Here is a 55,560-nt window from a genome sequence, read left to right on the forward strand (position 1 = left end):
CTCACCGGCGTGCTCTTCGGCATCCTCCCGGCGACCCATGCGGTGCGCACGGACCTGCAGGTGGCGCTCAAGGAGGGCGCGCAGCGCACGAGCAGCGGGCCCTCGGGGGTGCGCACGCGGCGCCTGCTGGTACTGGGCGAGGTGGCGCTCGCGGTGGTGCTGCTCATCGGGGCCTCCCTGCTGGTGAAGAGCTTCGCGCAGCTGCGGGGCACGGCGCCGGGCTTCGATCCCCAGGGCGTGCTCACGATGAAGCTCTCGCTGCCCGAGGCGCGCTACGGCTCTCCGGAGGCGCTCGCGCGCTTCCACGACCAGGTGCTCGCGCGCGTGGCGGCGCTGCCCGGGGTGAGCGCGGCGGGGGCGGCGGCGAGCCTGCCGCTCGAGGGCGGGCCTGACATGACCTTCACCATCGAGGGCCGCTACAAGGGCGGCGTGGACGAGGGCGTGGGCGGGGCGCAGTACCGCGCGGTGACGCCGGGCTACTTCCCCGCGCTGCGCATCCCGCTGGTGCGCGGGCGCAGCATCGCGCAGACGGACGGCGTGGGGGCGCCGGGCGTGGTGCTGATCAACGAGACCGCGGCGAAGAAGTACTTCAAGGACCAGGACCCGGTGGGCCAGCGCATCTGGGTGGGCAAGCCGGTGGTGCCGGAGCTCGCGGACGCGGCGCCCCGCGAGATCGTGGGCGTGGTGAAGGACGTGCGCGAGGGGGGCCTGGAGAAGGAGGTGCCCGCGGTGCTCTACATCCCGATGGCGCAGGTGGCCCCCGCGCTCAACACGCTGCTGGTGCGCCTGCTGCCGCAGAGCCTGGTGGTGCGCAGCTCGGCGGGGGACCCCGCGCGGCTCGGGCCCCAGGTGAGCCGGGAGATCTGGGCGGTGGACTCGCGCCAGCCGGTGACGAACATGCTCACCATGGAGGAGATCGTGGCGCGCTCCCTGGGGGCGCAGCGCTTCAACATGCTGCTCATCGGCACGCTCGCCGCGCTCGCGCTGGTGCTCGCGGCGGTGGGCATCTACGGCGTGCTCAGCTACCTCGTGAGCCTGCGCACCCAGGAGATCGGGGTGCGGGTGGCGCTCGGGGCCACGCGCCAGAGCGTCATCCGGCTGGTGCTCGCGCAGGGCATGGGGGCGGTGCTCGCGGGGGCGGCGCTGGGGGTCGCGGGCGCCTTCGCGCTCAGCCGCCTGCTCGCGAGCCTGCTGTACGGGGTGAGCGCCGTGGACCCGCTCGCCTTCGTGGCCTCGCCCCTGCTCCTGCTGCTGGTGGCGCTGGGGGCGACCTACCTCCCTGCGCTGCGGGCCGCGCGCGTGCAGCCGATGGTGGCGCTGAAGGCGGACTAGCAGCGGGACTGCGCACTCCCGGACGCCGTGTGCGGGGGCGGCGCACCGGGGGGCAGTGCGTTCGTCTGCTGCCGCACCGGCTCCTGTCCCCATCGACGATGGTGGCAAGCCCCCCGGCCGCCCTACCTTGCCGAAGGCCTGCTGCACCCGGGGGGCAACACCGATGACGTTCAGCTCAGAGCTCCGGGAGATCCCCGGAGCGCGCTGGGTCTCCGCCGCAGCGGCCGTGGTGGCCGTGACGGTGACGGGCCTCGCGCTCGTGGGCTGGGCGTTGGAGGTGCCGGGGCTCTACCGCTGGGGCCCGGCGCTGCCGGACATGGTGCCCGCCACCTGCATGCGCGTGCTGCTGCTCGCGCTCGCGCTGGTGCTGCAGCTGGTGCCGGGCGGCTTCCGGCTGCAGTCGCGCGTGGCGCAGGCGACGGCGGCCGTGGCGGTGGTGCTGGGGGCGATGACCCTGTGGGAGGCGCTGACGGGTGAGCAGCTCCCGCTGCTCCTTCGGGCGGGCAACCTGCAGCCGGAGGGAGGGCTCGCGGCGCGCCCCGCGCTGAGCACGGCCCTGAGCGTGGTGCTGCTGGGCCTCGCGCTGCTGCTGCTCGAGGTGCCCTCGTGGCTCGGGGTGCGCCCCAGTGAGGTGCTCACGCTCGCCAACGCGCTGCTGCTCACCGTGGTGCTCAACGGCTACATCCACCGGGTGGGCAGCCTGGACCCGCGGCCCAGCGGCGGGGTGCCGCTCGCCATGGCGCTGCCCACGGCGGTGGCGCTGTTCAGCCTCGGACTTGCCACCCTGTGCGCGAGGGTGGGGCGCAGGGGGGTGATGGCGCAGCTCACCAGCGCGAAGCTGGGCGGCTTCTTTGCCCGCAGGCTCGCCCCCTACGTGGTGTTCGGGCCGCTGGTGCTGGGAGTGCTGCTCGCGGGGCTCGCGGCGGGCACCGGGCTGCCGCTCACGCTGGCCACGGTGATGCTCGCCTCGCTCGTCTCGGCGCTGGGCCTGCTCTTGCTCCTGCTCGCGGCGCGCGTGCTGGACCGCATCGACCGCACGCGCCAGGAGGTGGCCGAGGCGCTGCAGCGCTCGGAGGTGCGCTTTCGCGGCCTGCTGGAGACCGCCCCGGACGCCATCGTGACGGTGGATGCGAGCGGGCGCATCCTCTACGCCAACGCGCAGACGGAGCGGCTCTTCGGCTTCCCGCGCGCGGAGCTGCTCGGCCAGGACGTCTCCGTGCTGCTGAGCGAGGTGCGCCGCAGCGCGCACCGGCGCGAGCGCAACGCGTACTTCTCCTCGCCCCTGCTGCGCGCGCAGCGCGGGGTGATGCGGCTGGTGGGCACGCGCAAGGACGGGCGCGAGGTGCCGCTCGAGGTGAGCCTCAGCCCGGTGGAGGAGGGGAGCTTCACCGAGGTGACGGCGGTGCTGCGCGACATCTCCCGGCGCCTGCAGGCGGACGCGGAGCGCGAGCGGCTGCTCAGCCTGGAGCAGCAGGCGCGCGCGGAGGCGGAGGCAGGCCAGGCGCTGCTGCAGACGGTGCTCGACGAGGCCCCGGTGGGGGTGCTCTTCGTGGAGCCGGGCGAGGCGCCTCCCCTGGTGAACCGTGCGCTGCGCGAGCTGCTGGGCAAGCCGGGGCGCGTGGGGCGCGAGCAGCTGGTGAGCCGGCTGCGCATGCCGGACGGGGCCACCCTGCCGGTCGCGGACATGCCCTTCGCGCGGGCGCTGCGCGGCCACTCGGTGCGCGCGGAGGTGTACCTGCTGCAGCCCGAGGGGCGCCCCGCGGTGCCGGTGCTGGTGAACGCGGCCCCGGCGCGCGAGCCGCGCGGGCGCATCCTCGGCGCGGTGGTGACCCTGCAGGACATCTCGGCGCGCTGGGAGCTGGAGCGGCTGCAGGAGGAGTACGTGGGGCTCATCTCCCACGACCTGAGGAACCCCCTCAACAACATCTCCGTGCGCCTGCAGAACCTGCGGCGGGTGCTGGAGGTGCGCGGGCGCGAGGAGGAGCAGGACTACGCGCGCGAGCGGCTGCTGCTGGATGGCGTGCTGCGCAGCGTGGACCGGATGAACGGGATGGTGGAGGAGCTGCTGGACACCACGCGCCTGGAGAGCGGCGTGGAGCTGCACAAGGAGCCCACCGAGCTCGCGCGCTTCCTCGCCGACGTCATGGAGCGCACGGTGCTGCCCGAGGAGCGCTCGCGGCTGCGCCTCGAGGTGCCGAGGCCCGTGGGGCCCGTGTCGGTGGACCCGGCGCGGCTCGAGCGCGTGGTGGTCAACCTCCTCTCCAACGCGCTCAAGTACTGCCCGCCGGGCACCCCCGTGGTGGTGCGCCTGGAGCGCGAGGGCGGGGTCGCGGTGGTCAGCGTGCGCGACGAGGGGCCCGGCATCCCCGAGGACAAGGCGGCGCGCCTCTTCGAGAAGTACTTCCGCGTGCGCTCGGTGAAGGGCGTGGAGGGCCTGGGGCTGGGGCTCTACATCAGCCGCCTCATCGTGGAGGCGCACGGCGGGCACATCTGGGTGGACAGCCACCCGGGCGCGGGCTCCACCTTCGGCTTCAGCGTGCCGGTGGGCACGGGCGCTGCGGGCGAGGCGGCGCCGCGCACCCACGAGGAGGACAGCTCGGAGCTGGCCAGCGCGGGGCCCCCGGGATAGGGGGGTGGGCAAAAGGACGCGCGGGGTGTAGACCCAGGGGACTCATGTCATTCCAGATCATCGTCCATGAGCAGGACCGCATCCTCGAAGTCGTCTACCCCGAGCGCCCCAGCGCCGCGGACGTGGCGGACTATCTGGCGAAGGTGCGCCCCGTCATCGAGCAGTTCGCGGGGCCCTGGAGCGCGCTGGTGGACCAGTCGCAGCTGCGCATGCTCGCGCGCGAGTTCGTGCCCCAGATGGCGAGCCTCAACGCCTTCGCCCAGCTCAAGGGCATGCAGCGCTCGGCGCGCATCGTCTCGGACGCGGCGAGCGGCCTGCAGGCCTGGCGCATGACGAAGCAGGCGCTGCTCACCATTCCCACCTCGACCTTCGACAACCGCGCAGACGCGCTCGCCTGGCTGAAGGACCCCGAGGCCTGAAGGCAGGGCGGGCAGGCGCGGGAGGCCGCAGGTTGTCCCGCCGCCGGGGGCAGCACACCCTGAGGGGTCCCACCCGCTTCCGGAGGTGACCCCATGGGCCTGCAGCAGACGTACGGCGACGTGCTGGACACGGCGAAGCAGCTCGGCGTGCAGCTGACCGAGGTGAAGGAGGACGGCGGCAAGCTCGTCCTCAAGGGCAGCGCCCCCTACGCCTTCGAGCGCGACCTCGTCTGGGACAAGATCAAGACCCACGCGAACTGGCAGGCCGAGACGATGGTGGACCTGAAGGTCAGCCACGACGACGCCTATGGCTACTGGACGGTGAAGAGCGGCGACACGCTCTCCAAGATCGCCCAGCAGCTCTACCGCGACCCCAAGCTGTACCCGAAGATCTTCGAGCTCAACCGCGATCAGCTGAAGGACCCGGACAAGATCCAGGTCGGCCAGCGGCTGAAGCTCCCGTCCAAGGACTCCGTGAAGCACGCCTGAAGCGCGTGCGGCACTCAGGGCGTGGTGCGCGGGCGCGCGGTGGTCGCGCGCTTGCGCGCCGCCGGCACCTTCTTCGCGGCCGGTGCCTTCGCTGCAGGCACCTTCACGGTGTTGCGCGCCTTGACTGCGACGGGCGCCTTCTCGGCCTTCCTGGCCGGCGGCGCCTTGGCAGCGGGCGCCGTGCGCACGACGTTGGCGCCCAGGACCTTGGGGTCCATCGTCACGCTCACCGGGCAGTGATCCGAGCCGTGCACGTCCGGGTGGATGGCCGCCGCGCGCACGAAGGGCATCGCGCCGGGGGAGGCGAGCACGTAGTCGATCCTCCAGCCCACGTTGCGCTCGCGCGCTCCGCCGCGCTGGCTCCACCAGCTGTAGTGGCCGCCGGCCGGCTGGAAGTGGCGGAAGGTGTCCACCCAGCCCGCGGCGAGCCAGCGCGAGAGCTCCTCGCGCTCCTCGGGGCGAAAGCCGCTCGTCTCGCGGTTCTCGCGGGGGCGCGCGAGGTCCAGCTCCGCGTGCGCGGTGTTGAAGTCACCCATCACGAGCAGCCGCTCGCCCTTCAGGTGCGCGCGCTTCAGCCGGTCGAAGAGCACGGCGTAGAAGCGCAGCTTGTAGGGGATGCGGCTGTTGTCGCGCTCCTTGCCGTTGCCGTTGGGGAAGTACGCGTTGACGACCGTGAGCTGGCCGAAGGTGGCCACCTGCAGGCGCCCCTCGCAGTCCAGGTCGTCGTGGCCGAGCAGCGTCTCCACGCAGTCGGGCCGGAGCCGGCTGAACAGCCCCACGCCGCTGTAGCCCGCGCGCGTCGCGTGCACGAAGTGGGTGTGCCAGCCCTCGGGCGAGCGCGCCTCGTCCGGCAGCTGCTCCGCTTGGGCGCGCACCTCCTGCACCCCCACCACGTCTGCGCCGCTCGCGTGCAGCCAGCTGCAGAAGCCCTTCTTGTGCGCCGCGCGCAGCCCGTTCACGTTCCAGGAGACGATCTTCACGGCGCCACCTTAGCGGGCACCTGCTTGTCGAGGAAGGTGCCCAGGAGCACCCAGCGCCGCGCGTCGGCCTCCTTGCGTGGGCGCGCCATCAGCGGCGTGGTGTAGTGCCAGAAGGGGAGGCGATAGACGGTGATGCCGCCCACGGTGCTCACCCGGGTCATCTCGCTGAAGTGGCCGTCCTGGGCGTACACCAGCCACTGGTGGTCGACCGCGGGGGTGGCGAGGCTCAGGTGCATGTCCACGTAGCCGTGGGCCGCCTCGGGCTCCTCGGGGTGGTGATCGTTGTGTGGGCCGCTGTAGTCGCCCGGTCCGTAGCACAGGAGCTGGATGCCCCAGCGCCGGCGCAGGGGGCGCCCGGCGACCGCCGCCGCGAAGGCCGCGAAGCTCTCCGACCGCAGCATGGCGATGAGCCCCACCTCGTCCGCGGCCTTCCACGAGCGCGAGCGGCGGCTCTCCAGCAGCGCCGTGCGCACGCGCACCGTCTTGGGCAGCAGCTCCGCGTAGTTCTCGGTCATCCCGGCGAGCGACTCCTCGGGAATGGGGTCCTCCATGCGCATCAGCGTGCCGGGCATGGCGCGCTCGAGGAGGTCTCGGCAGGCGGCCGCGCGGCGCGCGTCCACCACGTCGGTGAGCGCGAGGAAGGGGCGGGTGGGGTCGAGCAGCGCGCCGCAGGCGCGGCGGTCGCGGCCCTCGAGGATGCGCCGGCCCCGCGGGGTGAGCAGCTCGGCGAACTCGGTGGGAAAGGAGCGCATGGCGGGCGCGAAGATGCCCTACTTCGCCGCCTTCTCGAAGCGCATCGCGGCGCTGTTCATGCAGTAGCGCAGGCCCGTGGGCGCGGGGCCGTCGTCGAACACGTGGCCCAGGTGCCCGCCGCAGCGCGCGCACAGCACCTCCGTGCGGGTGCCGAAGAGGCTGTGGTCCTCGCGCGTGACGACGGAGTCCGCCCGCGCCGGGCGGAAGAAGCTGGGCCAGCCCGTGCCCGAGTCGAACTTCGCGTCCGAGGTGAAGAGCAGCTGCCCGCAGCCGGCGCAGCGGTACACCCCCTTCTCGTGGTTGTCCCACAGGGCCCCGGTGAAGGGCCGCTCGGTGTCCGCCTTGCGCAGCACGGCGTACTGACCCGCGCTCAGCTGGGCGCGCCACTCGGCGTCCGTCTTCTGCACGGGGAAGGGGTGGTCGGCCTCGTGCGCGTGGGCAGGCGGCGAGGCGCAGGCGAGGGAGGCGAGGACGAGGAGGGCGGGGAGGCGGAGTGCGCGCATGGTGATGGCACTACGCGCGGGGGCCTGAATGGGTTGCACTGACTGGCGAATGACGCCCCGGCTGCCGGGCCCCCGCCCTACACCCTGGCGGGCAGGCAGGACGGGGGTTAGACTGCCCCGTCCATGCGTCCCGTCGCCGCCATCCGTGCTGTGCCCGTGAAGCGCGAGCGCGCAGGCGGCCGGGTCACGCTCACCCACGGCGGAGCCACGGCTTCGCTTGGGACGGACGCCGCGCGCCCCTCGTAGCTCTCGCGCCCGGCGTCCTCCTCCAGACCCTCGATTCTCTGCGGACGCGGGCCCTGCACGCATCCGCGCCGTGCCCTCTCGCGCCGGGTGTCCCCATCGGGGGCCGCCGGCTCAATTCCCTTTGGAGTACCCCGATGACTTCGCAGCGCAAGATGACCGTGACGGAGCAGGACCTGCAGCGCCTCACCCGCGTGCTCGAGCAGTGCGAGGGCGGCCGCTTCGCCCAGCCCGCCGAGCTGCTCGAGCTGGAGCTCGCCGAGGCCCGCGTCGCCGCCTCCCGCGAGGTGCCCCCGACGCTCGTCACCATGAACAGCAGCGTCGTCTTCGAGGACGAGGAGACCGGCTCGCGGCGCGAGGTGACGCTGTGCTACCCGCGCGATGCCTTCGAGGGCGGTGGGACCCGCGTGTCGGTGCTCGCGCCGGTGGGAGGCGCGCTGCTCGGCCGCCTCGTGGGCGAGCGCACGGCGCTGCGCGTCCCGGGCGGACGCACCCGCTACGTGCGCGTGGTGGCCGTGCCCTACCAGCCGGAGGCCGCCGGTGACCTGCACCTCTAGCGGCTCGCGAGAGGACCGCTGGCTGCACCTGGTGCAGGCGGCGCTGCGGCTCGAGGAGGGGGATGCCTCTGCTGCGCCGCGCGTCGCCGACGTGCAGGCGCTGCTGGACAGCCTGCTGGAGGTGTTCCCCTCGAGCGTCGACCCCGTGGAGGACTTCGAGGGGTACGCGGTGCGCAAACTCGCCCAGGCCCTGCGCAGCGCGCTGCGGTAGGACGGGGGCATGACACGCACGCTCGGCCGCACGGGCCTGGCCGTCTCCCGCCTCGGGCTCGGGCTCGCGGCGCTGGGCCGGCCGGGCTACATCACCCTCGGACACGCCGAGGACCTCGGGAGAGATCGCAGCGAGGAGGCCCTCGAGGCCCACGCACACGCGGTGCTGGATGCCGCGTGGGCCGCGGGCGTGCGCTACGTGGACGCGGCACGCTCGTACGGGCGCGCCGAGGCCTTCCTCTCCTCGTGGCTCGCACGCCGGGGCATTGCGCCGGGGGCGCTCTCGGTGGGCTCCAAGTGGGGCTACACGTACACCGCGGGCTGGCGGGTGGATGCGCCGAAGCACGAGGTGAAGGAGCACTCGCTCGCCACGCTCGAGCGCCAGGTGCAGGAGAGCCGCGCGCTGCTCGGCGCGTACCTCGGGCTGTACCAGATCCACTCGGCGACTCGGGAGAGCGGGGTGCTCGAGGACGCGGGGGTGCTGGACGGGCTCGCGCGGCTGCGAGATGGCGGCCTCGCGGTGGGGCTCTCGCTCAGTGGCGCGGGCCAGGCGGACACGCTGCGGCGCGCGCTTGAGGTGCGCCGCGGGGGGCAGCCGCTCTTCGCCTGTGTGCAGGCGACGTGGAACCTGCTCGAGCCCTCCGTGGGGCCCGCGCTCGCGGACGCGCATGCCTCCGGGATGGGCGTCATCGTGAAGGAGGTCGTGGCCAACGGGCGGCTCACGCCGCGCAACGGGGAGCCCGGGCTGGCGCCGCTTCGCGAGGCGGCTGTGCAGCTTGGCGCGTCGGTGGATGCGGTCGCTGTGGCCGCTGCGCTCGCGCAGCCCTGGGCGGACGTGGTGCTCAGCGGCGCGGCGACGGTGGCGCAGCTGCAGAGCCATCTGTCGGCGCAGGCGCTGGTGTTGCCGGAACGGGGGCTGGAGGGGCTCGCGGAGCAGCCGCGCGTCTACTGGGAGCGCCGGTCGGGGCTCGCCTGGAATTGAGCCTCTCCGGCGGCGACCCGGAGTGGTGTGCTGGCATCCCTGCCTCTCACACGCTCAGCCCGGGCTCCTGGGAGAGAGGGAATCACGATGGCGTTTCGCTCCGCCAAGCGCGCGCGGCCGCTGCTCTCACGGCACGCTCCGGGGAGGCGCAGGGCGGGGCACGGGAGCACGCTGGACGAAATGTTCCGGCCGAGGGGACCCTCCCGATTGTGGGGCGGCGCGTGATGCAAAATCGTAAAATCCTATTTTACCTTTTTGCGCGAGGTAGCCCTTCGAGCTCCGGCGGGCCCGCACGGAGAGTGAAGCCGCTCGCTGTGCGCCCCCGGTGCGCCGCGCACGGCGAGGCCCGCGCGCACTCGGCGTCATCGGCACGAGCCCGTCCCCTCCCGTGTCCGCCCCTTGCCCGAGGCGTGCGGGGCTCGACCTCGCACCTCTTCGCAAAAGGTGTCACACGCGCGTGCGCCGTGCGGCCGTGCGCGCAGTGAGCGTTGCGGCAGCGCTACGGCGTCGCGCTCGCGGTGGCGCGCCGTAAACCTGCACGAAGACGCGGCGCAGCGCTCGCGCGGAGCCGAAGCCGACGCGCTCAGCCACCTGCTCCACGGACATGCGCGGGTCTTCCAGGAGTTGGCGCGCCTGCGCCGCGCGGATGCGCTGCTGGTAGTCCACGATGGTGGTGCCGGTCTGCTCGCGAAAGAGGCGTGTGAGGTTGCGCACGCTGGTGTGGGCGAGCCGGGCGAGCTCCTCCAGGGGCCACGGCCGCTCCGGCGCTCGGCTCAGCGCGTCCTGCACCCGGTGCACGCTGGGGTGCAGGTGGTTGCGGAAGGCGAGCCACGGGGAGATCTGCGGGTCGTTGCTCGTGCGCCGCTGCCACACCACCAGCTCGCGCGCCACGGTCTGCGCCGTCACCGCGCCCGCGTGCCGCTCGATGAGGTGCAGCGCGAGGTCGATGCCCGTCGTCACGCCTGCGCTCGTGCACACCGCGCCGTCCTCGACGAAGACGCGGTCCTCGAGCACCTCGGCGCGTGGGGCGAGCTCGCGCAGGCGGCCCGTGAGCGAGTGGTGCGTGGTGCACTGGCGCCCGTCCAGGAGCCCCGCCTCTCCGGCGAGCAGCGCCGCGGAGCACACGCAGGCGAGCCGCTGCTGCGGCGTGAGCACGCGCCGCAGCCATGCGACGACCGCGCGCGACTCGGGGTTCTCGTAGCCCGTGGCCGCGCCCATCACTCCGGTGAGGAAGACGAGGGCGCCGGGCGGGAGGGCGTCCGGCAGCGGCTCGAGGTCTCCCACGCTCAAGCCCAGGGCGTTCCTCACCGTGGGCGTGGGCGACACGCAGTGCACCCGGAAGGGCGCACCGTGGCGCACGGCGTACGCGAAGGCCTCTGCCGGACCCGAGAGGTCCAGCATCAGGAAGCGCGGGGTGAGGACGAAGTAGACGTCGAGCTGCACGGGCGCCCAGCCTAGCTCAGAGCCCCGCGAGGCACTGCGTCACGGTCTTGATGGAGGCGAAGCGGCCCTCGAGCACCAGCTCGGTGCGCTCCTTGAGCTCCTCGGGGGAGTAGGTGCGCCCGTTCGGGTGCGTCATCGGGAAGGTGAGGGTGGCCTCGGTGACGTAGTCCACCGCGTAGCCCAGGTCCGAGGCGACGCGCGTCGTCGTCTCGCAGCACTGCTCGGTGCGGATGCCGGTGACGATCACCTTCTTGATGCCGCGCGTGCGCAGCCAGTAGTCGAGCCCCGTGTCCGTGAAGGCGTTGTGCACGTGCTTGTGGAAGAGCACGTCGTGGTGCTCGGGGAGCCAGGCCATGGGCTTCACCAGGCCGGAGGCGAGCGAGAAGGCGCCCTCGTCCTCCACGTGGAGGATGCGGACGATGGGGACCTTTCGGGCCTTGCAGCCCTCGATAAGCGCGAGGAGCCGGTCGCGAAAGGCCGGGAGGTCCTTCTCGCTCCAGTAGGGGCGGACTTCGAAGGAGCGCTGGACGTCGACGAGGAGCAGAGCGGTGTCGGTCATGGGCAATGAGTACCCCTGCCCACCCGCGGCGTCGAGGTGCGCCGCGGACAGGAAGGGGACCATTCGGGCCAAGGGTGCTAGCGCAGGGAGGCCTCGGCGCTCGCGCCCTGCGCGGCCTTCAGCGCGATGCACTGGTCCACCGCCTCCAGCGCGTTGGCCAGTGCGCGCGCCCCGCCCTGGGCCTTCGCCAGGCGCGGGGCGAAGAAGGCCTCTGCGTCGTCGCGCGCCTCGGGGCTGCAGAAGCCTGCGGCCAGCGCAGCGAGCCGCGCGACGGAGGTCTCGGGCAGCCGGGCCGCCAGCGCGTCGTAGTGCGCCTTCGTGAAGTCGTACGCGAGCTGCCGCGTGCGCACGTCCCCCGCGGCTCCCGCCAGCAGGGGCATGCCCTCGCGCAGGTCCAGCTCCGGCTGCAGGAGCAGCTCCAGCTGCGTGCGAACGAGGGAGGGCTCGCGCACCTGCGACAGCGCGGCGATCAGCTGCTGGCGCAGCTTGCGGTCGGGCGTGGTCTTCATCTTCGCGAGCAGCTCGGCGTGCAGCGCCGCGTCCGTGCCCGCCACCGCCACCGCGAGCACCGGGTCCACCTGCTCCGCCTCGAGGCTCGCCGGATTCGCGAGCCAGCCGCGCGCGAGCCCCTGCGCCTGGCGGATGAGCGCCTCGTCGCGGCCGTCCTGGCCCACCAGCGTCACCAGCTTCGGGCGCAGCAGGCGCGCGTCCTCGCTCTCTCCGCGCTTCGCAGTGAGCCCGAGTGCGCGCACACGGGCCTGGAACACCTCGCGCACGAAGCGCTCGCGCGCGGGCAGCAGCGACGCGGGCAGCAGCTCCTTGCGCAGCACGCCCATCAGGCGCACGGCTGCGAGCACCACCTCGCGCTCGGGCGCGCCTGCGTACTGGCGCACCCACTGCATCGCCTCGGTGATCGGCAGCCGGCCGGCCAGCACCAGGGCCCGCGCATCGCCCAGCAGCGCCACGCGCTCCTCCGCCGTGAGCTTCTTCGCGTGCGGCCCGAGCAAGGCCCGCAGCTCAGCGGGCTCGAGCGCGCTGCGGTAGTAACCCGCGCCATCCGCGTTCGGCATCACCCACGCGGGACAGCCCTTCGCGCCCTCCAGCAGCAGCTCACCCTGCGCGGCCTCCAGCACGGTGCACGCGCGCCGGGCCTCGCCGGTGGGGCCGCCGTAGCGCACGCACAGCGGCAGGTGCCAGGTCTGCGCAGCGCCGGGCTTGCTGCCCAGTGGCACGTAGCGCTGCTGGGTGAGGCGCAGCGCCGGGGCCTTGTCCTTCGCGCACTGCAGTTGCACGCCCAGCAGCGGTGCGCCGGTCTGGTCGAGGAAGCTTCCGAGCACCGGGGCGACGTCGCGGCCGGCCTCGGCCGAGAGTGCCTTCGCGAAGTCGCCCACGGTGGCGCTGCCGTGCGGGTGGGCGCCCAGGTAGCTGCGCACCCCACGGCGGAACGCATCCTCGCCGAGCCACGCCTCCGTCATGCGCAGCACCGCGGCGCCCTTGATGTAGCTGATGGGGTCGTAGACGCTGTAGATGTCGTCGAGGCGCTCGACCGGCTGACGGACGCGGCGTGCGGTGGAGAGGCTGTCCACCTCGAGTGCGAGGTTGCGGCTCGCCACGCGGCGCAGGTCCTCGCCCCAGGTGGGCTGCCACTGCGCCACCAGGTGCGAGGCCATCCACGTGGCGAAGGACTCGTTGAGCCAGACATCGTCCCACCACGCCATGGTCACCCAGTTGCCGAACCACTGGTGCGAGAGCTCGTGCATCTGGGTGTTCGCGAAGCCGCGCTGGCGGGCGATCGTGTCCTGCTCCGGCTTGCTGAGGATGAGCGAGGAGTCGTAGGTAACCAGGCCCGCGTTCTCCATCGCGCCGCGCTGCAGCGGCACCGCCATCACGTCCAGCTTCGCGTAGGGGTAGGGCGTGCCGAAGTAGCGCTCCAGCTGGCCCAGCACCTCCGGCGTCACTTCCGCCGCGTAGGTGGCCTCCACGCGCCGGCCGCGCGGCGTGATGATGCGCGTGGGGACCTTGCGCTGCCCGGAGGGCTTCGCCTCCAGCACGTCGAAGGGCCCTACGCCGAAGGCCACGAGGTAGGTGGGCAGCGGCTCGCTGGGCGCGAAGCGGAAGGTCTGCAGGCCATCGGCGCGCGGGTGCACCTCTACTTGCGGCGTGTTGGCCACGGCCATCACGTCCCGCGGCACATTCAGCGTCAGCGTCCAGGGCGTCTTGAAGCCCGGCTCGTCGAAGCAGGGGAAGGCGCGGCGCGCGGCGATGGGCGCGAAGTAGGAGAAGACGTACCAGTCGTCGCCCTCCTTCACGCGGAAGAGTCCCTCCACCTCGCGCTCGGAGAGCGGGCCCGTGTAGTCGATGCGGAGCTGCACCTTGCCCGCGGGCAGCAGTTGCGGCGCGGCGAAGCCCAGGAAGTCTCCCTCTGCTTGGAGCGCTTCGAGCGGCACCTGCTTGTCGCCCAGCTGCGCGGACGCTCTGGTGATGGTCAGGCCCTTGCCGTGCAGCCACACGAGGTCGGTGGCGAGCGAGAGCTGCAGGTCGATGGTGACGCGCCCCTCGAAGCGCGGCTGCTCCGGGCGCAGCGTGAGCTCCAGCGCATAGGCGGTGGGCTTCACGTACTCGCTGAGGCGCAGCGCAGGCGGCGTGGGATGGCCGCGGGGCGCGACGGGAGCAGCGGCCACCTGCGGTGCGGGCGCACCGGGCTGCGGCGAGGCTGCGGCGCGGGAGCGGGCGCAGCCGGCGAGAGGAGCACCCAGGAGGAGGACCAGCGGGAGCAGCGTCGAGCGCAGTGCGGGCATGGGGGCCCTGGGTCTAGCGCAGGCGGGGCCGCGCGTGCCACGGCGTCAGGACTTCCTGGCAGACATCAATCACGGATGAAGGCCGCACACGGTCTCCTACGCGACGGAACCGAAGGCGACTCTTCGGGCCAAGCTTGGATAGCTCCGGTTCAGTGGGCGTCCTTTGCCTGGCACTGCGCCTCGCTCTCCGGGGCAAGTGCCAGCTCGCTGTCTTCGCCCAGGTCGTCGAGGACACGAAGCAGGTCCGAAATGGTGGCGCTCCCTGACACGTTCAGCGCGACGCAGCGCCACCCACTGAAGGGCCGTGCTCGCTTCAATGCCGCCTCGTCCGGCGGTGACGTCGGGCTGAGGGTCAGGGACGCCTTGTGTTCGGCGTGCGAGTCTCGACACCCGGCCTGGAGTGACAGCGCAGGGTGCGTGCGGACCAAGGAAGAGAAGGCACTGCCCAGCGCCGGGCTGACGTGGGCGAGCGCTTGGCGCGTGGCCGGTGACACGGGCTGCTCGGGGCCCGACGCGAGCTCGACCGCGCCCACGCCGAGGCGTCGCGCCGCGCCGGCGAGGCAGAGCAGTGAGCTCAGCGTGGCGTCGGGCTCGAGCGCGACCGACAGGGAGGTGGGAGGAACCGGAGGCCCCGCGAGCGCTACGGCAAGCTCCTGCCTGTAGCGAGACAGCGCCTCGTCCGCGCCGCGCCCCGATGCCTCCCAGCGAACGCGCGGCGTGCCGGGCAGCGACACGCCGTCGGCGCCGAGGCTCAGCGAAGGCCTGAGGCCCCCGTCATCGAGCGCATCGCCAGCGGGAGTCGCTCCCGTCCACAAGGCCGCGGGGGGCTCGGTTGCCCCTCCTGCCTGCACGAACGTGACGACCTGCGAGAGGACACGCCGCACCTCCAGCACGTGGAGCACTTGCAACGCCGCGAGCAGGACGGCGCCCCAGGCGAGCGATCGGGACCCGTGGGAGCCCCGCACCGCAATGCCCTTCCTGCCGAGCAGCAGCAGTGCGAGGGGCGCGGCCGCGGCTGCCCCCAGCTGCAGCATCTGCAGCCAGGCCCAGCTTCGGGCATCGGTGTCCATCGATGCCTTCCAGCTGTCGAGCCCGGTCTCCGCAATGCTGGAGAAGAACTCGACACCGGCGCGCGAGGCCAGCGTCTCACTTGCAACGCTGACCCAGGCGACCAGAAGCGCCAGGGGGAGGAGCACTCCGGCGGGCGTCCACCGAGGCGGGGGCGCAGCCCGGAACCTCCAGGCGTCGAGCGCCACCACGGCGAGCAGTGAGCCGAGGAGCGCGGCCGTCGCGCCGGCTGCAGCGGCCTGGACCGCGAGCAACTCGGAGACGCCGGCTGCGAGCGTGGCGATGCCGCCCGTGCCTGCGGCGAACATCAGCGCCAGGACCTGATGCTCCCAACCCCAACCCATATGCAGCGAGCCCAAAGCCCAGGGCATGGCGGCCAGCACCAGGGTGAGCCGTGGAGCGCGCCGCCCGGAGCTACCCCAGCGGAAGCAGAGCACCGCCTGCACGAGTGCACATACGAACGCGCTCAGTCCGAGGAGCCGAGTGGAGAGCGGAACGGAGTAGTCCACATCAGAGATCGTGAACGGCTCGCCCGAGCCGAGCGGCGCAGGTTGGTGCTCGAGCAGAATCCACGCGAGGACGCCGCCCATCAGGAAGACGAAGGGCAGGCTCCCATACAGGAAGCCCCGCGACAGCGAGCCCGCCACGTCGCGCTCGCTCACTGCCACGGATTTCACGCCCCACCCACCCCGAACGCGTAGTGCAGCACGAGCAGCACCGAGAGCACGTAGGCGATGGGGTGCACCTCGCGCCCGCGCCCGCTCACCAGCTTGATGGCGCTGTAGGAGACGATGCCTGCCGCGATGCCGTTCGCGATGGAGTAGGTGAAGGGCATCAGGGCCACCGTGAGGAACGCAGGGATGCCCTCGTCGAGCCGGCTCCAGCTCAGCTCTCCGATAGCGCCCATCATCATCGCGCCGACGACGATGAGCGCGGGCGCGGTGGCCACCGCGGGGATCGCGCTGAACAGCGGGATGAAGAAGAGCGCGAAGAGGAAGAGCACGGCCACGGTGACGGCGGTGAGCCCCGTGCGCCCGCCCTCTTCGACCCCTGCGGCGGACTCGACGTAGGCAGTGACGGTGCTCGTGCCCAGCACCGCGCCCACCGTGGTGCCCACGGCGTCCGCGGCGAAGGCGGGCGTCGCGCCCGGGAGCTCCCCGTTCTTGTCCAGGAAGCCCGCGGCGCGGCCCACGCCGATCAGCGTGCCCGCGGTGTCGAAGATGTCCACGAAGAGGAAGGCGATGACCACGCCCACCAGCTTGCCGGTCATCAGCGAGCCGAAGTCGAAGGCCCACAGCGTCTCGCGCGGCAGCTTCGGCAGGCTGAACAGCTGCGAGGGCGGGTGCGCGAGCCCCAGCGCCCACGAGGCCAGAGTCACCGCAGCGATCCCGATGAGCAGCGAGCCCTTCACCTTGCGGCTGGTGAGCGCGGCGATGAGCACCAGCCCTCCGAGCGCGAGCAGGGCGCCGGGCTTGTGCAGGTCTCCGAGCTGCACGAGCGTCGCGGGGCTCGCCACCACGAGGCCCGCGTTCTTCAGGCCGATGATCGCGAGGAACAGCCCGATGCCCGCGGTGGTCGCGAGCTTGATGGGCAGGGGAATCGCGCGGATGAGCGCGGTGCGGATGCCCGCGTACGCGAGCACGATGAAGAGCAGCCCCTCCACGAACACCGCCGTGAGCGCGGTGCGCCAGCTCACGCCCATGCCCAGCACGACGCCGTAGGTGAAGTAGGCGTTGAGCCCCATGCCCGGCGCGAGCGCGAAGGGGAAGTTCGCGTACAGGCCCATCAGCAGCGTGCCGAAGGCCGCGCCCAGCGCGGTGGCCACCGTCACGTCCGCCGGCGGCATCCCCGCCTGCCCGAGGATCTGCGGGTTGACGAAGAGGATGTAGGCCATGGTCAGGAACGTCACCAGGCCTGCGCGCAGCTCGGTGGGGACGCTCGAGCCGCGCTCGGTGATGCGGAAGTGCCGATCGAGTGCGTTCATGGGAGCCCGAGCCTAGTGGCTCAGGCGTCCCAGTAGTACGTCCACTTCAGCAGCAGCACGTCGTTGGCGGGACCTGCGAACAGATCCTTCGGGGCGAGCGTCGCGTAGGGCTGCGCGCCCTCGGCCGTGGGCAGCCCCTGCTGCGCGCGCGTGTACACGAGGAAGAGCGTGGAGCCGAGCCGGTACTCCCAGCGCAGCACCGCGCTCAGGTTGAGCGCCGCGTCGTAGAAGTCCGCGTCCCCGTTCACCGCCGAGGGCGCGAGCTCGCCGAGCCGGATGGGGCGGCGCGCGGCGTCCGAGGTGGCCTCGTAGTAGGCGTTGTAGTGGCCGTAGTCGGTGAACACCTGGGCGTAGCCCTGCAAGGTGAGGCGCGGGGTGATGACCCAGCTCTGGCGCAGCGTGACGGAGAGGAACTGGGAGTCGAGCTGTCCGAAGAGGAAGCGGCCGTCCGAAAGCGTATCCACGTAGCGTGCCGCATGCGGGGTGCCGTCATCGGCCACCGTGATCTGCGTCTCCACCGCGGGGTGCGGGCGCAGCTTGAGCGTGAGCTCGCCGCCCCAGCCCCAGGCGCCGGGGCTCGGGCCCGCGGCATAGTGGTACCCGAGCGCCACGTTGCCCGCGAGCGACACGGCGCGGTTCGGGTTGGTCTCGGCGAAGGCAGCCCAGAAGGCGGACTTCGGGTTCTGCAGCGGCACGCCCGCGCTGTCGATCTCGCGGATGTCGTAGCCGCCCACGTTGAGGCCCGTCTCCACGCCCACCAGGTCGAAGGAGGGCAGGGTGACGTTGCCGTTGAAGTTGAGGAAGCTGCCGCGGTTGAGCTGGCCATCCGCCGTCCAGTCCGAGCCGCCGCCGAAGTTGAGCTGCAGCCCCTTGAGCTTGCCGATGCCGTTGGGGCGCGCGTAGCGCACCGCGGCGCGCGCCGAGTGGATGTTCTGGATGCGCTGGAAGCCGGTGGCGTTGAGGTCCAGGCGCGGGCTCGCATAGTCGTAGCCCACGTCGAAGCGGAAGCCCTCGCCGCCGAACTTGCCCGCGCGCACGTAGGTGCCCGCGCCCACGTCCCCGCGGCTGAGCACCGTGCCGTCGCGCAGCGTGCGCGCAGGGGGACCGGCCACGGCCTGGGACGCGGCCACCTGCCCCAGCACGCCGTAGGCGCTGTCCGGGCTCTTGAAGTTGAAGTCCAGCGCGCCCGCGTTGCCGTAGCGCCCGAGGCAGGCGAGCGGCTGCAGGTCCTCGTCCAGGACGAGGTCGTCTGCGGTGCAGCCTCCGCTCATGGGCAGCGCGGAGGTGAAGGTGCCGCCCACGCGCGAGTTCTTGCCCACGCTCGCGCGCGCCACGGCCGCCAGGTAGTTGGTGGACACCGGGGTGCGCCCGGGCAGCTCGTTGTTCAGCCCGAGGTGGAAGGGGCGCTCGGGGTGGAAGCCGGGGCGGCGATCCGGAGCCTCCTCGCTCGCGCCCTCGAGGCCGGGCCCCATCACGTACGCGTCCAGCAGCCCCACCTCCACGCCCTTGCTCACGGTGCCCGTCACCTTGCCCGCGGCGAGGATGGGCGTCTGCAGGCCGATGCGCCGCGAGTAGAAGAGCGACTGCGGCGGCCGCCCCGTCTCGCTGCCCACCGCCTGGAAGAGCTCGAGGCCCTGCGTGAAGAAGGGGCGCTTCTCCTGGAAGAAGGTCTCGAAGGTGCTCAGGTTCAGCTGCAGCGAGTCCGCCTCCACCTGCCCGAAGTCCGGGTTCACGGTGGCGTTCAGGGTGAGGTCGCTGGTGAGCGCGGTGCGCAGGTCCAGGCCCACGTCCATCGCGGGGTTGAAGAGGCGCGGGTGGGGCTGGGCCGCGTCCGAGAACTGCGGCTGCAGGCCCGCGCGCGCGGCCACGTAGGGCAAGAGCTCCACGGCGTTGCGCGAGGACACGCCCTCGAGCCCGCGCAGGTGCCCCATGCGCGACACGTTCGCGTTGGTGGTGCGCGGGTTGTCCACCATCTCGATCTCCTCGTTCTTGCGCGGGATGTCCCGGCGCACCGAGAAGCCCCAGGTCTGGATGGGGGCCGAGGGGAAGCGCAGCTGCGAGAGAGGGATGGCGTACTCGGCCGTCCAGCCGTCGGGGCGGCTGCCCGAGGCGCCCGCCCACACCCCGTCCCAGTCCGGGGTGTAGAAGCGGTCGTCGTAGAAGAGCCCGTCACCCTGCACGCCGCCCGCGCTCAGGTAGAAGCTGTACGCGGTGCGGTGATCGTGCGTGGGGTCCAGCATCACCTGCACCGCGTCCGCGAAGAGGTCGCTGTCGCGGCGGCCGAGGCGCCGGCTGATGAGCTCGGGGTGCGAGTCGTAGCAGGTGATGCCGAAGTAGACGTTCTCCGCGTCGTACAGGATGCGCACCTCGGTGCGCTCGCTGGGCGCGCGGCCCGCGTCCGGGTAGCGCTGTACGAAAGCGTCGAAGGCGGGGGCGCGGGCCCAGTCGGCCTCGTCCAGCTGCCCGTCCACCGCGATGGGGCCCTGGGCACGCGCCGTCTGGACGAAGAGGTTCACGCCCGGACCCTCCACCGCCGCGAGGGCGGGGAGGGAGGCGAGCAAGGCGCACAGCGCGCTGGAAACGGCCCACTGACGGAACACGCACACCCTTCCGGCCCGGGCCTTCGTTGGACTAGTGCTTCTGCTCGCCCTTGCCTCCGGACACCGAACGCACGAACTCGCGATCGATTCCGTGGATTCGCATCTGGACGAGCTGGTCCGGGGTGAGGTCCTTGTATCCCGCCTCGCGCATCTCGCGAATGTATTCGGGGCTCACACCGTGGATGCGCATGGTCACGAGGTCGTCCGGCTTCAGGCCCTTGTAGCCGAGCGAGGCGAGCTCCCGGATGAACTCCGGGCTGACTCCGTGGATGCTCATCGCCTGCAGGTCGTCCCCGCTCAGGTTCTTGTAGCCGGCGGCCGCGAGCGCCTCGATACGCTCGGGGGTGACGCCGTGGATGCGCAGGCTGACCAGCTCGTCCGGGTCCTGGGCCTTGAAGCCGCGCGCGCGCATCGCTTGCACGTATTCCGGGGTGACCCCGTGGATGCGCATGGCGACGAGGTCGTCGAAGGCGACCTTCTGGAAGCCCAGCTTGCCCATGCTGTCGATGAACTCGGGCGTGACGCCGTGGATGCGGGCCGTCACCAGCTCGTCCAGGGTGAGCGAGGTGTAGCCGCGCGAGCGCATCGCGCGCACGAAGTCCGGGGTGACCTCGAAGATGCCTGTCTTCACCAGCTCCTCACCCGTGATGCCGCGAAAGCCCAGGCTCTGCAGCTCCTTCACGCGCGCGGTGGAGACGTCGAAGACGGCGAGGCTGAGGCGGTCCTCCTCGCCCAGGTCCTTGAAGCCGAGCCCCGCCATGGTCTGGAGGTAGGTGGCGCTGGGGGTGAACTGGTAGAAGCCCGCGCCCCGGCCCTCGGAGAAGCGGCCGTCGAGCTGCAGCGTGCCGGCCTCGCGCACCAGCTGGAAGCTCTGCTCACCGGAGGCCTTCGGGTCCAGGCCCTTGAGCGCGTCCAGGCGCACCGGGAAGCCCATGTGGTTGCCGCCGTGCTCCCCGTCGTGCGGGCGGTCCAAGTTGAGCTGCAGCCGGTCCTGGCGCAGCTCGCCCGTCCATGCGCCCTTCTCCTCGGTGCCGGTGTTCGGGCGGGGCGTCGAAGGAGCCGGGGACGGGGCCGCGGCGGCCTCGCGGACGGTGGAGAGGGCGAGGAGCGAGAGCAGCAGCAGGGGCAGCGTCAGCGGGGTGCATCGCATGGCAGACCTCCGGTAGGGCCCGCGCGCAGCGGGGCGCGCGGGCGGCAGATGGGACGGCGGTGGAGCGCGGCGGCTACTTGCGAGAGCCCTGCAGGCCGCGGACGAAGTCGCCGTCCACGCCGCTGGCGCGCAGGCGCACCAGTTGGTCCACGCTGAGCTGCTGGAAGCCCGCGTCCTTGAGCGAGCGCACGTAGGGGGCCGTCACGCCCATGGCGCGCAGCTTGGAGAGCTCCTTCACGGAGAGCTTGGAGTAGCCGACCTGCTGCAGCTCCTTCACGTAGTCGCTGCTCACGCCGAGGGCGCGCAGCTGCTTGAGCTGCTCGAGCGGGAGCTTCCCGTAGCCGAGCTGGCCCAGCTCGCGGATGTAGTCCTCGCTCACGCCCACGGCGCGCGCCTCGGTGACCTCCTCCGGCTTGAGGCCCGTGTACCCCTGCGCCTTGAGCGCGGCGACGAACTGGCTGGTCACGCCCAGGTTGCGCATGTTCACCAGCTCGTCGGCGGTCAGGTTCCGGCCGAACGCGGCCTTCATGTCCCGCGCGAACTCCGGGGTGACCCCCGCGTGGCCGAACTGCACCAGGTTCTCCACCGTCGGCGTGTAGCCCATGGCCTGCATCTCCTGCACTCGCTTCGCGTCCACTCCGGCGGTGCGCAGGCGGATGAGCTGGTCCACCGAGAGCGGGCCGCTGCCCACGCGCGTCTGGTCCGGGGCCTCGTCGCGGTCGTCGTCGGTGTCCACGTCGGTGTCGACATCCGCGTCGTCGTCCGGGTCGGCATCGCGGTCGTCACCCTGCACGACCTTCTCCTTGATCTTCTCCTTGTCCTTCTCCTTGTCCTTGGACTTCTCCTTCACCTTGTCCTTCGACGAGACGGGCGCGGCGGGGGCCGCAGGAGCCGCGGGCGCGGCAGGAGCTGCGCGCGGCGCGGGCGGGGCGGGCGGCGCGGCAGGCGTGTTCTGGGCGAGCAGGTCCGAGGGGAGGCTGCGGGCGAGCTCGCTCTCCGGCGCGGGCGAGGTCTCCGGCGGGGGCACCACGGCCTGGGCGACGCTGGGCACGACCGCGGGGAGCACGAGCAGGGAGAGGGGCGCCGCGACCGCGAGGCTGCTGGCGAGCGTGAGCGCGGAGGCGCCGGCGGCCCAGCGCGTGCGGCAGGTGGTGCGCGAGGGCAGCACGAGGCGGCGAACGCGCTGCGCGAGGCTGCCGCCGGTGGCGGACATCGCGGGCAGGGCGCCTGCGGTTGCGGGCAGGCGCAGGGCCTCGAGCGCGGTGAGGGCGCGTGCGTAGGAGACGGCGCTGCCGCAGGCCTCCACCGCGAGATCGTCGCAGCAGTGCTCGCGCTCCTCGCGCACCGCGCGCCCCAGCCAGTGCGCCGCCGGGTGGTAGAAGAAGAGCGTCTCCACGAAGGCCTGCACCAGGTTCACCGCGAAGTCGTGGCGCCGGATGTGCGCGAGCTCGTGCGCGAGCACCATCTCCAGCTGGCGCGCCGGGAGCCCCGCGAGCGCGCTCACCGGCACCAGCACCACCGGCGCGATCCAGCCCAGGGTGGCCGGGCCGTCCAGGCCCTGCGTCTGCAGCAGCGCCACCGCGCGGCCGAGCCCCATGCGCTGGGCGAGCCGGTCCAGGCGCGCCTGCCACTCGGGCGGGCTCGCCTCCGCGCCGCGCACCAGCTGCCGCAGCCGCGCGTGGCCGCGCGCGAGCCGCAGCGCCGAGAGCGCCACGCCCAGCGCCCACGCGAAGACGAGCCAGGGCAGCGCCAGGCTCAGCTGCAGCTGCACCTGCTCGAAGAGGGAGGGGCCCGCGTCCGGCAGCGCGGCGGGCGCCGCCTCCACGGCCTCGAGCACCACGGGGGCGCGCGGCGCATGGACCGCCGGCGCGGAGAGCGCGGGCTGCGCAGCCACCTCGCAGCAGGCCTCCGCGTCCGGCGCCGCGGGCGGCACGTACGCGTGCAGGGCCGTGGCCAGGGCGAGCACCGGCATCAGCGCGAGCGCCGTGCAGGCCAGCGCGTAGCGCAGGGCGGCGGCGCGCCGGTCCACCCAGCGCAGCGCGAGCGCGGTGATCAGCGCGAGCGCTGCGCCCTGCCACAGCGAGTGCACGAGCGCCCAGCCCACCGCCTCGAGCAGCGCGGTGCGCACGGGGGCTCCAGGGAGCGTGGACAGCAAGGGACTCAGGCTCGACGACACCAGGCTGGGCAGCACCGGGCTCATTGCTCCTCTCCTTCCAGGCTGTCGAGCAGCTGGCGCAGCTGCGCGAGCTCCTCGGGGGACGTGCGCTTCGTGCTCAGCGCCTGCATCGCGAGCTGCGCCGGGGAGCCGCCGAAGGCGCGCTCCAGCAGGTCGCTCACCAGCTGCCGCTGCGTGCGCTGCTCGGTGGCGCGCGCCGCGTACACGTGGGCGCGCTGCGTCTCGTCGCGCACCACCAGGCCCTTGTCGGCCATGATCTGCATCAGCTTGAGCGTCGTCGTGTAGCCGCTCGCCCCGTCGCCGCCGCTCGCCTCGCGCAGCGCCTCGTGCACCTCGCGCACCGTGCTGGGGCCGCGGCGCCACAGCACCCGCAGGATCCCCAGCTCACTGTCCGTCGGCCTCGGCAGCTTCACGTCGTTCATCTCGGCCCTCGCAGCTCGCATCGTGAGGGGAAGATGTACGAAGGGATTCGTAATGTCAACGAAGGCCTTCGTAGTACCGGGGTCCAGCCCGAGCGGGAGCCCGGCTGCCCGGCAGCAGGACAGGCCCAGGCCGGCGGTTGTTGGCCTGTTGGGAGATGCACATCTCGAATGGAGCGATGGCCGAGGACGGGCCCCGGGCCGCGAGGGGCTCGCCGGGCCGCTGGCCCAGACGGGAGTGACGAGTGATGCGACGAGTGATTCTGGGAGCAGGGCTGCTGGCAGGGCTGGCAGGCTGCGCGGGGACGCAGAACGTGTCGACCGGGGCGCTGGTCGACTCGCAGGTCTCCATCCGCGAGGCGGAGGAGGCCGGGGCGGTGCAGGTGCCGGACGCGGCGCGCCACCTGCAGCTGGCGAAGGAGCAGACGGCCGAGGCGCGCAAGCTCCTGGACGGCGGCGACCGCGACCAGGCGGCGCTCTACCTGCAGCGCGCCGAGGCGGACGCGCAGCTCGCCCTCGCGCTCGCGAAGGAGGCGCCCGCGCGCGCCGAGGCCGAGCGCGCGATGGAGCAGGTGAAGGCCCTGCAGAACAACCCCCAGACGGCCCCACCGGCCACCGGTGGCAGCGGCGCGTCAGCCAAGCCCGCGCAGCCCCCGCAGCCCGCCGCCCGGCCCGCGGCGCCCGCGCCGGCAACGCAGTCGCCGCAGCCTGCCTCGCCGCAGCCGGTGCAGGACCCCACGGCCGCCCCCGCCACGGGCTCGCCCCCGGCGACGCCGCAGCCCACCCCGTACTGAGCCGCGCGCGCGCAGCCGCCGCGCCCGCCTGAGCCCCCAAGACATCTGAAGACATCTGAAGAGAACTGGAGAAGCCATGCAGGGATGGAAGCGTTGGACGTGGGGAGTGCTGGGGGCGGCCGCCCTGGCAGGCTGCGCGGGGGGCATGCCGCGCGAGCTGCTGGATGCGCGCTATGCGTTCCAGCGCGCCTCGACGGGGCCCGCGGCGCAGTACAGCCCGGCCTACCTCGCGCAGGCGCGCGAGGCGCTGGATGCCGCGAACCGCTCCTACGAGAAGAGCAAGGACTCGGAGCAGACGCGCACGCTCTCGTACGTGGCGCTGCGCAAGGCGCAGATCGCCGAGGCGCGCGCGCAGCTCGCGCTGGCCGAGCAGCAGCGCGCCCAGGCAGACCAGCAGCTGCAGGCCGCGCGCAGCTCGGACCAGGCGCGGCTGCGCGCCGAGCTGGAGCAGGCGCGCTCGCAGCTGAACGAGGCGCACGCGATGCGCGAGGAGGCCGAGCGGCGCCAGGCGGAGGTGGCCGCGCAGCAGGAGCAGGCCGCGCGCGACCAGCAGCTCGCCCAGGCCCAGCAGGAGGAGCAGCAGCGCGCGCAGCGGCTCGCGGACGCGGAAGCGCGCATGAACCAGCTCAACGCCCAGCTGGACGCCGAGCGCCAGGCGCGCGCCCAGGCCGAGCAGCGCGCCGCGCAGGCCGAGTCCGCGGCCGCCGCCCAGCTGCGCGCCATCAAGCAGGTGAAGGTGAAGGAGGACGAGCGCGGCCTCGTGCTCACGCTCTCCGGCAGCGTGCTCTTCCGCTCGGGCAGCAGTGAGCTGCTGCCCGCCGCGAAGCGCCGCCTGAACGAGGTGGCAGACGCCCTGCAGAAGGCGACGAACCCGCTGCTCATCGAGGGGCACACCGACAGCCAGGGCCCGGACTCGCTCAACGAGGAGCTCTCGGACCGCCGCGCCGAGGTGGTGCGCGACTACCTCATCGACCAGGGCGTGCCCGGCGACCGCATCCGCGCGCGCGGCTTCGGCGAGTCGCGCCCCGTCGCCTCCAACGGCACCGCGGAGGGCCGCGCGAACAACCGCCGCGTGGAGATCGTGCTCGAGCGCACCGTGGCCACCGGCGGCTCCGGCGCGGGCGCGCAACCGCCCGCCCCCGGCACCGGCAGCACCGCCCAGCCGCCTGCGCCGCCGCCGCCCGGCAGCTCCGGTGAGGCGACGCCTCCCCCGGGCACCGGCGGCTCCGGTCAGGTGGGACAGCCCCTGCCCGAGCCCGGCACCGGCGGCTCCGGCGACCTGAACGCGACCGATGCAGGCACCGGTGGCTCCGGCGACGTGACGCCGCCGCCGCAGCAGCCGCTGGGCCCCGAGCGCCAGGAGCAGGCCACGCCGCGCCCGCCGGACGAGCCCGCGCCGCCCCAGTCCGAGCCGCCGCCTCCGCCGCGGCCCTAGGCCACCCTCCACGCCGTCCCGCTTCAGGCCGGGCCTCCGTCCCCGCTGCGCGCGCCGCCCCCCCGCGCGCCGGGGCGGAGGCCCGCGCCGCTTCGGGCGCCGCAGGTGCGGGGAGGTGGGAGGGCCGGGGTGCTTTCCACCCGTCTGTCTGCGGCCCCGGCGGTTGGCGTAGCCTCGCGCTCCGACGGCGCGGCGCACGCGTCCGCGCGCGTGCTCCCGGGGCCCTGGCGTTGGCGACCTACCGACTCATCCGCAAGCTGGCCACCGGCGGCATGGCCGAGGTGTTCCTCGCAGTGGGCGTGGGCGCCGAGGGCTTCGAGAAGCCCGTGGCGGTGAAGCGCATCCTGCCCAACCTCGCCGAGGACCGCGGCTTCGTGGAGCTGTTCCTGCGCGAGGCGAAGCTCACGGTGGCGCTGCAGCACGCCAACGTGGTGCAGGTGTTCGACCTCGGCGCGCTCGGCGGCCGCTACTACATGGTGCTCGAGTTCGTGGACGGCGAGAACCTGCGCGCGCTGCAGCGCGAGGCGGCGCAGCGCGGGGTGGCGCTGGGCGTGCGCGAGGCCTGCTTCATCGTGCAGCAGGTGGCCGAGGGGCTCGCCTACGCGCACGGGCGCACGGATGCGGCCGGGCAGCCCCTGAACGTCATCCACCGGGACGTGAACCCCTCCAACGTGATGGTGAGCGCGGCGGGCGAGGTGAAGCTCGCGGACTTCGGCATCGCCAAGGCGGCCAACGCGAGCTCGCACACGCAGGCGGGGATGGTGAAGGGCAAGAGCGGCTACGTCTCGCCGGAGCAGGTGCTGCGCGGCGAGACGGATCAGCGCTCCGACATCTTCCTGCTCGGGCTGCTGCTCTACGAGCTGCTCGCGGGGCGCCAGCTCTTCGGGGACCCCGACTACTTCCAGGCCCTGCGCGCCATCTCCGAGTTCGACGTGCGCACCCTCGCGCCGCTGCCAGGGGTGCCGCCCGCGCTGGGGCAGGTGCTCTCGCGCGCGCTCGCGCAGGACCCCGGCGCGCGCTACCAGAGGGCGCGCGAGCTCTCGGACGCGCTGCGCGACTTCCTCTTCGATCACCGCCTGCGCGTGGGCCCGAGCGAGCTGGGCGAGCTCTTCGCGCGCGTCTTCCCCGAGCGCCGCTCGCCCCTGCAGCTCGCCGCGAGCGAAGGGGGAGAGCAGATCCGCCTCGAGTCCGGCACGCCGCCGCGCGCGGGCGCTTCCCGCACCACGCCCGCTGCCGCCCCCCCGCCGCCCCTGGCCGTGCGTGCGGCCGCCGCGCCGCCGCCCGCGCCGGGCCCGCGTCCGGCGCCCGCGCAGGGGCTCCCGCGCCCGGCCGCGGCCGCGCCCCGGGCTCGGGGCGCGGCGGCCCACCGGCGCGTGGGCGAGCTGCTGGTGGCGAGCGGGAAGGTGACGCAGGCGCAGCTCGCCTCCGCGCTCGAGCGCCAGCGCCGCCAGGGCGGGCGCGTGGGCGACATGCTGGTGGCGGACGGCGTGGTGACGGAGGAGGACGTGGTGCGCGTCCTCAGCGAGCAGTCCGGCGTGCCCTTCGTCTCGGACGAGAAGCTGCGCACGATGCCCGTGCCCACCGCGCTGCTCGCCGCGCTGCCCATGGAGCAGGCCGAGCGCTTCGAGGCGGTGCCCATCGCGCAGGCCGGCAGGGAGCTCGTCCTCGCGATGCGCGAGCCGCGCAACCTCGGACGGCTGGACGAGCTCAAGTTCCGCACCGGCGCGAGCGTGCGCGGCGTGTTCGCGACCGAGGGCGCGCTGCGCCACGCGATCGGCCGCTTCTACCGCGGGGAAGTGCCCACTCCCGCGTGGGCGACGCGCGTGGCCGGGCCGGGCTCCGCGGCGGAGCCCGGGGTGATGCCCTTCTCGGACCGGCACACCGGCACCCGCGAGCGGCTCCTGGACGAGGCGGCGCTCGCCACCGCGGCGCAGGCGGCCGAGCGCCCGGCGCAGCTGCAGGGGCGCGTGCTGGACGCCGCGCTCGGGATGCTGGGCGGCGCGGCCGAGCAGGGCCCCGCGCTCGCGCGGCTCGCGCGGGGCGTGGCGCGGCGGCTGGGCTCGGGGCCCGTGGAGGCGGAGCGCGCGGCGGCCGTGGCCTACGCGGCCACCTTCGCGGCGCGCATGGAGGGCAGCGGGCGCTTCACCCGCCCCGGCGCGGACACGCTGAGCGCCCTGCTGGGCGCGGACGCGGGCGAGCACGCGGGCCTCATCGCGGTGTGCGCGCCCGGTGCGCCGGCGCCCGCGGCCGCCGCCGGAAGCGCCGCGCAGGCGCTCTACGCCGCGCTCGCGCTGCTCGAGGCGGCCGGCAGCGCGCGGCCCCCGCCGGCGCAGGCCACCCGGGCGCTCTCCGCGCTGCGCGCCTCCGGGGCGCTCGGCCCGGGCGCCCTCGACGCGCTCACGGCCGAGATGCAGGAGCCGGTGCGCTAGACTCGGGCGCGCCATGGCCTCGCCCCCCAAGCTCTGTCCCTGCGGCTCGCAGCAGCGCTACCCCGCCTGCTGCGGCCGCTTCCACCGCGGCCTCGAGGAGGCGCCGGACGCGCCCGCGCTGATGCGCTCGCGCTTCGCGGCCTTCGCCGTGCGGGACGTGCCCTACCTCTGGCGCACGCTGCACCCGCAGCACCCGGACCGCGCCCGCCCCGAGGCGGAGGTCACCCGCGAGCTGCGCGCCGCGGCGAGCCAGTTCCACTACACGGGCCTGGAGGTGCTGGACGCGCGGCCACCGGATGCGGCCGGCCGCGCGCAGGTGCTCTTCCTCGCGCGCCTCTTTCGCGCGGGCAAGGAGCACTCCTTCGCGGAGGCCTCGGACTTCCTGCACGACGGCACCGGCTGGCGCTACGTGGGCGGCGAGGCGCTCGCGCTGCGGGAGCTCCCGGGCGGCAGCGCGCAGGGGCTCTCGCTCGCGCGCTGGCCCGCGCTCGTGCAGGCCGCGCGAGCGCGTTGACAGGGGCGGGTGGGGAGGGCAAACGGTGGGCCCATGAGCGAGCAATTCCCGGTGACGGTCTCGGTCACGCGCCCCGACGGCAGCGTGGAGCAGGTGCAGGTGGGCATCGCGGTGCGCACGCGCGAGGGCTTCAGCCTCCAGATGGGAGAGCTGAGCATCGGCGCGCAGCCCGTGCAGCAGGCCTCGCGGGCTCCGGCCGCGCGCGCGAGCAGCGGCGGCGGCGGCGGTGGCGGGGACGGGATGGTGTTCCCGCCCTACGGCCGCAGCAAGGGCGCACCCATCCAGGGCGCGAGCATGCAGGACCTCGAGTTCTACGCGAACGGGTGCCGCCGCACGCTCGGCGACCCCGGCAAGGCGCGCTGGCACGACAAGGAGCGCCAGCTGCTCGCCGCGATCGAGGCCGAGATGGCCCGCCAGCGCGGCGGCGGCGGCGGTGGTGGTGGCGGCGGTGGCGGGGGCGGCGGTGCCCCGTGGGACTCGGACAACCCGCCCTTCCCGGGCGACGAGGACGCGCCCTTCTAGTCAGGCGCGAGCATTCCAGCTCCGAGGGATCTGCCTACAGGACCTCGGGGCAGGGGGCTGGCAGCGGCGCAGCCCCTCCGGGCACGATGCGCGGTGCAGCGGCCGTTGCACACGGGGGGAAGCATGCGCCAGACGTCCGGGGCCCAGGAGTGGGCCCACGCGGAGTCTGCGGGGCCCGTCCCGCAGCGAGACTTCGAGGGGCTGTTCGGCAACGTGCTGCGCCCCGAGGGCGCCTTTGCCGCCGGCCTGCGCGAGGTGGGCTACGACCCCGAGCAGCCCCGCGAGCGCTACCCGCTCGCGGTGTGGCGCGAGGCGCTCGAGGTGGCCCGGCGCCACGCGCACCCCGGGCTCAGCGCGCCGCTCGCGTACCGCGCGCTGGGCCGGCAGTTCGTGCAGGGCTTCGGGCAGACGGTGGTGGGCAAGGTGTTCGCGGCGGCCGCGCCCCTCATCGGCGCGGAGCGCGTGCTCGCGCGGCTGCCGGCGTACCTGCGCGCGGGGCGCGACGACATGCGCCTGGAGCTGCGCGCGCTGGGGCCCGGGCGCTGGCAGGCGCAGGTGGAGGACCCGCAGCCGCTGCCGGACTTCGTCGCGGGCGTCATCGAGGAGGTGCTGGGCCTGACGGGCGTGGCGCCGCTCGTGCAGCTGCTGGTGCAGGGCGAGCGCCACTACACGCTCGCGGTGTCGTGGGCGCCAGAGACCGGAGCTAGTTGAGGTACTCCTTGCGCGCCGGGCGCTGCGCGGGCGGTGCGGCGCGCGCCTGCATCCAGCGCTCGAGCGCGAGCAGCAGCCCATCGAAGGTGTCGCGCAGGCTCCACGCACGGTCGTCCGGGTCCTCGAGCGCACGGGCGCGCGCGAGCCCCTCCTGCAGCGCGGCGCGGGGGCCGGGGCAGTCGGCGCGCTCGGCCACGAGCTGCTCGGCCGTCTCCGCGTACACCCGCGCGCAGCCCTCCGCGTCGCCGCGGTTGTAGGCGGGGGCGCCCACGCGGATGGCGTGCGCGAGCGAGCTCGCCAGCGCCTCGAGCGCGGGCAGGGGGCAGCCCTCGAGCAGCGAGAGCGGGTGCTCGGGCACCTCGCGCGGGCGCGCCACCTGCTGCAGCGGGCGCGCGAGCGAGGTGAGCGGGAGCGCGGCGGGGGCCTGCAGCAGCGCCTGCACGTAGCGCCAGAGGATGACGAGCGTCACCTCCTGCGTGTCGCGCTTGGCCGCGGTGGCCACGCCCACCACGCGCCCCGCGGCGTCCAGCGCGGGGGCGCCGGTGGCGTGCGTGGGCAGGGGCTCGCCCAGCTCCAGCGCGGTGAAGTTCGAGCCCAGCTGCTGCACCGCGCGCACGCGCGTGTCCAGCAGCCCCTCGGGGCTGCCCCCGCTGCGCACCGCGACGAAGACGCGCGCCCCCTCGCGCGGCGCGGCGGCGGCGCCCTGCAGCGGAGCGCTCTCCACACCGGGCACGCGCAGCAGCGCGAGGTCGTGCCGCGCATCCAGCCCCGCCACCTCGTGCACCGCCACGCGCTGCCCGTCCGGAAGCAGGGCGCGGATGGTGGCGGCGCCGGCCACCGCGTGCAGGTTGGTCACCAGGTAGCCGGCGCGCCCCGCCGCGTCGCTCACGAGGAAGCCCACCGCGGTGCCGAAGGGCATCTCCAGCTGCACGAGCGCGCGCGACGCCTCGGCGGCGATGTGCTCCGGGGAGGGCAGGTGGCTGGGGGGCAGAGGGGAGCTCATCCCCTGAACATGCCCCGGCCGAGGGGGCGCGGGGAGCCTCGGCGCAGGGGAGGCCCGGGCGCTCCCTTGCCCGCATGCACGCTGGGCGCACGACAGGGGTTGGCGATGTCTGCCCCGGCCGTTAGATACGGCGCTCCCCATGCACAAGACGCACCTCGTCGGCGCCCGCACGCACAACCTCCGCTCCGTCTCCATCGACCTGCAGGAGGGCGAGCTCGTCTGCATCACCGGCGTGTCCGGCGCGGGCAAGAGCAGCCTCGCCCTGGACACCCTGTACGCCGAAGGGCAGCGCCGCTTCGTGGAGAGCTTCAGCCCCTACGCGCGCCAGTTCCTCGAGCGCCTCGAGCGCCCGCCCATGGACGCGCTGGAGCCGGTGGCGGCGGGCGTGGCGGTGGACCGCCGCGCGCCGGTGAAGAGCTCGCGCTCCACGGTGGCCACGCTCGCGGACGTGGAGGCCTACCTCTCGGCGCTCTTCACCCGTGAGGCGGTGCCGGTGTGTCCCGACTGCGGCCTGGAGGCGCGGCGCACGGACGCGCGCGTGGCGGCCGAGGCGCTGCTGAAGCAGCACGCGGGTGCGGCCGTCATCCTCGCGCACCCCATGCGGATTGCGGACACGGCGCACTTCCTCGAGGTGCGCGCGCAGCTGTTGCGCGAGGGCTACCGGCGGCTCGTGGTGCGCGGCGAGGTGCGCGAGCTGGAGGAGCTCAGGCCCAGCGAGGCGGCGGACGCGGCGGGCATCGCCCAGGTGGTGCTGGACCGGGTGAAGCTCGGTCCGGACGCGCTCAGCCGGGTGACGGCCGCGGTGGAGGAGGGCTGGCGGCGCACGGACGGCGAGGCCACGGCCTTCCTGCAGGGCGCGAGCGTCCCGGTGCGCCTGCGCCGGGGCCTGGTGTGCCCCGGCTGCGCGCGCGAGTTCGAGCCCGCGCGCCCCGGCCTCTTCAGCTACCAGTCGCCCACGGGCGCCTGCGCCACCTGCCGCGGCTTCGGGCGCACCATCGGCATCGACTGGGCGAAGGTGACGCCCAACCCCGGCTTGAGCCTCGCGGGCGGCGCCATCCGCCCGTGGACGGGCAAGAGCACCGAGTGGGAGCGCAGCACCATGCTGCGCTTCGCGCAGAAGCGCGGCGTGCCCACGGACGTGCCCTGGGGAAAGCTCTCCGAGGGCCAGCGCGAGCTCATCCTCGAGGGCGAGGGCCGCTACGAGGGCGGGCGCTACCCGGGCGTGCGCGCCTGGTTCAAGTGGATGGAGGGGCGCACGTACAAGATGCACGTGCGCGTGCTGCTCAGCCGCTACCGCTCCTACGACAAGTGCGAGACCTGTCACGGGGCGCGCCTCAACGCGCAGGCGCTCGCCTACCGCGTGGGCGGGCTGGACCTGGCCGCGTGGCACGGGCTGGAGCTCGCGGACGCGCGCGCGCGCCTCGAGACGCTGAAGACGGCGACGGGGCAGGGTGAGCTCGCGCGCAAGGAGCTGGCGGCGCGCCTCGGCTACCTCGAGCGCGTGGGGCTGGGCTACCTCACCCTGGACCGCCCGGCGCGCACGCTCTCCGGCGGCGAGGCGCAGCGCGTCTCGCTCACGGCGGCGCTCGGCACCAGCCTCACCGGCGCGCTCTTCGTGCTGGACGAGCCCACCGTGGGCCTGCACCCGAGCGACGTGGTGCCCCTGGGTGCGGCGATGGAGGAGCTCGCGGCGCGCGGCAACGTGGCGCTGGTCATCGAGCAGGACCCGCAGATCATCCGCGCCGCGCACCGCGTGCTGGAGCTGGGCCCGGGCGCGGGCGCCCACGGCGGCCAGCTCGTCTTCGACGGCACCCCGGAGCAGCTCGCCAAGCGCGAGGACCTTCCCACCGGCCGCTTCCTCGCGGGAGGCCCCGCCGCGCCGCGCGCCGCCCGCAAGCGCTCCAGCGAGCTGCACATCCGCGGCGCGCGCGAGAACAACCTGCGCACGCTGGACGTGCGCATCCCGCTGGGCGTGCTGTGCGTCATCACCGGGCCCAGCGGCTCGGGCAAGAGCACTTTGATGGACGAAGTGCTGCACCGCCACGTGGCGCTCGCGCTGGGGGAGAAGGACGTGGAGGCGCCGGGCGCCGTGGACGCGGTGGAGGGCGTGGACGCGCTCGAGGGCGTCACCTTCGTGGACCAGGCGCCGCTGGGGCGCACCAGCCGCGGCAACGCCGCCACCTACACCAAGGCGTGGGACCGGCTGCGCGAGCGCTTCGCCGCGGAGCCGGACGCGGAGCTGCGCGGGCTCACCGCGGCCCACTTCTCCTTCAACGTGGACAAGGGCCGCTGCGAGGCCTGCTCGGGCGAGGGCTACGAGACGGTGGAGATGCAGTTCCTCGCGGACGTGGCGCTGCGCTGCGCGGTGTGCCGCGGCCGGCGCTTCAAGGAGGAGGTGCTCGCGGTGCGGCACGCGGGGCTCAGCGTGGCGCAGCTGCTCGAGCTCACCGTCTCCGAGGTGCTCGAGCGCTTCGCGGACGACGCCGCGCTCAAGCGCACGCTGGGGCCGGTGGCGGAGCTGGGCCTGGGCTACCTGCCCCTGGGCCAGCCCCTCACCACGCTCTCGGGCGGTGAGGCCCAGCGCCTCAAGCTCGCGCGGGCGCTCTCGAGCGAGCCCGCGGGCACGCTCTTCCTCATCGACGAGCCCAGCGCGGGCCTGCACGACGCGGACGTGGCGCACGTGATGGGCGCGCTGCACCGGCTCGTGGAGCGCGGCGCGAGCGTCGTCGTGGTGGACCACGATCTCGCGGTGATGCGCGGGGCAGACTGGATCATCGACCTGGGCCCCGGTGGCGGCCGCAACGGCGGCACGCTGGTGGCCGAGGGGCCTCCGGCCCAGCTGATGAAGGGCCCGGGCCTCACCGCGGAGGCGCTGCGCAACGACGGCGCGCCGCGCAAGAAGGCGCCCGCCCGCGCGAAGCCCGCGGAGCTGCCGCGCGCCATCCGCGTGGAGCACGCGCGCGAGCACAACCTGCGCGACGTCTCCACCGACATCCCGCTGGGGAAGATGACCGTGGTGACGGGGCCCAGCGGCTCGGGCAAGAGCACGCTCGCCTTCGACGTGGTGTTCGCGGAAGGCCAGCGCCGCTTCCTCGAGACGCTCACCCCGTACGCGCGCCAGTTCCTGCCCACCATGCCGCGCCCGGACGTGGAGCGCATCAGCGGCATCCCGCCCACCGTCGCGCTGGAGCAGCGCACCAGTCGCGCGGGCGCCACCAGCACCGTGGCCACCGTCACCGAGGTCTCGCACTACCTGCGCCTCCTCTACGCGAAGCTGGGTCAGTCGCACTGCCCGCGCGACGACAGCCCCATCGCCGCCACCACGCCGGACGCGATGTACGCGCAGCTCACCGGCATGAAGGGGGAGGGCGTGCTGCTCGCGCCGGCGGTGCGCGCGCGCAAGGGCACCTACCTGGACCTCTTCGCCGCAGCCGCGAAGGGCGGCGTCCTGCAGGCCTGGGTGGACGGGCAGCTCGCCTCCACGGACGACCCGCCGCGCCTCGCCAAGACGAAGGAGCACGACATCGACCTCGTGCTCTACGAGGGGCGCCTCTCCCAGCTGCCGCGCGACACCTTCGAGCGCGCGCTCAACTGGGGCAAGGGCGCGCTCAAGGTGCGCTGCAAGGGCAAGGAGGACACGCTGCTCTCGAGCGAGCGCACCTGCCCGAAGTGCGGCCTCGCGGTGCCGGAGCTGGACCCGCGCTGGTTCTCCTTCAACACGCAGCAGGGCGCCTGCGAGGCCTGCGGCGGCACCGGCGTGCAGGGTGGCGCGGAGGCGCAGTCGGAAGGCGTGACCACGCCCTGCCGCACGTGCGAGGGCACGCGGCTCGCCCCGGTGCCGCGCGCGGTGCGGCTCGAGGGCGCGCGCTACCACGAGGTGGTGCAGCCCTCGGTGAGCGCGGCGCTCGCGCGGGTGCGCGGCTGGAAGTTCAAGGGAGACCGCGGCCTCATCGGCGAGGCCTCGCGCCAGGAGCTCCTGCGCCGGCTCGAGTTCCTCGAGCGCGTGGGGCTGGGCTACCTGTCCCTGGACCGCGCGGCGAGCACGCTGTCGGGCGGCGAGATGCAGCGGCTGCGCCTGAGCGCGCAGCTGGGCGCAGGGCTCACCGGCGCGCTCTACGTGCTGGACGAGCCCACCATCGGGCTGCACCCGCGCGACACGCACCGGCTGCTGGAGAACCTGCGCGCACTCGTCTCCACCGGCTCCACCGTGCTCGTGGTGGAGCACGACAGCGACACCATCCGCGCCGCGGACCACGTCATCGACATCGGGCCCACGGGCGGCCGCGGCGGCGGGCGCATCCTCGCGCAGGGCACGCCCGAGGCCGTGCTCGCGGACGAGCAGTCCCCCACGGCGCGCGCCCTGCGTGCCCCGCTGGTGCTGCCGGCGGAAGGCCGCGGTGTGCCCGAGCGGTGGATCGAGCTGAAGGGCGCGCGCGCGAACAACCTGAAGAACGTGGACCTGCGCCTGCCGGTGGGCCGGCTCACGGCCGTCTCGGGCGTCTCCGGCTCGGGCAAGAGCACGCTCATCCGCCAGGTGCTCTATCCCGCGATGCGCGAGGCGCTGGGGCTGGTGGCCGGCAAGCCCGGTCCCTTCGACCGGCTCGTGGGCGCGGACGCGGTGAAGCGGGTGCTCGCGGTGGACCAGTCGCCCATCGGCCGCACGCCGCGCTCGGTGCCCGCGACCTTCCTGGGCATCTGGGACGAGCTGCGCCGCGTGTTCGCGGCCACGCCCGAGGCGAAGCTGCGCGGCTTCGGCCCCACGCGCTTCTCCTTCAACAGCGCGCAGGGCGGGCGCTGCCCCGCGTGCGAGGGCCAGGGCGCCATCTCCCACGAGATGGCCTTCCTGCCGGACGTGGTCACCCCCTGCGAGGTGTGTGGCGGGGCGCGCTTCGACGCGGCGACGCTGGAGGTGCGCTACCACGGCTTGAGCATCGGGGACGCGCTGCGCCTGTCCGCGGACGAGGCGAAGGACGTGTTCGCGGCCCTGCCCAAGGTGGCCGCGCCGCTCGCGAACATCTCGGACCTCGGCGTGGGCTACCTGCAGCTGGGGCAGGGCTCCAACACGCTCTCGGGCGGCGAGGCGCAGCGGCTCAAGCTCGCCGCCGAGCTCACCGCGACGCGCTTCCACGAGCCCACGCTCTACGTGCTGGACGAGCCCACCACGGGCCTGCACCTGGGGGACGTGGCGCGCCTCATCGCCTTCATGAAGCGCCTGGTGGACCGCGGCGACACGCTGGTGGTCATCGAGCACCACCCGGCGGTCATCGCCGCGGCGGACCACGTGGTGGAGCTGGGCCCCGAGGGCGGCGACGGCGGCGGCCTCATCTGCGCGGAAGGGACGCCCCACGAGGTGGCCCGCCGCAAGACGGCGACCGGCAAGGTGCTCAAGGCACTCTTCGAGGCGGAGGGCCTGCCGCGCCGGCGCGGCACCGGCTAGCGCGACCCGGGGCGCTGGCCCGGGAGATGAATAGGCGAGGGGGATGCACGCACCCCTCCGTCTCGCCGCGCTCCTGCTCCTCGTCTCGTCGTCTGCCTTTGCCCAGGGGATGGATCCCTGGGCCGTCGACCCCGTGCAGCCGGAGCAGGCCAGCGCGCCCGCGCTGCACCGCCCGTCCCCGCCGCTGCCCGAGCCCGAAGCGCCGCCGCCGGAGCGCTGGAGCACCGGCGCGCGATTGGGCGCAGAGCTGGGGGGAGGGATGGCGGGCACCGTACTGGGCGGAGTGGTGGGTGGCGCGGGGCTGAGCCTGCTGGGCCTCACCTGTTTCGGCCACGGAGGCTTTATCGGCGACAGCACCTGCTTCTGGGCGGTTGCGGGAGCGGGAGCGATCCTGGGCGGGCTCGTCGGCATGCCCCTCGGCATCCGCTGGGGAGGCCGGCGCGCCGGAGGCAACGGCAGCGCCCTGGCCGCGACGGTAGGCATCGTGGGCTCGCTCGTGGCGGTGGGGCTGGTGCTCGCCTCGGACCATCCCGAGCGAGCCGGCTTCGTCGCACTCAGTGCGCCGCTGCTGGGCGTGGTGGGCTACGAGCTGACCGCCAGGGGGCCCAGGAGCGCGCGGCTCACGCCCTCGCTGTCACTGTCCCCGGGTGGCGGTGCGCTCGGCCTGCGCGCCCGCTTCTGAAAGCGTGTGCAGCGCAGTGCACGCCTCCGTGAACGGCGCTGCACGGCGCGGCATGAGCCCTGATGCACGCAGCGCGCGGCGCGGAGGGGCACGCCTCCCAGGCGCGCGCGTTGCAGTGGCGTGGGGCATGCGCGCTCACCTCCCGCTCGCCCTCTGCCTGCTCGTCGCCTCGCTCCCGGCCGCTGCCCAGGACCTCGATCCCTGGACGGTGGAGGCCGCGCCCCAAGGCGCGCTGACGCTGCCGGCGCCCTCGCCCGAGCGCTGGACGCCCGCGGCGCGCTACGCCGTGCAGTTCGGGGCCGGTAGCCTGGGCTTCGTGGTCGGCGGCCTCGCGGGAGGGGCGGCGGGGCTCGGAGGAGCGCTCGTTCTCTGTGACAGGAACCACGGGTTGGAGCCGTGTGCGAATGGGCTCATCTTCACGTCTGCCGTGCTCGGAGGGCTCGCCGGGACGGCGCTGGGCGTCACCTGGACAGGAGGCGCCCTGAAGGGGCATGGCTCAATCTGGGCTGCCGCGGGCGGTGCGCTCCTGGGCAGCGCGGCGACGGGCATTGCATTCGCTTCCGGAAAGACGGACCTCGTCGTGCTGTTCGCCCTCTCCGCTCCGGTGCTCGCGGTGACGGGCTACGCCCTCACGGACCGGGGGCCCGAGTCCGTGCAGGTGACGCCCAGCGTCTCGCTGGACCCGCGCAGTGGCGCGGGCCGCTTCGGCCTGCAGGGTTCTTTCTGACGGCGCGTGGCTACGGCCGCGCCCCGTGCATCCCCAGCCCGTGCATGCGTGCGGCGGGCCCGCCGCGCCGCGCGAGGATGAGGGCGAGCTTGGCGCGCTTCTCGGGCGTGAGGGACTTCTCGAGCGACTGGTAGAGCTCGCGGTCCAGCGCCGCGAGCTGCGCGCGCGCCTCGAAGGCCTTCTGCGCCGCGCCCTCCGCCTGGCCGAGCGCGGCCTTGTCCCCGCTCGCTGCGCGCTCGAGCACCTGCGCCGCATCGCGCACCTGCGCGCGCAGGGGCTCGCGGCGCGCATCCAGCTTCTTCAGCGCTTCGTCCAGCTTCAGCGCCCCCGCGGAGTCGAGCTCCAGGGCCTCGGCCAGCGCCACCACGCGCGCCGTGCGCAGGCGCTGCTCCCGGTGCTCGCGCTGCGCCTGCGCCGAGGGCGCTGGCGGTGCAGCGGGCGGGGGCGTCTGCGCGAGCGCGAGGCAGGGGAGGAGGGCGGCGGCGATCAGGGCAGGCTTCATGGCGAGGCTCCTGGAGTGGGAAACAAGGGTCTCCGTTCGCCTCCAACCCGCCCGGCCGCGGAAAGTTACGCGGGAGGAGCAGCCCCGGGGATTACCGACTTGAGGTGGACGGGTTGAATTCCCCGTCCGGTCTCGGACACAATGCGGGCTCTTCGGGGGAACTCTTCAATGGCTACGGCCGCAGCGACTGGCGCGAATCGCATCAAGGGGAGCGTGCTCATCACGCGTCTCAACATGCTCCGGCAGCACGGGGGGCAGGGGCGGGTGGACGAGGTGCTCAAGCGCCTCCCGGAGGCAGACCGGCTCGCGCTGCGGGGAATGATCCTCCCCATCGCCTGGTACCCGCTGGAGATGAACCTGCGGCTGGACGCGGCCATCGCGGACGTGCTCTCGCCCGAGGACCGCGCCCGCGCCTTCAAGGACATGGGCCGCGCCTCCGCCGAGGACAACCTCAAGGGCGCGCACCACGTGTTCCTGCGCCCCGGCGACCCGCACTTCCTGCTCTCGCAGGCGGCGCAGATCTACCGCTTCTATTACGCCGTGGGCCACCGCACCTACGAGAAGACCGGCCCGCAGACGGCCGTCATCCGCACCTTCGACGCCGAGACGGTGACCGAGGCGGACTGCCTCACCATCATCGGGTGGCACGAGAAGGCGGTGGAGATGTCCGGCGGCAAGAACGTGCAGATCACGCACGGCAAGTGCCGCGCGAGCGACGCGCCGCACTGCGAGTACCACATCAGCTGGCAGTAGGGCCGCCGCCGTCCGGCCGCTGCGGCTCGGCAGCGCCCACCCCCGGCAGCGGGTGGGCCTGCACGTACGCGAGCACGTCGTCCATGTGCCGGTACACCCGCACCTCGTGGTGGATGAGGCTCTCCACCCGCCCGTCGGGGCCGATGATGAAGGTCATCCGCCGGTCCACGTTGAGCACGGGCCAGAGCACGTCGTAGGCGCGGCTGATCTCGCGCGACTCGTCGCCGATGAGCGCGAAGTGGATGTCCTCGGCCTCGGCGAACTCGCACTGGCGCTGCACCGTGTCCACGGACACGCCCACCAGCTCCACGCCCAGCCCCTTGAGCCGCTCGTGGTTGTCGCGGAAGTAGCGGTTCTCCAGCGTGCAGCCCAGGGTGAAGGCGCGCGGGAAGAAGAAGAGCACCACGCGCCGGCCGCGCAGGGCCGAGAGCGAGACGGGACGTCCCTGGCAATCGGTGGCGCTGAAGTCCGGGGCCATGTCGCCGACGTGGAGCATCTCGGGCGCTAGCTTGCCACGGCTCGCGCCCGGGTGCGGTCGCACGGTTGTTACTTCCGCGGACGGGTCCGATAAGGTGCGCGCCGCCGTGAGCTCCTCCCTTTCCCAGCGCCTGCAGGCCTCGCTCGCCCGGGCGCTCGGGGTGAGCCGCGTGGCGCGCATCACCGGCCTGGACCGCACGGGCGTGGAGGTGGCCTGCGCGGTGCGCCCCGGGGGCCACGTGCTGCAGGTGTGCAACGGCAAGGGCCCCCGCTGGGAGGAGGCTGCGGCCGGGGCGCTGCTGGAGACGGCGGAGCTGTGGGCGGCGGAGCGGGTGCGGCCGGAGCAGCTCGTCTGGGGCTCGGAGGCAGAGCTCGAGGCCGCCGGGCTCGAGGCCTGGCCCGCGCCGGAGCTGGGCTCTGCGGGCGGTGCACCCGTGGCGAGGCTGTGGAGCCGGGACGTGCGCCTCGCCTGGCGCGAGGCGAGCGAGCTGCACACCGGGCGCCCCGTGCTGCTGCCCGCGCAGGCGGTGCACTGCCCGCCCGCCGGCACCCCGCCGCTCGGCCCCCTGAGCATGGCGTGGACGAGCAACGGCTCGGGGGCTCACCCCGAGCGCGCCCGGGCGCTGCTGCACGCGCTGCTCGAGGCCACCGAGCGCGACCAGCTCTCGCGCACCCTTCCCGAGGGCTGGACGGAGGAGGCCATCGCCGAGCGCCTGCTGCGCCCGGCTTCGCTCTCCACCCACGCACCGCGCGTCGCAGCGCTGGTGCAGAGGCTGGAGGCGGCGGGCTTTCGCGCGCACCTCTTCGATCTCTCGCCACCCGCGCGCACGCCCGGCGCTGTGCGCCTTCCCGTGGCCGGCGCGCTGCTGGTGGACGAGGAGGAGGGGCCCGTGCCACTCACCGCGGGCTACGCGTGCGCGCTGGGCCGCGAGGGGTCGCTCCTGCGCGCGCTGCTCGAGGCCGCGCAGAGCCGGCTCACCGACATCCACGGCGCGCGCGAGGACATCGCCGCAGCGGACCGCGAGGCGGCGCGCGCGCTCGCGCAGGCCTGCGCTCAAGCGCGGGCACGGGCCGAGGTGCGCGGGATGCCGGAGCTCGCGCTGAAGCGGGAGGACCCGGCGGCCGCGGTGAAGGGCGTGCTCGCGCGGCTGCGCGCTGCGGGCTTCGAGGAGGTGGCGGCGCTCTCGCTGGACGCGCCGGTGGAGGGGCTCAGCGTGGTGCGCGTGGTGGTGCCCGGCATGCAGGTCTCGGAGCTGCTGTGAAGCGTCCCGCGTCCCTCGTCGTCTTCGTCGGCCCTTCGCTCTCCGCGGACGAGGTGCGCGCGCTAGGCCCCTGCACCCTGCGGCCGCCGGCGCGCCAGGGGGACGTGTGGCGCGCGCTCGCCCTCGAGCCGCGCGCCCTGGTGCTGCTGGACGGCGTCTTCGAGGCGCAGCCCTCGGTGTGGCACCACGAGCTGCTCGCGGCGCTGGAGGCCGGGGTGGCGGTGTTCGGCGGCTCGAGCATGGGCGCGCTGCGCGCCGCCGAGCTCTCCGCGCACGGCATGGTGGGGGTGGGGGACATCTACGAGGGCTTCCGCTCGGGCCGCCTCGTGGACGACGCGGAGGTGGCGCTGCTGCACGCGGACGCGGAGCACGGCTACCGCGCCCTCACCGTGCCGCTCGTCAACGTGCGCCACAACGCCGCCCGCGCGCAGGCCGCCCGCGTGCTCGATGGGCGCGAGGCCCGCGGGCTCGTGGAGGCGGGCGCGGAGCTCTTCTACCAGGAACGCCGCTGGCCCCAGGTGGTGGCCGCCGCGGCCGCGCACTGGCGCCCCGCCACGCGCGCGCGCTGGGACGCGTGGGTGCAGCGCGCCGGCCTCGAGGACCTCAAGCGGCTGGACGCGCTGCGCTGCCTCGAGGCGGCCCACGCCTTCCTCGCCTCGGGCGCGCCCGCGCCGAGGGGCGCGCCCCAGCGCCCCTCCTCGCTCGTGCGCCGGCGGCGGCTGCAGGAGGGGGCGGTGCAGGTGGGGGAGCGCGCGGTGGTGGGAGCGGAGGTGCTCGCGCTGCTGGACACCCATCCGGACGCGGCCGCCCTCACCGAGGTGGGGCTGCGCCGCGCGCTGCTGGCCGGCTGGGCGCGCACCCTGGGCCTGCAGCCCACGGCGCAGGAGCTCGCGCGCACCGAGGCGGCGTGGTGGGCGGGGCTCGGCGTGCCCGAGTCCAGGCGCGAGGCCTTCCTCGCCGAGAGCGGCCTGGATGCGGCCGAGCTGCGAAGGCTGCTGGAGGAGCGGGCGCTGGAGACGCTCGTGCTCGCGCACGCCGAGCGCCTGCTGCCGGATGGGCCCTCGCCCCGCGAGGCGCTGGGCAGCGAGGCGCGGCTGCGTGGGTTGTGGGCCGAGGCGGCGCGCGCGCTCGCACGCCCCGCCCGACGGCGGCGTCGCTAGCGCCGGAGCGCGTCCGGCCCGCGGAAGAGCGCGCCCTCCAGGCGATCGAGCGCCTGGCGCCCGGGGCTCTCGGGCTCCGGTGTCTCGCACTGCCGGCAGCGCCAGCCGGTCTCCAGCTGGGCCTCCAGCTCCTCCCACGGCTCGTGCTGCGGGGGGTGCGCCTCCGGTTCGGGACGCGCGTCGCTCGGGTCCATGGCTGCCTCCTCGTGCGCGGGTGCCTCCCTCCAAGATGCGCCCCGCAGCGTGCACGGGCAAAGGGCGGTCGGGACGCCCGGACGCTGGGCGGCGGGCGCCTCGGGTAGAAGGGGGCCATGCGGGACTTCGAGCAGGACGTACTGGGACGCTGCGACTTCCTCGACGTGCTGGAGGAGGCGGTGCTGCGCCGCCGCCCCGTGGCCCTGCGGCTGCGCAGCGGCGAGACGCTGTGCGACGCGGTGCTGGACGTGGTGACGGAGGCAGGGGCGGAGCACGTGGTGCTGCGCGGCCGGGGGCGCGTGCCGGTCGCCGAGATCGCCGCGCTCGGGCCCGCGCCGGACGCAGCGGGCTAGGGGGGTGGAAGGCGCGTGGGGTATAGGGTGCGGCCTGCGATGAGCTCCACCGAACTCCCCCGCTGCCAGAACGCCGACGCCCGCGAGCCCGGAGGCTACGCGGCCGCGCTCGGCGGTGCGCGCGCGCGCCTGCTGCTCACCGACCCGCCCTACTGCCTGCTCACCCGGCGCCGCCGCGACGGGGACCTGCGCGACCCGCGCGCGGGCAAGAAGATCGACCGCAACCCCATCGTGCGCTTCGAGACCGTGCGCGACTACCGCGCCTTCACCGAGGCGTGGATGACGCAGGCGCTCGCGCACCTCACCCCGGACGCGACGCTGGTCATCTGGACGAACCTGCTGGGCAAGGAGCCCATCGCCGCCACCGCGCGCGCCCACGGCTTCACGCACGCGCGCGGCGAGTACGTGTGGGGCAAGCGCAGCAGCGAGAAGAACAGCAACGAGCTCACCCTGCGCGTGTACGAGGTGGCCCTCGTGTTCTCGCGCACCCCCGCGCCGCCCTTGGGCCCGGCGGACGTGGGGCCCACGTGGGCCGTGGTGGGCGGCTACGACGACGACGCCGAGGCCGAGCGCTGGGGAGGCCACCCGCACCACAAGCCCTTCAGTGTGCTCGAGCCACTGCTGCGCACCTACAGCGCGCCCGGGGACTGGGTGCTGGATCCCTTTGCCGGCAGTGGCTCCACCCCCGCGGCGGCGCTGCGGCTGGGGCGGCGCGCGGCCTGCATGGAGATCGAGCCCGAGTGGGCCGCTCGCGTGACGCAGCGCATCCGCGAGGCGACGTGATCCGCCGGGTTCCCATTCCGCCAAGGAAGGCTGGTTGAATAGAGGACAGCCGACCCCGTCGGTTGCGAACCCACCTCCCGGCCTCGCCCGCGCGCTCCGAGCGCCGGGCCCCGGGAGGGCCGAACGCACGTCTCACGTGAGGCCGGACACTCTTCAGGAGAAGCCATGAAGCGCATTCCCCAGCTCGTCACCGTCTCCGCGCTGTTCCTCTCTGCGGGCAGCGCGCTCGCACAGACGCCCGCGGCCGTCCAGCAGCCCGCCCCGGCCGCGCCGGCGCCGGTGGCCACGCAGCCCGCCCAGCCCGCGCCGGGCGACGTCTCGCAGATCAACGGCCAGCTGGTGCAGGTGGGCGACCACAACCGCTTCCAGTACTCGTACCCGCGCTGGAACGCGTCCACCAACCCCATCGGGTGGGTGCTCGGCAGCTACGGCGTCTCGCTCGCGTACGCGCCGGCGAGCCAGCTCGCGCTGCGCGGTGACGTGAACTACTACAACTACGACGGGGCGGACGGCTTCGAGCTGGGCCTCGGCGCGCCCATCTACTTCCGCAAGGTGTACTCGGGCTTCTTCCTCGAGCCGGGCTTCACCTACAAGCGCCTGAGCACGGACGTCGACGGAAGCAAGGAGAGCGCCACCGTGGTGGGGCCGCAGGTGAGCCTCGGCTGGCACTGGTACTGGGACAGCGGCCTCAACGTGCAGCTGTCCCTGGGCCTGGGCCGCAACTGGAACAACGGCAAGGACGACGCCTTCGCCGACTACAACAAGGTCTTCGGCACGGGCGCGCTGCGCTTCGGCTACGCGTTCTAGCGGCGCCTGCCCACCGCGAGCGCCCGGTACACGCCGGCCTCGCGGTAGGTGGGAATCTCCGTGGGGCGGGCGCGCCACCAGTTGATGGCGATGGTGCGCCGCAGCCGCGAGCGCCCCGGCAGCTTCCCCGTGGGCACCTGGTTCTCGGCGTCCAGCACGCCGTGGGTGAGGGTGCCCTCGAAGAGCACGTAGCGGTTGGGCCTCGGCGCCACCAGCGTGAGGTCCAGGTTCCGCGGCGCGAGCGAGGGGCGCTCGGGGTCGGGCGGCTCGCGCGTCACCGCGAGCGCGCCGCCGCGCACCCGGTTGAGGAAGAACACCGAGGAGAGGCGCGGGTGCACGAGCCTCCCGGTCGCGAGCGCGAGCCGCTCGTCGCGGTCCTGGTGGAAGTCCACCCGCACGTCCGTGGTGTACATGCGGCTCAGCCACCACTCCGCCCCCGCGAGCCGCAGGCCCGGCGGCACCCGGGGCCGCAGCGCCTGGATGGCCTCCTCGACGACGCAGGAGGGCTCCTGCCGGAAGTCGTACCAGAGCGTGGTCTGGTAGGTCTGGCGCAGCCGCTCGGTGCCCACCTGGCCTATCGCCCGCGCGAGGCGCCGGAAGAGGGTGGGGGGCAGTGCGGTGTCGGTCAGTTGGACGAGCGGGGCCATGGGCTTTCACCCCCGACAATGCCCCAGGTTGGTCTAGGGTGGCGCCCCATGAAGTCGCACCAGAAGATGTTGCTCGGAATTGCCGTGGGGACGATCGCAGGCCTGGTGGCCAACGAGACGTCGAAGGACTCCGCCTGGCTCACCTGGACGGTGACGAACCTCACCGGACCGCTGGGGCAGATCTTCCTGCGGCTCCTGTTCATGCTGGTGGTCCCCATGCTCTTCGCCGCCCTGGTGATGGGCGTGTGCGAGCTGGACCTGCGCCAGCTCGGGCGGCTGGGCGCGCGCACCATGGGCTACACGGTGGTGTTCAGCCTCGTGGCGGTGGTCATCGGGCTCGTCGCGGTGAACACCATCAAGCCGGGCCTCGGTATGAGCGAGGAGGTGAAGGCGCTCGCGCGCACCAGCACCCTCGCCGTGGAGCCGGCGTCGCGGGACGCCACGAGCGCGGGCAACATCTTCGTCTCCATGGTGCCGGACAACGCCATCAAGGCGGCGGCCAACGGGGACATGATCGGCCTCATCGTCTTCTCGCTCTTCTTCGGCGCGGGGCTCGCCACGCTGCAGAGCACGGGCGGCGAGCGGCTGCGCGAGATGATCGCCGGCCTCTACGAAGTGATGATGCGGCTCATCGACTGGGTGCTGAAGCTCGCGCCCCTGGGCGTGGCGGCGCTGCTCTTCAACATGACCAGCCGCCTGGGCCTGGGCATCCTCGTGCAGCTCGCGGCGTACGTGGGCACGGTGCTGCTCGCGCTCGCGCTGCACCAGTTCGGCGTGTACTCGCTCAGCGTGCGCTTCCTCGGAGGCCGCAGCCCCATCGCCTTCTTCCGCGACATCCGGCTCGCCATGGTGACGGCGTTCGCCACGTCCTCGTCGTCCGCCACGCTGCCCACGGCGCTGAAAGTCGCCGAGGAGAACCTGCGCCTGCCGCGCAACGTGAGCCGCTTCGTGCTCACCGCCGGCAGCGCGATGAACCAGAACGGCACCGCGCTCTTCGAGGGCGTCACCGTGCTCTTCCTCGCGCAGCTCTTCGGGGTGCAGCTGTCCATCCCGGACCAGTTCGTGGTGATGCTCATCTGCGTGCTCGCGGGCATCGGCACCGCGGGGGTCCCGGCCGGCAGCATCCCGGTCATCGCGATGATCCTCCAGCGCTTCCACATCCCGGTGGAGGGGCTCGGCCTCATCCTCGGCGTGGACCGCTTCCTGGACATGTGCCGCACCACGCTCAACGTGACCGGAGATCTCGCGGCCGCCGTGTACGTGGCGCGCGGCGAGCCGGACCCCGACGCCGTGCACCCGCAGCCGGCCGCCCGGGCGCAGCCCTGAAGCTGCTCTTCTCCATCGTCTTCTGGCTGTACTTCGTGCTCTCCAGCGCCGTGCTCTTCGTGGGCGCGGTGCTGCTGTGGGCGCTCACCCGGCCCTTCGATCCGGACGGGCGCGCGCTGCACCTGTACTCCTGCTTCTGGGCGCGCCACTACTTCTACGTGAACCCGCTCTGGAGCCTGCGGGTGCAGGGGCGCGAGCACCTGCCGTGGCGCGGCCCCGCGGTGCTGGTGGCGAACCACGAGTCCCTGGGCGACATCCTCGTGCTCTTCGGGCTCTACCGCCCCTTCAAGTGGGTCTCGAAGGCGGAGAACTTCAAGCTCCCGTTCCTCGGCTGGAACATGCGCCTCAACCGCTACGTGCCCCTGGTGCGCGGCGACCGCGAGAGCGTTCAGCGCATGCTCGCCCAGTGCGAGATGTGGCTCGCGCGCGGGGTGCCCATCCTCATGTTCCCCGAGGGCACCCGCTCACCGGACGGGCAGGTGAAGGCCTTCAAGGACGGCGCCTTCTCGCTCGCGGTCAAGCTGGGCTGCCCCGTCGTCCCGCTGGTGCTCACCGGGACGGGGCGCACCCTGCCCAAGCACGGCCTGGTGATGGGGGCGCGGGCGCGCTGCCAGCTGCAGGTGCTGCCGCCGGTGGACCCGCGCGCCTTCGCGGACGTGCCGGCGCTGCGCGAGCACGTGCGCGGCCTCATCATTGACGAGAAGGCCCGCCTCGAGGCGGCGGACGGAGTCACCGGAGTCACGGGAGCCAAGCCATGAAGATCGCGAAGGACAGCGTCGTCACCATCGATTACCGCCTGCACCTGGGTGACGGGAAGACCGTGGACGCGAGCCAGGAGGGCGCGCCGCTCATCTACCTGCACGGCCACGGGCAGATGGTCCCCGGGCTCGAGCAGGCCCTGGAGGGGTGCAGCGTGGGCACGGTGAAGAGCGTGGCGGTGCCCCCGGCGAAGGGCTACGGCGAGCACGACCCGGAGGGCGTGCAGGAGGTGCCGCGCGAGCGCTTCCCGGAGGGCATGGTGCCGAAGGAGGGCGCGGTGCTCAGCGCCACCACCCCCGAGGGCGACGAGGTGCCCTTCGTGGTGAAGGAGGTGCGGCCCCAGACGGTGGTGGTGGACCTGAACCACCCGCTGGCCGGCAAGACGCTGCACTTCGACGTGACGGTGCGCGAGGTGCGCCAGGCCACCCAGGACGAGCTGGCGCACGGCCACGCGCACGGTCCGGGTGGGGCGCACTCGTAGCGCAGGCTCGCGCGGGGGCGTGGAGAGGGCGGGTGGGGTGCTATCCTTTGTGCCCCCATGAGCCTTCCCGCCCCGAGCCCCGCCGCCCCGCCGCCGCTCCCTGACGTCCAGGGCGCGCCGGTGGACCCGAAGACGGACCCCGAGCGCTACTGGCTCCAGCACGTGTACCAGCCCGGGGTGCGCCAGCTCACCGGGCGCGCCATCGTGGTGGGGATGCTCATCGGCGCGGTGATGTGCCTCAGCAACCTCTTCATCGTGCTGAAGACGGGCTGGAGCTTCGGCGTCACCATCACCTCCAGCATCCTCGCCTTCGCGCTCTTCGGGCTGCTGCGCAAGCTCAAGCTGGTGAAGCGGGAGTTCGGCATCCTGGAGAACAACGCCATGGCCTCGGTGGCCTCGGCCGCCGGCTACATGACGGGCGGCGGGAACATGGCCGCGGTGCCTGCGCTGCTGCTGCTCACCGGCGCGCTGCCCTCCACCGCGGCGCTCATCGCGTGGTTCGCGGTGGTCTCGCTGCTGGGCGTGTTCGCGGCGCTGCCCATCAAGCGCCAGCTCATCAACATCGAGCAGCTGCCCTTTCCCACCGGCACCGCCACTGCCGAAGTCCTGCGCTCGCTCTACGGCCACAGCAAGGAGGCCGAGGAGAAGAGCCGCCTGCTCTGGCTCTCCGGTGCCTTCAGCGCCCTGATGGGCTTCCTCACGGAGGCCAAGGCGCGCTGGATGCCCTTCAACCTGCCCTCCACCTTCCCGCTGCCCTTCACCCTGCGCGGCGAGGCGCTCTCCAAGTGGACCCTGGGCGTCGGCCCCAGCGTCATCCTCATCGGCGCAGGCATGCTCATCAGCTTCAAGACGGGCTGGTCCATGCTCTTGGGCGCGGTGCTGAACTACGGCGTGCTCGCGCCCGCCATGGTCGCGCGCGGCATCATCCCCAAGGTGAGCTACAGCGCCATCGTGGGCTGGACGGTGTGGGGTGGGGCGGCGCTCCTCGTCACCGCGGGCCTGCTGCAGTTCGCCTTCCAGTGGCGCAGCGTGGTGAAGGTGCTCGGCGGGCTCGGGGGGCTCCTGCTCCCGCGCGCGTCGAAGTCGGCCGCGGATCCCATGGCGGCGGTGGAGTCGCCCGCGGCCTGGTTCCCGCTCGGCTTCCTCGTGCTGGGGCCGGTGGCGGTGTGGCTCATGTCCACGCTGTTCCAGATTCCCTGGTGGGCGGGCCTGCTCACGCTGCCGCTCGCCTTCGTGATGGGCATCATCGCGGCGCGCGTGACGGGCGAGACGGACACCACGCCCACCAAGGCGCTGGGCCCCGTCACCCAGCTCATCTACGGCGGCCTGCTGCCGGGCAACCTCCCCGCGAACATCATGAGCGCGAACGCCACCGCGGGCGTGGGCCTGCACTCGGCGGACCTGCTCACGGACTTGAAGAGCGGCTTCCTCCTCGGGGCGAACCCGCGCCAGCAGTTCTACGCGCAGCTGTTCGGCGTCTTCGCGGGCGCGCTGGTCATCGTGCCGGTGTTCCGGCTCATCGTGCCCAACGCCTCCGTGCTGGGCACCGAGGCCTTCCCGGCGCCTTCCGCGCTGGTGTGGGCGGGCGTCTCGCGGCTGATGGTGCAGGGCGTGAGCGCGCTGCACCCCACGGCCGTCACCGCGGCGTACATCGGCGCGGCCGCGGGCGTGCTGCTCACGCTGCTCGAGCGCTGGGCGCCGCGCCGCCTGAGCCCCTTCATCCCGTCCGCCTCCGGCCTCGGCCTCGCCATGGTCATCCCCGGCACCAGCAGCGTGGCGCTGTTCCTCGGCGCGGCGATTGCGGCCGGCATGCGCCGCTGGACCCCGGGCATGGCGGCGCGCGCGCTGCTGCCGGTGAGCGCCGGCTTCATCGCGGGCGAGAGCCTGATGGGCATCGCCATCAAGCTGCTCGAGGTGGGCGGCCTCTTCGGCTTCGGCGCGAAGTAGGCGCCCTCTGCCCCGGCCGGGCGGCAGGCGGCGGGGCAGAGCGTGCGGCGGTCGACGCGGGACCTCCCGCCCGAGCAGCAAAGAGTGGTCAGCGGGCTCGGGGCGCGCCAGATTCGGTGCACCCCTATGCACTCCAACCCGCCCCCGAACCCGATCGATCTCCCGCCGCTCGAGGACGTTGCCGCCGACGAGTTCCGCGCCCTCGTCGAGCAGCTGCGCGCCGGGATCCTCACCGAGGCCAGCGCGCCCCTCGCGCAGGCCGTCAGCGCCCTGCAGCCCGGGGACGTGACGCCCCTGCCCAAGGCGGGCTCGCCGCTGTACCAGGAGTGCCTGCGTCTCGGAGAGGAGGCCTTCCGCCGCGGCGAGGTGGTGAGCGTGGTGGTGGCCGGCGGCGCGGGAACGCGCTTCGGCGGCGGGGTGAAGGGACTGGTGCCGGTGCTCGGCGAGCGCAGCTTCCTGGACCTGAAGCTCGCGGACGCGAAGCGCGTGGGCGAGCGCTACGGGCGCCCGGTGCCCGTGGCCCTGATGACCTCGTCCATCACCCACGAGGACATCACCCGCTGGCTCGCCGCGCGCAAGCACCCGGACGTGATGCTCTTCAAGCAGCGCATGCTGCCGCGCCTCACGCCCTCGCTCGGGCTCTTCCACGAGGCGGACGGCACGCTCTCGCTCGCGCCCGCAGGCCACGGCGACTTCTTCCGCGCCCTGCGCACCCAGCTGGGCGCCGAGCTGCAGCGGCGCGGCGTGCGCTACGTGTACTTCGCCAACGTGGACAACCTCGCCGCCACCCTGGACCCGGTCATCATCGGGCTGCACCTCAAGCTGGGCGCGGCGATGACCGTGGAGGTCACCCCGCGCAAGAACCCCGCGGGCGGCGCGCTGGACGCGGGCGCCGCGCCCATGCGCATCCACGGGCAGCTGCAGCTGGTGGAGAAGGTGAAGGCCGAGGAGCACCCGGTCATCTCCACCAACAACATCACCTTCAGCCTCGCGCCGCTGCTCGAGCGCGAGGTGGGCCTGCCGTACCGCGTGGTGCGCAAGAAGGTGGAGGGCCAGGACGTGCTGCAGCTCGAGCAGGTGACGGCCGAGGCGAGCAGCCTCGTCGCACCGGGCGGTGGGGCGCTCCTGCCGGTGGCCTTCGTGGAGGTGCCGCGCGAGGACCCGCGCACCAGCCGCTTCGAGCCGGTGAAGGCCCCGGACGACCTGCCGCGCGTGGCCGCGCGCCTGCGCCCGCTGTGGGACGAGGCCGCGCAAGGGAGCGGCGCGGTGAAGGGGCAGGATCCCCACCCGGACAAGCGCGGCCTCTGACTCACGCCTCCACGGGGGGCGGCGAGCGCGGAGCGGTGAGCGTGGCGCCGGCCGAGGCGGCGCTCACCGCGAAGAGCGCGAGCCACTGCAGGGGCGTGAGCCGCTCGTGCAGGAAGAGCAGCCCCGCGAGCGCCGCCACCGCCGGCTCCATGCTCATCAGGATGCCGAAGGTGCGGCTGGGCAGCGCGCGCAGCGCGATCATCTCCAGCACGTAGGGCACGGCGCTGGAGAGCAGCGCCACGCCCAGGCCCGCGGCGAGCAGGCCCGGCGTGAGGCGGCCGAGCACCCGGTCCGCGAGCGCGAAGGGCAGGGCGGCGAGGGCCGCGAAGAGCATCCCCACCGCCACGCCCTGGCCATCCGTGAAGAGGCGCGACACGCGGCCGCCGAGCAGGATGTACGCCGCCCAGCAGCTGCCCGCGAGCAGCGCGAGCCCCACGCCCCCCAGGTCCAGCGCACCCGGGTGCGCGCTGCCCTGCCAGGGCGCGAGCAGCGCGATGCCGGCCGCCGCGAGCACCACCCAGAGGAAGTCCAGCGCGCGCCGGGAGCCCAGCACCGCCACGCTCAGGGGCCCGAGGAACTCCAGCGTGACCGCGAGCCCCAGCGGGATGCGCTCCAGCGCGAGGTAGAAGCTCACGTTCATCACCCCCAGCACCAGGCCGTAGGGGATGACGGCGCGCCACTGCGCCCGGCTCAGGCGCGCGAGCGGGGGGCGGAAGAGGGCGAGCAGCATCGCCGCGCTGAGGCAGATGCGCACCCCGGCGGTGCCCGCCGCCCCGAGCGCCGCGAAGAGCCCTTTGGCCAGCGCCGCGCCTCCCTGGACGCTCACGATGGCGATGATCACCGCGGGCAGCGGCGGCAGGGGAGCACGGGCGGGGGCACTCATGGGCGCGCACACTAGCGCCTCGGCGCAGCGGGGGAACGCTCAGTTCGAGCGACCGCCCCGCTCGCCCGGGTCATCGAGCGGCGCTAAGGCGAGGGCCGCTTGAGCACGGGGCGCGCGGGCGTGCCGGCCACGCGCGTGTGCGCTGCCACGCTCTTGTTCACCACGGCGCCGGGCTCCACCACGGCGCCCTCGCCCACGGTGACGCCCGGCAGCACGATGCAGCGCGCACCCAGCACTGCGCCGCGCTCGATCGTCACGGGCGCGCGGGTGATGGGCCCCGCGCGGTGCTCGCGCGGCCCCAGCTCGTGCGAGGTGGTGAGGATCATCGCGCGCCGCCCCACGCGCACGCCGTCGTGCAGCGTGAGGCGCTCGCCCAGCTCCAGCGTCAGCTCGGCCTCGAGATGGCAGTCGCGTCCCACCACGAGGTTCGGTCCCAGGGGCAGCTCGCCTCCGGTCAGGCGCGGCATCCCGTCCACCTGCGTGCCCTCGCCGATCGAGAAGCCCGCGAGCCTCAGCAGCCCCACGCGCGCTCCGGGCAACACCGCGCCCAGGAAGCTCACCAGCACGACTCGCGGCCGCAGCTGCTCCACCTCGCCGCGCAGCGCCTGCAGCACCTTGCGCGCGAGGCCCGGAGAGGGGGAGGCGGAAGCGGGCACGTCGCTCATGGCGTGGGCTCCGCGCTGCCCGCGGCCGGGCGCAGCTTCTTCATCCGCGCGCCGAACTGCTCCTGCTCGGTGAGCTCGATGCGGGCGGGCACCTTGTAGCTGGGCAGCCGCTCCCTGCAGAAGAGGCGCAGGCGGCGCTTGAAGGCGTCCAGGGGCTCGGGCGTGACGAGGCTCACGCGCGCCGCGACGATGTGCCCGGTGAGCGGGTGGCGCTCGCCGTACACGGCGACGTCGCGCACGTTGTCCAGCGCGAGCAGCACGCCCTCCACCTCGGCCGGGTACACCTTCTGCCCGCCCACGTTGATGAGGTCCGAGACGCGGCCCAGCACGCGCAGGTACTCGCCCTCCACCTGCACGGCGTCCTGGGTGTTGAGCCAGCCCTCCTCGTCGAAGAGGTCCGGCGCGTTGAGGTAGCCGAGCATCGCCGCGGGGCTGCGCACCCAGAGCACGCCGTCCACCACGCGGGTCTCGAAGCCCTCGGAGCGGAAGCGGATCCACTGCGGGGCGCCCTCGCGGCCGCGCGCGCGCAGCACGCCCAGCTCGGAGGTGCCGTAGGTCTGCACCCACTTCACGTGCGGCAGCGCCTCGCGCAGCCGCCCGAGCAGCGCCTCGGGCATGGGCTCGGTGCCGTAGGCCACCACCTGCAGGCTGGACAGGTCGTGGCGGCGCCACGCCTCGGAGACCAGCAGCAGGTTGAGGAAGGTGGGCGAGGTGGGCAGCGTGTGCACGCCGTGGCGGGCGATGGCGGCGCACACGACATCCGGCTCGCGGCTCGTGGGGACCACCAGCGTGCCGCCGTTGGCCAGCGTGTTGAAGAGCGTGTCCATGCCTCCGATGTGATCGAAGAGCAGGAAGGTCAGCGAGCGCTTGCGGGCGCCCGCGGGCCGGAACTTCTCCAGCAGCCCCGCGAAGTCGTGCAGCACGGCCTTGGGGCGGCCGGTGGAGCCGGAGGAGAAGATGACCAGGCCGGGGTGGCCGCGCGCGACGAGCTTCCGGGTGAGCGCGTGGGTCACCTCGCGCGGGCTCGCCGCGTAGGTCCACGCGTCCGCCTCGTCGAAGGTGAAGGCGTGCTGCACCTCGGCGATGTCCGAGAACTCCGCGCGGTGCACGCGCAGCAGCGCCGTGAGCGGCACCGCGATCGCCCCGCGGCGCACCAGGGCGAGCAGCAGCGAGACGGCCCCCGGAGAGAAGCCGCCCTCGAGCAGCACCACATTGCCCGCCGCGACGCCGCGCGCGGAGAGCTCCGCGTCCCAGGCCTCGGCGCGCGCGAGCAGCGCGGCGTAGGTGCAGGGCACGTCGCGGAACACCAGCGCAGGCTCCCCGGCCCACGCGTGCATGCGCTCGAAGAGCCAACCCGTCATCGCGCGCTCAGGTCACGCCGCCCAGGTAGATGACCTGGCCGGTGATGTTGTCGCTCGAGGGGCTGATGAAGAAGTCGCACACGTTCACGCAGTCCTCGGGAGTGCCGAGGCGCTTGATGGCGAGCCCGTTCACCACGGCGTCGATCTTGTCCTGGGGCACGCCCTTGATCATGTCCGTCATGATCGGCGTGGCGCCGAAGGAGTTGCAGGTGATGCCCCACTGCCCCAGCTCGAAGGCGAGGATGCGGGTGAAGGTCACCACCGCGCTCTTGGACGCGGCGTAGATGGCCTCGCCGGCGAGCGCGATGGGTGCCACGATGGTGGTGAAGTTCACGATGCGGCCGTAGCGCCGGCGCATCATCACCTTGGCGGCGTCGCGGCACACCAGCATGGTGCCGGTGACGTTCACCTCGAGCATGCGGTTGGCCGTGGCCGCCGGGGTGAGCAGCACGTGGTTCATGGTGGCGATGGCCGCGTTGTTGAGCACCACGTCGATGCGGCCGTGGCGCTTGGCCACGTTGGAGATCATCGCCTTCACCTGGCGCTCGTCCGCCACGTCCACCTGGTGGTGGGTGTAGTTCTCGGCCTCCCAGCCCGCCTCGCCGCGGCTGCAGCCCTCGACGATGAAACCGCGGCGCGCGTAGGTCTCCGCCAGGTGGCGGCCGATGCCCTTGCGCGAGCCCGTGATGAGCATCACCTGCTTGTCCGTCATGACGCGCTGCCTTCCGCGAGCACCGCGAGCACGTGGTCGGCGAGCACGCCGGCGGTGCGGAAGGGGCTGTTGCGCTGCGACATGGCCTTGTCGCTCGCGAGCGTCACCGAGACCGAGTGGTCCATCTCCAGGCGCTGCTCCACGTCCACGATGAGCGAGACCACCCCGATGGAGTCCAGCACCGCGCCGGGGCCCACCAGCACCGTCGCCTCCGTCACGTCCGTGCTCGGCGCGCCCGCCAGCTCCAGCGCCTCGCGCACGCAGCCGCTCACCACTTCCAGTGCCGTCTTCCTGTCCAGCTGTGCCGTCATGTCGTCTTTCCCTGCGGGTATCCGTACGTCTCGAAGTCTCAGCGCCACCGTGCGAGCGAGACCCGCTGCGCGCCGGTGACGAGGGTGTGGGGGGGCACGTCCTCGCTCACCACCACGGCGGCGCTGATCACCGCGCCCGCCCCGATGCTGACCCCCGGAAGGATGACGCAGCGCGCGGCGAGCCACGCGCCATCGCCCACGTGGATGCGGCCGCGTGCAGGGCCGCCAGCGCGCGGGGCGGTGAGGAACACCACCTCGTGGCCCACCGAGACGTGGTCGCCCAGCACCACCTCGTCCGCGAGCTCGAACCAGCAGCCGTCGTTGAAGCCGCAGTGCGCGCCCACCTGCAGCCGCGCCGCGGGCCCGCCCACCAGCTCGGGCCAGCCCCAGAAGATGGAGTGCCGCCCGATGCGCAGCCCGCACAGGCGCAGCGCGAGCGTGCGCAGGCGGTTGAGGACGAAGGGCGGCACCCGGCGCCAGAGCAGCCCCGCGAGCCGGTGGCGCAGCCGGCCGCTCCGGCCGGGGAGGGCGGGCGGCAGTGGCGACTCGCGCACGGCGGACTCGGGCTGCGGAACGGGCTCCGCCTCCGCTGCTGCGCTGCGCTGTGCGGCCGTGGTCAAATAATCCGCCCCCTCCGTCTGGGTGTATGTCACACCTTCGCGCAGGCGGGCAATCTCCCCTGCGGTGCGGGGAGACGCGGCGGCGCGGGGCTGCTGCGGCCTGTCCGTGGGGGGACACACACATGGCTCGAAGGCTGAGGGCGGCGCTCGTCGCCGCGGTGCTCGCAGCGCCCGGCGCGGCGCTGTGGGCGGGGCGGCTGCAGCAGCGGGGGCTCCTGCGCTTCCCGCTCTTCGCGGCGCCCCTCTCCGAGGCAGGCTACGTGGCCCTGGGCAGCCGTCCGGGGTGGAGCCCGCGGCTGCTGGAGGTGGCGCCCGGCGTGCGCGTGCGGGGCCTCGTGCATCCGCCGCGCGCGCCCGGCCTTCCCACGGTCCTCTTCTTCTCCGGCAACGCGGACGCGCAGCTGAGCCAGGGGCAGCAGTTCCTCGAGGCGCTGGGAGGGGCCGAGGGCTACGGGCTCGCGGTGTTCGCCTACCGGGGCTACGACGGCTCGGAGGGCACGCCCACGCCCGAGGCGCTGCGCGCGGACGGCGCGCGCGTGTACGCGGCGCTGCGGGAGGGCGCGTGGGCGGGCGCGGGCCCGCTGCACGTGGTGGGCTTCTCGCTGGGCACGGGCGTGGCGAGCGCCGTGGCGGCGGACGTCGCGCCGCCCCCCGCGAGCCTCACCCTGCTCGCCCCCTACACCGAGCTGGTGGTGGTGCG

The 55,560-nt window shown here is 73.8% G+C and carries 51 protein-coding genes (2 of these 51 only partly in view); 28 read left to right on the top strand and 23 right to left on the bottom strand.

Translation table 11 applies throughout. The features are described 5' to 3' along the window. From FGE12_RS20505 to FGE12_RS20520, 4 genes are all read left to right on the top strand, one after another. Window positions 1-1,332 carry the 3' portion of an ABC transporter permease gene (locus FGE12_RS20505; RefSeq protein ID WP_153868226.1) on the top strand. Its footprint begins 1,125 nt before the window's first position, so only the last 1,332 of its 2,457 coding nucleotides appear in the window; the start codon falls outside the window, past its left edge; its stop codon occupies window positions 1,330-1,332. A gap of 163 nt (window positions 1,333-1,495) precedes the next feature. Then, a complete protein-coding gene (locus tag FGE12_RS20510) occupies window positions 1,496-3,961 on the top strand; it encodes an ATP-binding protein (RefSeq protein WP_153868227.1) in 2,466 nt (821 codons plus the stop codon). A gap of 44 nt (window positions 3,962-4,005) precedes the next feature. Further along, window positions 4,006-4,380, top strand: coding sequence for an STAS/SEC14 domain-containing protein (locus tag FGE12_RS20515; protein ID WP_153868228.1), 375 nt, complete (start codon window positions 4,006-4,008; stop codon window positions 4,378-4,380). Between the two features lie 93 nt (window positions 4,381-4,473). Further along, window positions 4,474-4,869: a LysM peptidoglycan-binding domain-containing protein gene (locus tag FGE12_RS20520; protein WP_153868229.1), complete on the top strand. Its 396-nt coding sequence runs from the start codon at window positions 4,474-4,476 to the stop codon at window positions 4,867-4,869. Window positions 4,870-4,883: 14 nt separating this feature from the next. On the opposite strand, the gene FGE12_RS20525 is transcribed toward FGE12_RS20520, so the two are convergent. From FGE12_RS20525 to msrB, 3 genes are read right to left on the bottom strand one after another with little or no spacing between them, the layout of a single operon-like run. Further along, a complete protein-coding gene (locus FGE12_RS20525) occupies window positions 4,884-5,849 on the bottom strand; it encodes an exodeoxyribonuclease III (RefSeq protein WP_194798111.1) in 966 nt (321 codons plus the stop codon). Next, complete coding sequence (locus FGE12_RS20530; protein WP_153868230.1) at window positions 5,846-6,601, bottom strand: hypothetical protein; 756 nt, start codon at window positions 6,599-6,601, stop codon at window positions 5,846-5,848. The genes FGE12_RS20525 and FGE12_RS20530 overlap by 4 nt, the downstream gene beginning before the upstream one ends. A gap of 18 nt (window positions 6,602-6,619) precedes the next feature. Beyond that, window positions 6,620-7,105: a peptide-methionine (R)-S-oxide reductase MsrB gene (gene msrB, locus FGE12_RS20535; RefSeq protein WP_153868231.1), complete on the bottom strand. Its 486-nt coding sequence runs from the start codon at window positions 7,103-7,105 to the stop codon at window positions 6,620-6,622. A gap of 380 nt (window positions 7,106-7,485) precedes the next feature. Between msrB and rnk the strand changes: the two genes are divergently transcribed. From rnk to FGE12_RS20550, 3 genes are read left to right on the top strand one after another with little or no spacing between them, the layout of a single operon-like run. Continuing rightward, window positions 7,486-7,905, top strand: coding sequence for a nucleoside diphosphate kinase regulator (rnk, locus tag FGE12_RS20540; RefSeq protein ID WP_153868232.1), 420 nt, complete (start codon window positions 7,486-7,488; stop codon window positions 7,903-7,905). Continuing rightward, the gene (locus FGE12_RS20545; RefSeq protein ID WP_153868233.1) at window positions 7,889-8,116 is read left to right on the top strand and encodes a hypothetical protein; all 228 of its coding nucleotides are present in this window, start codon (window positions 7,889-7,891) and stop codon (window positions 8,114-8,116) included. Before rnk ends, FGE12_RS20545 begins: the two co-directional genes overlap by 17 nt. 9 nt (window positions 8,117-8,125) lie before the next feature. Then, entirely contained in the window at window positions 8,126-9,097 is a 972-nt protein-coding gene (locus tag FGE12_RS20550; protein ID WP_153868234.1) for an aldo/keto reductase, read from the top strand. A 447-nt stretch (window positions 9,098-9,544) separates the two neighbouring features. On the opposite strand, the gene FGE12_RS31015 is transcribed toward FGE12_RS20550, so the two are convergent. The 9 genes from FGE12_RS31015 to FGE12_RS20595 form a co-directional block, all read right to left on the bottom strand. After that, window positions 9,545-10,540, bottom strand: a complete 996-nt coding sequence (locus FGE12_RS31015; RefSeq protein WP_370459082.1) for a GlxA family transcriptional regulator — start codon at window positions 10,538-10,540, stop codon at window positions 9,545-9,547. Between the two features lie 16 nt (window positions 10,541-10,556). Continuing rightward, entirely contained in the window at window positions 10,557-11,099 is a 543-nt protein-coding gene (locus FGE12_RS20560; protein WP_153868235.1) for a cysteine hydrolase family protein, read from the bottom strand. 77 nt (window positions 11,100-11,176) lie between these two features. Beyond that, entirely contained in the window at window positions 11,177-13,897 is a 2,721-nt protein-coding gene (locus FGE12_RS20565; RefSeq protein ID WP_153868236.1) for a M1 family metallopeptidase, read from the bottom strand. 149 nt (window positions 13,898-14,046) lie between these two features. Next, complete coding sequence (locus tag FGE12_RS20570) at window positions 14,047-15,642, bottom strand: hypothetical protein (RefSeq protein ID WP_194798112.1); 1,596 nt, start codon at window positions 15,640-15,642, stop codon at window positions 14,047-14,049. Beyond that, on the bottom strand, window positions 15,639-16,949 hold the full coding sequence (locus FGE12_RS20575; RefSeq protein WP_153868238.1) for an NCS2 family permease: 1,311 nt from the start codon (window positions 16,947-16,949) through the stop codon (window positions 15,639-15,641). The genes FGE12_RS20570 and FGE12_RS20575 overlap by 4 nt, the downstream gene beginning before the upstream one ends. Window positions 16,950-16,969: 20 nt before the next feature. After that, a complete protein-coding gene (locus FGE12_RS20580) occupies window positions 16,970-19,465 on the bottom strand; it encodes a DUF5916 domain-containing protein (RefSeq protein ID WP_370459083.1) in 2,496 nt (831 codons plus the stop codon). Window positions 19,466-19,580: 115 nt separating this feature from the next. Beyond that, window positions 19,581-20,699 carry a 4-hydroxy-3-methylbut-2-enyl diphosphate reductase gene (locus FGE12_RS20585; protein ID WP_153868239.1) on the bottom strand — a complete coding sequence of 373 codons (1,119 nt, stop codon included), beginning with the start codon at window positions 20,697-20,699 and terminating at the stop codon, window positions 19,581-19,583. 73 nt (window positions 20,700-20,772) lie between these two features. Then, window positions 20,773-22,899: a M56 family metallopeptidase gene (locus tag FGE12_RS20590; RefSeq protein WP_153868240.1), complete on the bottom strand. Its 2,127-nt coding sequence runs from the start codon at window positions 22,897-22,899 to the stop codon at window positions 20,773-20,775. Further along, a complete protein-coding gene (locus tag FGE12_RS20595) occupies window positions 22,896-23,297 on the bottom strand; it encodes a BlaI/MecI/CopY family transcriptional regulator (RefSeq protein WP_153868241.1) in 402 nt (133 codons plus the stop codon). The genes FGE12_RS20590 and FGE12_RS20595 overlap by 4 nt, the downstream gene beginning before the upstream one ends. Window positions 23,298-23,542: 245 nt before the next feature. Here FGE12_RS20595 and FGE12_RS20600 point away from each other — a divergent pair, with 245 nt between their 5' ends. The 6 genes from FGE12_RS20600 (at window position 23,543) to FGE12_RS20625 (ending at window position 29,699) form a co-directional block, all read left to right on the top strand. Then, the gene (locus FGE12_RS20600) at window positions 23,543-24,088 is read left to right on the top strand and encodes a lipoprotein (protein WP_153868242.1); all 546 of its coding nucleotides are present in this window, start codon (window positions 23,543-23,545) and stop codon (window positions 24,086-24,088) included. A gap of 76 nt (window positions 24,089-24,164) precedes the next feature. Then, window positions 24,165-25,523 (top strand): OmpA family protein, encoded by a 1,359-nt coding sequence (locus tag FGE12_RS30785; RefSeq protein ID WP_153868243.1) that lies wholly within the window; start codon window positions 24,165-24,167, stop codon window positions 25,521-25,523. A 230-nt stretch (window positions 25,524-25,753) separates the two neighbouring features. After that, window positions 25,754-27,952, top strand: coding sequence for a protein kinase (locus FGE12_RS20610; RefSeq protein ID WP_228530957.1), 2,199 nt, complete (start codon window positions 25,754-25,756; stop codon window positions 27,950-27,952). A gap of 13 nt (window positions 27,953-27,965) precedes the next feature. Further along, entirely contained in the window at window positions 27,966-28,466 is a 501-nt protein-coding gene (locus tag FGE12_RS20615) for a YchJ family protein (protein WP_153868244.1), read from the top strand. 33 nt (window positions 28,467-28,499) lie between these two features. Beyond that, window positions 28,500-28,988, top strand: a complete 489-nt coding sequence (locus FGE12_RS20620; protein ID WP_153868245.1) for a hypothetical protein — start codon at window positions 28,500-28,502, stop codon at window positions 28,986-28,988. Between the two features lie 123 nt (window positions 28,989-29,111). Continuing rightward, entirely contained in the window at window positions 29,112-29,699 is a 588-nt protein-coding gene (locus tag FGE12_RS20625) for a DUF2378 family protein (RefSeq protein WP_153868246.1), read from the top strand. On the opposite strand, the gene FGE12_RS20630 is transcribed toward FGE12_RS20625, so the two are convergent. Further along, window positions 29,692-30,702 (bottom strand): serine protease, encoded by a 1,011-nt coding sequence (locus tag FGE12_RS20630; protein ID WP_153868247.1) that lies wholly within the window; start codon window positions 30,700-30,702, stop codon window positions 29,692-29,694. The genes FGE12_RS20625 and FGE12_RS20630 overlap by 8 nt on opposite strands. Before the next feature lie 139 nt (window positions 30,703-30,841). On the opposite strand from FGE12_RS20630, the gene uvrA reads away from it, so the two are divergent. From uvrA to FGE12_RS20645, 3 genes are all read left to right on the top strand, one after another. Beyond that, window positions 30,842-36,139 (top strand): excinuclease ABC subunit UvrA, encoded by a 5,298-nt coding sequence (uvrA, locus tag FGE12_RS20635; protein ID WP_153868248.1) that lies wholly within the window; start codon window positions 30,842-30,844, stop codon window positions 36,137-36,139. A 43-nt stretch (window positions 36,140-36,182) separates the two neighbouring features. Then, window positions 36,183-36,821, top strand: coding sequence for a hypothetical protein (locus FGE12_RS20640; RefSeq protein ID WP_153868249.1), 639 nt, complete (start codon window positions 36,183-36,185; stop codon window positions 36,819-36,821). Between the two features lie 127 nt (window positions 36,822-36,948). After that, the gene (locus FGE12_RS20645; protein WP_153868250.1) at window positions 36,949-37,548 is read left to right on the top strand and encodes a hypothetical protein; all 600 of its coding nucleotides are present in this window, start codon (window positions 36,949-36,951) and stop codon (window positions 37,546-37,548) included. Between the two features lie 10 nt (window positions 37,549-37,558). On the opposite strand, the gene FGE12_RS20650 is transcribed toward FGE12_RS20645, so the two are convergent. Further along, entirely contained in the window at window positions 37,559-38,050 is a 492-nt protein-coding gene (locus FGE12_RS20650) for a hypothetical protein (RefSeq protein WP_153868251.1), read from the bottom strand. A gap of 213 nt (window positions 38,051-38,263) precedes the next feature. On the opposite strand from FGE12_RS20650, the gene FGE12_RS20655 reads away from it, so the two are divergent. Beyond that, entirely contained in the window at window positions 38,264-38,803 is a 540-nt protein-coding gene (locus tag FGE12_RS20655; protein ID WP_370459084.1) for a TIGR02265 family protein, read from the top strand. On the opposite strand, the gene FGE12_RS20660 is transcribed toward FGE12_RS20655, so the two are convergent. Further along, complete coding sequence (locus FGE12_RS20660) at window positions 38,790-39,299, bottom strand: peroxiredoxin (RefSeq protein ID WP_153868253.1); 510 nt, start codon at window positions 39,297-39,299, stop codon at window positions 38,790-38,792. The two genes, FGE12_RS20655 and FGE12_RS20660, sit on opposite strands and share 14 nt — an antisense overlap. Window positions 39,300-39,375: 76 nt before the next feature. Between FGE12_RS20660 and FGE12_RS20665 the strand changes: the two genes are divergently transcribed. Next, a complete protein-coding gene (locus tag FGE12_RS20665) occupies window positions 39,376-40,542 on the top strand; it encodes a YcaO-like family protein (RefSeq protein WP_370459085.1) in 1,167 nt (388 codons plus the stop codon). Further along, on the top strand, window positions 40,539-41,702 hold the full coding sequence (locus FGE12_RS20670) for a TfuA-like protein (RefSeq protein WP_194798113.1): 1,164 nt from the start codon (window positions 40,539-40,541) through the stop codon (window positions 41,700-41,702). Before FGE12_RS20665 ends, FGE12_RS20670 begins: the two co-directional genes overlap by 4 nt. Here FGE12_RS20670 and FGE12_RS20675 read toward each other — a convergent pair. Further along, complete coding sequence (locus tag FGE12_RS20675; RefSeq protein ID WP_153868255.1) at window positions 41,699-41,896, bottom strand: hypothetical protein; 198 nt, start codon at window positions 41,894-41,896, stop codon at window positions 41,699-41,701. The genes FGE12_RS20670 and FGE12_RS20675 overlap by 4 nt on opposite strands. Before the next feature lie 117 nt (window positions 41,897-42,013). Here FGE12_RS20675 and FGE12_RS20680 point away from each other — a divergent pair, with 117 nt between their 5' ends. From FGE12_RS20680 to FGE12_RS20690, 3 genes are all read left to right on the top strand, one after another. Continuing rightward, entirely contained in the window at window positions 42,014-42,250 is a 237-nt protein-coding gene (locus tag FGE12_RS20680) for a hypothetical protein (RefSeq protein ID WP_153868256.1), read from the top strand. Window positions 42,251-42,289: 39 nt separating this feature from the next. Beyond that, complete coding sequence (locus tag FGE12_RS20685; protein ID WP_153868257.1) at window positions 42,290-43,033, top strand: site-specific DNA-methyltransferase; 744 nt, start codon at window positions 42,290-42,292, stop codon at window positions 43,031-43,033. A 165-nt stretch (window positions 43,034-43,198) separates the two neighbouring features. Further along, on the top strand, window positions 43,199-43,840 hold the full coding sequence (locus tag FGE12_RS20690) for a DUF3575 domain-containing protein (protein ID WP_153868258.1): 642 nt from the start codon (window positions 43,199-43,201) through the stop codon (window positions 43,838-43,840). Here the strand turns inward: FGE12_RS20690 and FGE12_RS20695 are convergent. Continuing rightward, entirely contained in the window at window positions 43,837-44,487 is a 651-nt protein-coding gene (locus FGE12_RS20695) for a 2OG-Fe(II) oxygenase (protein WP_153868259.1), read from the bottom strand. The two genes, FGE12_RS20690 and FGE12_RS20695, sit on opposite strands and share 4 nt — an antisense overlap. A gap of 48 nt (window positions 44,488-44,535) precedes the next feature. Here FGE12_RS20695 and FGE12_RS20700 point away from each other — a divergent pair, with 48 nt between their 5' ends. The 5 genes from FGE12_RS20700 (at window position 44,536) to FGE12_RS20720 (ending at window position 50,308) form a co-directional block, all read left to right on the top strand. Further along, window positions 44,536-45,813, top strand: coding sequence for a dicarboxylate/amino acid:cation symporter (locus FGE12_RS20700; RefSeq protein ID WP_153868260.1), 1,278 nt, complete (start codon window positions 44,536-44,538; stop codon window positions 45,811-45,813). A gap of 35 nt (window positions 45,814-45,848) precedes the next feature. Next, entirely contained in the window at window positions 45,849-46,571 is a 723-nt protein-coding gene (locus FGE12_RS20705) for a lysophospholipid acyltransferase family protein (protein ID WP_370459086.1), read from the top strand. Beyond that, window positions 46,568-47,053, top strand: coding sequence for a peptidylprolyl isomerase (locus FGE12_RS20710; protein ID WP_153868261.1), 486 nt, complete (start codon window positions 46,568-46,570; stop codon window positions 47,051-47,053). Before FGE12_RS20705 ends, FGE12_RS20710 begins: the two co-directional genes overlap by 4 nt. 57 nt (window positions 47,054-47,110) lie before the next feature. Next, entirely contained in the window at window positions 47,111-49,000 is a 1,890-nt protein-coding gene (locus FGE12_RS20715; RefSeq protein ID WP_153868262.1) for an OPT family oligopeptide transporter, read from the top strand. Window positions 49,001-49,126: 126 nt separating this feature from the next. Beyond that, a complete protein-coding gene (locus FGE12_RS20720; protein ID WP_153868263.1) occupies window positions 49,127-50,308 on the top strand; it encodes a UTP--glucose-1-phosphate uridylyltransferase in 1,182 nt (393 codons plus the stop codon). Between the two features lies 1 nt (window position 50,309). Here FGE12_RS20720 and FGE12_RS20725 read toward each other — a convergent pair whose 3' ends face one another. The 6 genes from FGE12_RS20725 to FGE12_RS20750 all read right to left on the bottom strand — a co-directional run bounded on the left by FGE12_RS20725 (window position 50,310) and on the right by FGE12_RS20750 (window position 54,860). Further along, on the bottom strand, window positions 50,310-51,191 hold the full coding sequence (locus tag FGE12_RS20725) for a DMT family transporter (RefSeq protein WP_153868264.1): 882 nt from the start codon (window positions 51,189-51,191) through the stop codon (window positions 50,310-50,312). Between the two features lie 83 nt (window positions 51,192-51,274). Beyond that, window positions 51,275-51,856, bottom strand: coding sequence for a DapH/DapD/GlmU-related protein (locus tag FGE12_RS20730; protein WP_153868265.1), 582 nt, complete (start codon window positions 51,854-51,856; stop codon window positions 51,275-51,277). Beyond that, window positions 51,853-53,217 carry a class I adenylate-forming enzyme family protein gene (locus FGE12_RS20735; RefSeq protein WP_153868266.1) on the bottom strand — a complete coding sequence of 455 codons (1,365 nt, stop codon included), beginning with the start codon at window positions 53,215-53,217 and terminating at the stop codon, window positions 51,853-51,855. Before FGE12_RS20735 ends, FGE12_RS20730 begins: the two co-directional genes overlap by 4 nt. A 7-nt stretch (window positions 53,218-53,224) precedes the next feature. Beyond that, entirely contained in the window at window positions 53,225-53,929 is a 705-nt protein-coding gene (locus tag FGE12_RS20740; protein WP_153868267.1) for an SDR family NAD(P)-dependent oxidoreductase, read from the bottom strand. Further along, a complete protein-coding gene (locus FGE12_RS20745; protein ID WP_153868268.1) occupies window positions 53,926-54,240 on the bottom strand; it encodes a hypothetical protein in 315 nt (104 codons plus the stop codon). Before FGE12_RS20745 ends, FGE12_RS20740 begins: the two co-directional genes overlap by 4 nt. Window positions 54,241-54,278: 38 nt before the next feature. Then, entirely contained in the window at window positions 54,279-54,860 is a 582-nt protein-coding gene (locus FGE12_RS20750) for an acyltransferase (RefSeq protein WP_228530958.1), read from the bottom strand. Window positions 54,861-54,982: 122 nt separating this feature from the next. On the opposite strand from FGE12_RS20750, the gene FGE12_RS20755 reads away from it, so the two are divergent. Then, on the top strand, window positions 54,983-55,560 hold the 5' portion of the coding sequence (locus FGE12_RS20755; protein ID WP_194798114.1) for an alpha/beta hydrolase. 304 nt of this gene lie beyond the right edge of the window; 578 of the gene's 882 nt are visible here — the first part of the coding sequence; it begins with the start codon at window positions 54,983-54,985; its stop codon lies off the right edge, out of view.

Origin of the sequence: Aggregicoccus sp. 17bor-14 (genome assembly GCF_009659535.1) — a bacterium.
Taxonomy (GTDB): Bacteria; Myxococcota; Myxococcia; order Myxococcales; family Myxococcaceae; genus Aggregicoccus.

Bases quoted from the DNA above. Each gene is read 5' to 3' on its own strand.
- FGE12_RS20510 (WP_153868227.1), top strand. From the start codon at position 1,496: ATGACGTTCAGCTCAGAGCTCCGGGAGATCCCCGGAGCGCGCTGGGTC.
- FGE12_RS20640 (WP_153868249.1), top strand. From the start codon at position 36,183: ATGCACGCACCCCTCCGTCTCGCCGCGCTCCTGCTCCTCGTCTCGTCG.
- FGE12_RS20710 (WP_153868261.1), top strand. From the start codon at position 46,568: ATGAAGATCGCGAAGGACAGCGTCGTCACCATCGATTACCGCCTGCAC.
- FGE12_RS20625 (WP_153868246.1), top strand. From the start codon at position 29,112: ATGCGCCAGACGTCCGGGGCCCAGGAGTGGGCCCACGCGGAGTCTGCG.
- FGE12_RS30785 (WP_153868243.1), top strand. From the start codon at position 24,165: ATGCAGGGATGGAAGCGTTGGACGTGGGGAGTGCTGGGGGCGGCCGCC.
- FGE12_RS20675 (WP_153868255.1), bottom strand. From the start codon at position 41,896: ATGGACCCGAGCGACGCGCGTCCCGAACCGGAGGCGCACCCCCCGCAG.
- msrB (WP_153868231.1), bottom strand. From the start codon at position 7,105: ATGCGCGCACTCCGCCTCCCCGCCCTCCTCGTCCTCGCCTCCCTCGCC.
- FGE12_RS20735 (WP_153868266.1), bottom strand. From the start codon at position 53,217: ATGACGGGTTGGCTCTTCGAGCGCATGCACGCGTGGGCCGGGGAGCCT.
- FGE12_RS20620 (WP_153868245.1), top strand. From the start codon at position 28,500: ATGAGCGAGCAATTCCCGGTGACGGTCTCGGTCACGCGCCCCGACGGC.
- uvrA (WP_153868248.1), top strand. From the start codon at position 30,842: ATGCACAAGACGCACCTCGTCGGCGCCCGCACGCACAACCTCCGCTCC.
- FGE12_RS20700 (WP_153868260.1), top strand. From the start codon at position 44,536: ATGAAGTCGCACCAGAAGATGTTGCTCGGAATTGCCGTGGGGACGATC.
- FGE12_RS20565 (WP_153868236.1), bottom strand. From the start codon at position 13,897: ATGCCCGCACTGCGCTCGACGCTGCTCCCGCTGGTCCTCCTCCTGGGT.
- FGE12_RS20630 (WP_153868247.1), bottom strand. From the start codon at position 30,702: ATGAGCTCCCCTCTGCCCCCCAGCCACCTGCCCTCCCCGGAGCACATC.
- FGE12_RS20520 (WP_153868229.1), top strand. From the start codon at position 4,474: ATGGGCCTGCAGCAGACGTACGGCGACGTGCTGGACACGGCGAAGCAG.
- FGE12_RS20680 (WP_153868256.1), top strand. From the start codon at position 42,014: ATGCGGGACTTCGAGCAGGACGTACTGGGACGCTGCGACTTCCTCGAC.
- FGE12_RS20745 (WP_153868268.1), bottom strand. From the start codon at position 54,240: ATGACGGCACAGCTGGACAGGAAGACGGCACTGGAAGTGGTGAGCGGC.
- FGE12_RS20645 (WP_153868250.1), top strand. From the start codon at position 36,949: ATGCGCGCTCACCTCCCGCTCGCCCTCTGCCTGCTCGTCGCCTCGCTC.
- FGE12_RS20690 (WP_153868258.1), top strand. From the start codon at position 43,199: ATGAAGCGCATTCCCCAGCTCGTCACCGTCTCCGCGCTGTTCCTCTCT.
- FGE12_RS20685 (WP_153868257.1), top strand. From the start codon at position 42,290: ATGAGCTCCACCGAACTCCCCCGCTGCCAGAACGCCGACGCCCGCGAG.
- FGE12_RS20660 (WP_153868253.1), bottom strand. From the start codon at position 39,299: ATGCTCCACGTCGGCGACATGGCCCCGGACTTCAGCGCCACCGATTGC.
- FGE12_RS20575 (WP_153868238.1), bottom strand. From the start codon at position 16,949: ATGAACGCACTCGATCGGCACTTCCGCATCACCGAGCGCGGCTCGAGC.
- FGE12_RS20585 (WP_153868239.1), bottom strand. From the start codon at position 20,699: ATGCGATGCACCCCGCTGACGCTGCCCCTGCTGCTGCTCTCGCTCCTC.
- FGE12_RS20650 (WP_153868251.1), bottom strand. From the start codon at position 38,050: ATGAAGCCTGCCCTGATCGCCGCCGCCCTCCTCCCCTGCCTCGCGCTC.
- FGE12_RS20600 (WP_153868242.1), top strand. From the start codon at position 23,543: ATGCGACGAGTGATTCTGGGAGCAGGGCTGCTGGCAGGGCTGGCAGGC.
- FGE12_RS20560 (WP_153868235.1), bottom strand. From the start codon at position 11,099: ATGACCGACACCGCTCTGCTCCTCGTCGACGTCCAGCGCTCCTTCGAA.
- FGE12_RS20530 (WP_153868230.1), bottom strand. From the start codon at position 6,601: ATGCGCTCCTTTCCCACCGAGTTCGCCGAGCTGCTCACCCCGCGGGGC.
- FGE12_RS20550 (WP_153868234.1), top strand. From the start codon at position 8,126: ATGACACGCACGCTCGGCCGCACGGGCCTGGCCGTCTCCCGCCTCGGG.
- FGE12_RS20595 (WP_153868241.1), bottom strand. From the start codon at position 23,297: ATGAACGACGTGAAGCTGCCGAGGCCGACGGACAGTGAGCTGGGGATC.
- FGE12_RS20740 (WP_153868267.1), bottom strand. From the start codon at position 53,929: ATGACGGACAAGCAGGTGATGCTCATCACGGGCTCGCGCAAGGGCATC.
- FGE12_RS20590 (WP_153868240.1), bottom strand. From the start codon at position 22,899: ATGAGCCCGGTGCTGCCCAGCCTGGTGTCGTCGAGCCTGAGTCCCTTG.
- FGE12_RS20725 (WP_153868264.1), bottom strand. From the start codon at position 51,191: ATGAGTGCCCCCGCCCGTGCTCCCCTGCCGCCGCTGCCCGCGGTGATC.
- rnk (WP_153868232.1), top strand. From the start codon at position 7,486: ATGACTTCGCAGCGCAAGATGACCGTGACGGAGCAGGACCTGCAGCGC.
- FGE12_RS20715 (WP_153868262.1), top strand. From the start codon at position 47,111: ATGAGCCTTCCCGCCCCGAGCCCCGCCGCCCCGCCGCCGCTCCCTGAC.
- FGE12_RS20695 (WP_153868259.1), bottom strand. From the start codon at position 44,487: ATGGCCCCGCTCGTCCAACTGACCGACACCGCACTGCCCCCCACCCTC.
- FGE12_RS20615 (WP_153868244.1), top strand. From the start codon at position 27,966: ATGGCCTCGCCCCCCAAGCTCTGTCCCTGCGGCTCGCAGCAGCGCTAC.
- FGE12_RS20515 (WP_153868228.1), top strand. From the start codon at position 4,006: ATGTCATTCCAGATCATCGTCCATGAGCAGGACCGCATCCTCGAAGTC.
- FGE12_RS20730 (WP_153868265.1), bottom strand. From the start codon at position 51,856: ATGAGCGACGTGCCCGCTTCCGCCTCCCCCTCTCCGGGCCTCGCGCGC.
- FGE12_RS20720 (WP_153868263.1), top strand. From the start codon at position 49,127: ATGCACTCCAACCCGCCCCCGAACCCGATCGATCTCCCGCCGCTCGAG.